General features: G+C 73.6%; 47 protein-coding genes and 2 riboswitches (1 of these 49 cut by a window edge). Of the genes, 31 read left to right on the top strand and 16 right to left on the bottom strand.

Annotation, left to right across the window (positions count from 1 at the left end; genetic code table 11):
• From B5Y66_RS15360 to B5Y66_RS15340, 5 genes are all read left to right on the top strand, one after another.
• Positions 1-306 (top strand): gas vesicle protein GvpO (locus tag B5Y66_RS15360; protein WP_079575352.1); only part of this gene is annotated, 306 nt, incomplete at its 5' end.
• Between the two features lie 38 nt (positions 307-344).
• Positions 345-827, top strand: coding sequence for a gas vesicle protein (locus B5Y66_RS23175; protein WP_281252017.1), 483 nt, complete (start codon positions 345-347; stop codon positions 825-827).
• Entirely contained in the window at positions 824-1,756 is a 933-nt protein-coding gene (locus tag B5Y66_RS22760) for a gas vesicle protein (RefSeq protein WP_139820909.1), read from the top strand. Before B5Y66_RS23175 ends, B5Y66_RS22760 begins: the two co-directional genes overlap by 4 nt.
• Positions 1,747-2,082, top strand: coding sequence for a gas vesicle protein K (locus B5Y66_RS15345; protein WP_079575528.1), 336 nt, complete (start codon positions 1,747-1,749; stop codon positions 2,080-2,082). The genes B5Y66_RS22760 and B5Y66_RS15345 overlap by 10 nt, the downstream gene beginning before the upstream one ends.
• Positions 2,079-2,861 carry a GvpL/GvpF family gas vesicle protein gene (locus tag B5Y66_RS15340; protein WP_079575351.1) on the top strand — a complete coding sequence of 261 codons (783 nt, stop codon included), beginning with the start codon at positions 2,079-2,081 and terminating at the stop codon, positions 2,859-2,861. The genes B5Y66_RS15345 and B5Y66_RS15340 overlap by 4 nt, the downstream gene beginning before the upstream one ends.
• A 53-nt stretch (positions 2,862-2,914) precedes the next feature.
• Here B5Y66_RS15340 and B5Y66_RS15335 read toward each other — a convergent pair whose 3' ends face one another.
• From B5Y66_RS15335 to B5Y66_RS15325, 3 genes are all read right to left on the bottom strand, one after another.
• Entirely contained in the window at positions 2,915-3,598 is a 684-nt protein-coding gene (locus B5Y66_RS15335) for a PAS and ANTAR domain-containing protein (RefSeq protein WP_079575350.1), read from the bottom strand.
• A gap of 226 nt (positions 3,599-3,824) precedes the next feature.
• Positions 3,825-4,340: a hypothetical protein gene (locus B5Y66_RS15330; protein ID WP_079575349.1), complete on the bottom strand. Its 516-nt coding sequence runs from the start codon at positions 4,338-4,340 to the stop codon at positions 3,825-3,827.
• A 159-nt stretch (positions 4,341-4,499) separates the two neighbouring features.
• A complete protein-coding gene (locus B5Y66_RS15325; RefSeq protein ID WP_079575348.1) occupies positions 4,500-5,288 on the bottom strand; it encodes a uracil-DNA glycosylase family protein in 789 nt (262 codons plus the stop codon).
• Between the two features lie 216 nt (positions 5,289-5,504).
• Here B5Y66_RS15325 and B5Y66_RS15320 point away from each other — a divergent pair, with 216 nt between their 5' ends.
• The gene (locus B5Y66_RS15320) at positions 5,505-7,037 is read left to right on the top strand and encodes an amidohydrolase family protein (RefSeq protein ID WP_079575347.1); all 1,533 of its coding nucleotides are present in this window, start codon (positions 5,505-5,507) and stop codon (positions 7,035-7,037) included.
• Positions 7,034-8,695 carry a S41 family peptidase gene (locus tag B5Y66_RS15315; protein ID WP_139820908.1) on the top strand — a complete coding sequence of 554 codons (1,662 nt, stop codon included), beginning with the start codon at positions 7,034-7,036 and terminating at the stop codon, positions 8,693-8,695. The genes B5Y66_RS15320 and B5Y66_RS15315 overlap by 4 nt, the downstream gene beginning before the upstream one ends.
• A gap of 40 nt (positions 8,696-8,735) precedes the next feature.
• Here the strand turns inward: B5Y66_RS15315 and B5Y66_RS15310 are convergent, their stop codons facing one another.
• A complete protein-coding gene (locus B5Y66_RS15310; protein ID WP_079575345.1) occupies positions 8,736-9,296 on the bottom strand; it encodes a TetR/AcrR family transcriptional regulator in 561 nt (186 codons plus the stop codon).
• 197 nt (positions 9,297-9,493) lie between these two features.
• On the opposite strand from B5Y66_RS15310, the gene B5Y66_RS15305 reads away from it, so the two are divergent.
• Positions 9,494-11,323 (top strand): flavin-containing monooxygenase, encoded by a 1,830-nt coding sequence (locus B5Y66_RS15305; RefSeq protein WP_079575344.1) that lies wholly within the window; start codon positions 9,494-9,496, stop codon positions 11,321-11,323.
• 61 nt (positions 11,324-11,384) lie between these two features.
• Positions 11,385-11,561: a hypothetical protein gene (locus B5Y66_RS22580; RefSeq protein ID WP_176168889.1), complete on the top strand. Its 177-nt coding sequence runs from the start codon at positions 11,385-11,387 to the stop codon at positions 11,559-11,561.
• Here the strand turns inward: B5Y66_RS22580 and B5Y66_RS15300 are convergent.
• Complete coding sequence (locus tag B5Y66_RS15300; RefSeq protein ID WP_079575343.1) at positions 11,558-11,992, bottom strand: MmcQ/YjbR family DNA-binding protein; 435 nt, start codon at positions 11,990-11,992, stop codon at positions 11,558-11,560. The genes B5Y66_RS22580 and B5Y66_RS15300 overlap by 4 nt on opposite strands.
• 7 nt (positions 11,993-11,999) lie before the next feature.
• On the bottom strand, positions 12,000-12,782 hold the full coding sequence (locus tag B5Y66_RS15295) for a GTP pyrophosphokinase (RefSeq protein ID WP_176168888.1): 783 nt from the start codon (positions 12,780-12,782) through the stop codon (positions 12,000-12,002).
• Between the two features lie 180 nt (positions 12,783-12,962).
• A riboswitch (SAM riboswitch) is annotated at positions 12,963-13,076 on the top strand.
• A 361-nt stretch (positions 13,077-13,437) separates the two neighbouring features.
• On the opposite strand from B5Y66_RS15295, the gene B5Y66_RS15290 reads away from it, so the two are divergent.
• The 11 genes from B5Y66_RS15290 (at position 13,438) to B5Y66_RS15240 (ending at position 23,659) form a co-directional block, all read left to right on the top strand.
• A complete protein-coding gene (locus B5Y66_RS15290; protein ID WP_176168887.1) occupies positions 13,438-14,694 on the top strand; it encodes an LLM class flavin-dependent oxidoreductase in 1,257 nt (418 codons plus the stop codon).
• 67 nt (positions 14,695-14,761) lie between these two features.
• Positions 14,762-15,697 (top strand): DUF1684 domain-containing protein, encoded by a 936-nt coding sequence (locus B5Y66_RS15285; protein WP_079575341.1) that lies wholly within the window; start codon positions 14,762-14,764, stop codon positions 15,695-15,697.
• Positions 15,694-16,758 carry an amino acid ABC transporter permease gene (locus B5Y66_RS15280; protein WP_079575340.1) on the top strand — a complete coding sequence of 355 codons (1,065 nt, stop codon included), beginning with the start codon at positions 15,694-15,696 and terminating at the stop codon, positions 16,756-16,758. Before B5Y66_RS15285 ends, B5Y66_RS15280 begins: the two co-directional genes overlap by 4 nt.
• On the top strand, positions 16,755-17,552 hold the full coding sequence (locus B5Y66_RS15275; RefSeq protein WP_079575339.1) for an amino acid ABC transporter ATP-binding protein: 798 nt from the start codon (positions 16,755-16,757) through the stop codon (positions 17,550-17,552). Before B5Y66_RS15280 ends, B5Y66_RS15275 begins: the two co-directional genes overlap by 4 nt.
• 60 nt (positions 17,553-17,612) lie before the next feature.
• A complete protein-coding gene (locus tag B5Y66_RS15270) occupies positions 17,613-18,647 on the top strand; it encodes an ABC transporter substrate-binding protein (protein ID WP_079575338.1) in 1,035 nt (344 codons plus the stop codon).
• A 66-nt stretch (positions 18,648-18,713) separates the two neighbouring features.
• Positions 18,714-19,895: an LLM class flavin-dependent oxidoreductase gene (locus tag B5Y66_RS15265; protein ID WP_079575337.1), complete on the top strand. Its 1,182-nt coding sequence runs from the start codon at positions 18,714-18,716 to the stop codon at positions 19,893-19,895.
• A 28-nt stretch (positions 19,896-19,923) separates the two neighbouring features.
• The gene (locus B5Y66_RS15260; protein ID WP_079575336.1) at positions 19,924-20,307 is read left to right on the top strand and encodes a rhodanese-like domain-containing protein; all 384 of its coding nucleotides are present in this window, start codon (positions 19,924-19,926) and stop codon (positions 20,305-20,307) included.
• Between the two features lie 45 nt (positions 20,308-20,352).
• Complete coding sequence (locus tag B5Y66_RS15255) at positions 20,353-21,495, top strand: LLM class flavin-dependent oxidoreductase (RefSeq protein WP_079575335.1); 1,143 nt, start codon at positions 20,353-20,355, stop codon at positions 21,493-21,495.
• Positions 21,495-22,622 (top strand): LLM class flavin-dependent oxidoreductase, encoded by a 1,128-nt coding sequence (locus B5Y66_RS15250; protein WP_079575334.1) that lies wholly within the window; start codon positions 21,495-21,497, stop codon positions 22,620-22,622. Before B5Y66_RS15255 ends, B5Y66_RS15250 begins: the two co-directional genes overlap by 1 nt.
• Positions 22,623-22,722: 100 nt before the next feature.
• Positions 22,723-23,157 carry a thioredoxin family protein gene (locus B5Y66_RS15245; RefSeq protein WP_079575333.1) on the top strand — a complete coding sequence of 145 codons (435 nt, stop codon included), beginning with the start codon at positions 22,723-22,725 and terminating at the stop codon, positions 23,155-23,157.
• Positions 23,158-23,188: 31 nt separating this feature from the next.
• Positions 23,189-23,659 (top strand): DUF4395 domain-containing protein, encoded by a 471-nt coding sequence (locus B5Y66_RS15240; RefSeq protein WP_079575332.1) that lies wholly within the window; start codon positions 23,189-23,191, stop codon positions 23,657-23,659.
• 52 nt (positions 23,660-23,711) lie between these two features.
• Here B5Y66_RS15240 and B5Y66_RS15235 read toward each other — a convergent pair whose 3' ends face one another.
• On the bottom strand, positions 23,712-24,641 hold the full coding sequence (locus B5Y66_RS15235; RefSeq protein WP_217700817.1) for an NAD-dependent epimerase/dehydratase family protein: 930 nt from the start codon (positions 24,639-24,641) through the stop codon (positions 23,712-23,714).
• A 280-nt stretch (positions 24,642-24,921) separates the two neighbouring features.
• On the opposite strand from B5Y66_RS15235, the gene B5Y66_RS15230 reads away from it, so the two are divergent.
• Both B5Y66_RS15230 and B5Y66_RS15225 read left to right on the top strand, forming a co-directional pair.
• A complete protein-coding gene (locus B5Y66_RS15230) occupies positions 24,922-26,226 on the top strand; it encodes a sensor histidine kinase (protein WP_176168886.1) in 1,305 nt (434 codons plus the stop codon).
• Positions 26,223-26,882 carry a response regulator transcription factor gene (locus tag B5Y66_RS15225; RefSeq protein WP_079575329.1) on the top strand — a complete coding sequence of 220 codons (660 nt, stop codon included), beginning with the start codon at positions 26,223-26,225 and terminating at the stop codon, positions 26,880-26,882. The genes B5Y66_RS15230 and B5Y66_RS15225 overlap by 4 nt, the downstream gene beginning before the upstream one ends.
• Positions 26,883-27,089: 207 nt before the next feature.
• On the opposite strand, the gene argS is transcribed toward B5Y66_RS15225, so the two are convergent.
• Positions 27,090-28,844, bottom strand: a complete 1,755-nt coding sequence (gene argS, locus B5Y66_RS15220; protein ID WP_245807146.1) for an arginine--tRNA ligase — start codon at positions 28,842-28,844, stop codon at positions 27,090-27,092.
• Positions 28,845-29,142: 298 nt separating this feature from the next.
• On the opposite strand from argS, the gene B5Y66_RS15215 reads away from it, so the two are divergent.
• The gene (locus B5Y66_RS15215; protein ID WP_079575327.1) at positions 29,143-29,895 is read left to right on the top strand and encodes a class I SAM-dependent methyltransferase; all 753 of its coding nucleotides are present in this window, start codon (positions 29,143-29,145) and stop codon (positions 29,893-29,895) included.
• A gap of 189 nt (positions 29,896-30,084) precedes the next feature.
• Here B5Y66_RS15215 and B5Y66_RS15210 read toward each other — a convergent pair whose 3' ends face one another.
• On the bottom strand, positions 30,085-30,975 hold the full coding sequence (locus B5Y66_RS15210; RefSeq protein ID WP_139820905.1) for a GntR family transcriptional regulator: 891 nt from the start codon (positions 30,973-30,975) through the stop codon (positions 30,085-30,087).
• A 51-nt stretch (positions 30,976-31,026) separates the two neighbouring features.
• Complete coding sequence (locus tag B5Y66_RS15205) at positions 31,027-32,301, bottom strand: carotenoid oxygenase family protein (RefSeq protein WP_079575325.1); 1,275 nt, start codon at positions 32,299-32,301, stop codon at positions 31,027-31,029.
• Between the two features lie 181 nt (positions 32,302-32,482).
• A riboswitch (SAM riboswitch) is annotated at positions 32,483-32,597 on the top strand.
• A 78-nt stretch (positions 32,598-32,675) separates the two neighbouring features.
• Here B5Y66_RS15205 and B5Y66_RS15200 point away from each other — a divergent pair.
• Genes B5Y66_RS15200 through B5Y66_RS15180 form a run of 5 tightly spaced genes read left to right on the top strand, consistent with a single transcriptional unit; the run spans position 32,676 to position 39,324 of the window.
• Positions 32,676-34,319: an ABC transporter substrate-binding protein gene (locus B5Y66_RS15200; protein ID WP_079575324.1), complete on the top strand. Its 1,644-nt coding sequence runs from the start codon at positions 32,676-32,678 to the stop codon at positions 34,317-34,319.
• A 1-nt stretch (position 34,320) separates the two neighbouring features.
• Positions 34,321-35,313, top strand: coding sequence for an ABC transporter permease (locus B5Y66_RS15195; RefSeq protein WP_079575323.1), 993 nt, complete (start codon positions 34,321-34,323; stop codon positions 35,311-35,313).
• Entirely contained in the window at positions 35,310-36,224 is a 915-nt protein-coding gene (locus B5Y66_RS15190) for an ABC transporter permease (protein ID WP_079575322.1), read from the top strand. The genes B5Y66_RS15195 and B5Y66_RS15190 overlap by 4 nt, the downstream gene beginning before the upstream one ends.
• A complete protein-coding gene (locus B5Y66_RS15185; RefSeq protein ID WP_079575321.1) occupies positions 36,221-37,948 on the top strand; it encodes a dipeptide ABC transporter ATP-binding protein in 1,728 nt (575 codons plus the stop codon). Before B5Y66_RS15190 ends, B5Y66_RS15185 begins: the two co-directional genes overlap by 4 nt.
• Positions 37,945-39,324 carry a M20/M25/M40 family metallo-hydrolase gene (locus tag B5Y66_RS15180; RefSeq protein WP_079575320.1) on the top strand — a complete coding sequence of 460 codons (1,380 nt, stop codon included), beginning with the start codon at positions 37,945-37,947 and terminating at the stop codon, positions 39,322-39,324. The genes B5Y66_RS15185 and B5Y66_RS15180 overlap by 4 nt, the downstream gene beginning before the upstream one ends.
• A gap of 27 nt (positions 39,325-39,351) precedes the next feature.
• Here the strand turns inward: B5Y66_RS15180 and B5Y66_RS15175 are convergent, their stop codons facing one another.
• Together B5Y66_RS15175 and B5Y66_RS15170 are read right to left on the bottom strand one after the other, a co-directional pair.
• Positions 39,352-39,555, bottom strand: a complete 204-nt coding sequence (locus B5Y66_RS15175) for a hypothetical protein (RefSeq protein WP_079575319.1) — start codon at positions 39,553-39,555, stop codon at positions 39,352-39,354.
• Between the two features lie 105 nt (positions 39,556-39,660).
• Positions 39,661-40,965: an amidohydrolase family protein gene (locus B5Y66_RS15170; RefSeq protein WP_079575318.1), complete on the bottom strand. Its 1,305-nt coding sequence runs from the start codon at positions 40,963-40,965 to the stop codon at positions 39,661-39,663.
• Positions 40,966-41,077: 112 nt separating this feature from the next.
• Here B5Y66_RS15170 and B5Y66_RS15165 point away from each other — a divergent pair, with 112 nt between their 5' ends.
• The 3 genes from B5Y66_RS15165 (at position 41,078) to B5Y66_RS15155 (ending at position 43,374) form a co-directional block, all read left to right on the top strand.
• Positions 41,078-41,650, top strand: coding sequence for a TetR/AcrR family transcriptional regulator (locus B5Y66_RS15165; RefSeq protein ID WP_079575317.1), 573 nt, complete (start codon positions 41,078-41,080; stop codon positions 41,648-41,650).
• Between the two features lie 104 nt (positions 41,651-41,754).
• Entirely contained in the window at positions 41,755-42,273 is a 519-nt protein-coding gene (locus B5Y66_RS15160; protein WP_079575316.1) for a gamma carbonic anhydrase family protein, read from the top strand.
• Positions 42,274-42,393: 120 nt separating this feature from the next.
• Complete coding sequence (locus tag B5Y66_RS15155; protein WP_139820928.1) at positions 42,394-43,374, top strand: aldo/keto reductase; 981 nt, start codon at positions 42,394-42,396, stop codon at positions 43,372-43,374.
• 73 nt (positions 43,375-43,447) lie between these two features.
• On the opposite strand, the gene B5Y66_RS15150 is transcribed toward B5Y66_RS15155, so the two are convergent.
• The 4 genes in view from B5Y66_RS15150 to B5Y66_RS15135 are tightly spaced (at most 34 nt apart) and all read right to left on the bottom strand, a layout consistent with a single transcriptional unit that may run on beyond the window.
• Entirely contained in the window at positions 43,448-44,194 is a 747-nt protein-coding gene (locus B5Y66_RS15150; RefSeq protein ID WP_079575314.1) for a GNAT family N-acetyltransferase, read from the bottom strand.
• Between the two features lie 34 nt (positions 44,195-44,228).
• Positions 44,229-45,668, bottom strand: coding sequence for an LLM class flavin-dependent oxidoreductase (locus B5Y66_RS15145; RefSeq protein ID WP_079575313.1), 1,440 nt, complete (start codon positions 45,666-45,668; stop codon positions 44,229-44,231).
• 9 nt (positions 45,669-45,677) lie between these two features.
• Positions 45,678-46,886 carry an LLM class oxidoreductase gene (locus tag B5Y66_RS15140; RefSeq protein WP_079575312.1) on the bottom strand — a complete coding sequence of 403 codons (1,209 nt, stop codon included), beginning with the start codon at positions 46,884-46,886 and terminating at the stop codon, positions 45,678-45,680.
• Positions 46,887-46,900: 14 nt separating this feature from the next.
• Positions 46,901-46,974 carry the 3' portion of a flavin reductase family protein gene (locus B5Y66_RS15135; protein ID WP_407656399.1) on the bottom strand. Its footprint extends 451 nt past the window's final position, so the window shows 74 of its 525 coding nt (coding positions 452-525); the start codon falls outside the window, past its right edge; the stop codon is at positions 46,901-46,903.

Raw genomic sequence — 46,974 nt, 5'->3', positions numbered from 1 at the left:
GACGAGCCCGAGCAGGACGACGAGCCCGAGCAGCACGCCACCTCGGGGGGCGGGCTCGACGCGCAGGAGGCGGCGCGCCGCGCTGTCGAGCACCTGGAGGAACTGAGCCATCACGACCCCGAGGGCGTGGTGGGCATCGAGCGGGACGGGAACGGCTGGACGGTGATCGTCGAGGTCCTGGAGGACGCGCACGTGCCCAGCACGTCCGACGTGCTCGCGGAGTACGAGGTGCAGCTCGACGCCGACGGAGGGCTGATCGGTGTCACGCGGGGTCGTCGCTACGTGCGCGGCCGCGCCGAGACCTGACGGCGCATCCGTCGACAGGCAGGAGGGAGGGACGCAGCATGACGATGGTCCCCGGCTCGGGCGCCGGCCCGATGGAGCCGCAGCGCGCCCGCGAGGGAACGCTCCTGCAGGTCGTCGAGACCTTGCTCGACAAAGGCCTGGTGGTGAACGCCGACATCATGGTGTCGGTCGCGGGGGTGGAGCTGCTCGGCATCCGGATCCGGGCGGCGCTGGCGTCGTTCGACACGGCCGCCCGGTACGGGCTGGAGTTCCCTGGGGGTACCGACCGCGACACGCTGGCATGGAAGCAGGCGATCGAGCCGAAGGAGACGTGTCCGGAGTGCGGTAAGTCGGCGCCGACCGCGCAGCTCCTCGAGGAGTACTGCCCCTGGTGCGGGTGGCAGAGCGCGCTGGCGCAGCGGGGAAGCGCCTCCGGGCGGGAGGTCGAGAGCGAAGCGTCCCGCGTCGGCACGGGCGCGGGCGACGAGGCCGACGACGGTGGCGGCTCCGAGGGGCGCTCCAAGGGCGGGCGCGGGGGATGACGGAACCCTCCGCCGCCGTCGCACCGCCACAGCATCCGCAGGGCGGTCTCGTCGGGCCCGCCCTGCAACCCACCCGGGACCTCGGTGCCACCCTCCCGGACCTGCTGGACGCACTGCTCGACAAGGGGGTCTACCTGGACCTCGATCTCATCGTCACCGTGGCCGGGATCCCGCTCATCGGCGTGAACCTGCGCGCCGCCGTCGCCGGCGTCGAGACGATGCTCGAGCACGGCATGATGCGCGGCTGGGACGAGCAGACGCGCGCCTGGGTCCGGGAGTCCCTGGCACGGAACGTGCCGCTCTCCGCGGACGAGGAGGTCGTCGCACGGATGCCCGGCGGGCACCGCCGAGACGCCCCTCCGGGCGACTGGCGACCGGGCACGGTGTACCTCACGTCGCGGCGTCTTCTGGTCTGGCGTGCGGACCCTCGCGAGATGCTGTGGCAGGCCGCCCTCGAGGACATCATCGGCATCGACCTCCGCACCGAGCGGTCCGTGGGCGGCGAGGACCGCGATCGCCTGGCGGTGACGACGCGCGCGGAGACCGCACTCCTCTCCGTGGCCGCGCCCGGCCGGCTGATGGCCCTGCTGCGCGAGCACGGGCCCGACGCCCCGACGCACGCCCCCGAGCTGCGAGCCCAGGTCTGGTACCTCGAGGAGCGGAGGGGCGCGCCGGCCTGGCGGGGCGGCACCGGAACCCTCGGGCCGGGCGGGCTGACCTGGCAGGGGGCCGGGGACGTGAGCCCCGCCGTCCGGGCTCGCGAGATCCGTACCGTCCAGGTGCGCCGCGCCAGGACTCCCGTGGGCCGCCAGGTCCTGCTGGTGAGCGCCGACGAGGGGACGGTGCGCCTCGCCACCAGGGACGCGGCCTGGGCGCGCGCACTCACGAGCTCCGTGCACGAGCACTCCGGAGGCGACCCATGCCACTGACCATCGACGAGAACAACCTGAAGAACGGGGTCCTGACCCTGGTCGTGACCCTCGTCGAGGTGATCCAGGAGGCGCTCGAAGGGCAGGCGCTGCGACGGATCGAAGGCGGCGACCTCACGGCCGACGAGCAGGAGCGTCTGGGTCAGGCCCTGCTCGACCTCGACGAGGCGCTCGAGTCGATCAAGGCGGACCATGGCCTCGGGGCGTCGGTCGCCGATCTGCGCCGGGGGCTCGACGACGTCGTGGGCGACGTCGTCGACCGGCTCGTGAACCCCGTGCTCGGGGTGGACCCCGAGGGCGGGGGGCTGCCACGGGCGGCGACATGACCCCCGCGACGACCGAAGGCCTCTACCTGTACGCGGTGACGGCCGGCGGCGCGGAGGGCGACCTCGGTACCGGCATCGACGATGCTCGCCTGCACCGCGTCTCGGCGCGCGACCTGGCTGCGGTGGTGCACCGCCACACGTCCGGGCCGTACGGCGGCGCGGACGAGGACGTGCGCCGCCGGGTCGTGGAGCACAGCGAGGTCGTGGACCGGCTGTGGCAGGCCGGCGCGGTGCTGCCGGTGAGCTTCAACGTGATCGTCGCGGGGAACGCGCAGGCGCCGGCGCGGCGGCAGGTCGCGGGCTGGCTCGACCGGCACGCGCCGCGGCTGACGGCACGACTGGACCAGGTCACGGGCCGCGGCGAGCTCCAGGTGGAGATCGGTCTCGAGCAGCACGAGGCCGCCGCCGGCGACCCGCGCGTCCTCGCCCTGCGCGCCGAGCTCGAGGAACGACCCGCGGGCGTCCGCCGGCTGATGACCAAGAGGCTGGAGCAGCTCGAGCGCGATGCGACCGCCGCTCTCGCCGGCGACCTCTACCCCGAGCTGCGGCGTCGGCTCGTCGCGACGGCACCGGACATCGCCGAGAACCGCCGCATGCACCCGGAACGCGGCGTGGTGCCCGTCCTCGGACTGTCGCTCCTGGTTCCGCTCGACCAGGTCGATCAGGTGGGGATCGAGCTCAGCCGGATCCGGGCCGAGCTGCCCGCCGTGCGTATCCGTTACGTCGGACCCTGGCCGCCCTACTCGTTCGCCGACCTTCCGGGGACGACGTCGACGTGACCTCCACGAACGGCTCACCTCCTCCGCTCGCCGCGGCCGGGATCCAGGACGCGTCATCCCTCCCGGGTGGCCGTGTCGGAATGCGGGGGAGCGGCGAGGAACTGCTTGAGCTCCTCGCCCGAAGGGAACGTCGTCACGCCCTCCCGCCCGAACCAGGCCATGAGCCAGGCCGCGACGGTGCGCACCGGAACGTTCAGGTCGTTGGAGGTGGCGCGGAGCCGAACGAACGCCTCGTCCGGGTCGAGCCCCAGGCCGACCATGAGGACACCCTTCGCCTGCTCGATCGATGCCCGGCTCGCCGCCGCCGCCCTGATGGAGGCGGTCGCCTCACGCTGGGCGGCCTCGCGGTTGGCCTCTGTCACGTCGACGAAGTACCCGAACAGCTCCGTGATCTCGCCCGTCGACGTGTCCCGGCGGCCCTGTCCGGTGACGGCGATGACGCGGGTCCGACCCTGGGCGTCGAGGATGCGGTGCACCGAGCTGAACGCCTCGCCGGTCGCCGCGGCGTGTTGCAGGACACTGTCCACGCGATCACGATCTGCGGCGTGCTTGTGAGAGAGCATGAGCTCGGTGGTGGGTACGACCTCGCCGGGAGCGAATCCATGCATCGCGAAGATCTCGTCGGACCATGACCAACGACCGGTCGTCAGATCGAACCGGTAGAGCCCTACCGGCGGTCGCACGCCTGGTGCGAGCGCCGCTTCGAGGGCTTCGTCGGTGGGCTTGTCCTGGTCCATCCGTCCTCCCCGCGCTCGACGAGTGTGCCTCTTACTGTGCACCCGAGGGCGGTCGGAGTTCCATCACCGGAAGCACATGTCACCCGGACGGCGACCAGAGGATGAGGGGCCCGGATGCCGTCCTTGCCTGGCGCTCCCGCGCTGCTGCCGAAACGACCGGTATTTCCGAGTGTCGACACGTCGGATCAGGCGTGCACCGCGTCGGCGGCCGAGTTCCCGGGTGACGTCACGACGCCGACAGCTGAGCGCCCAGGACCCTGATCATGCTGTCCGCCCACTGGAGCTGTCGCTCGGTCTGGAGCCGGCAGCGCAGGCAGAGTGCGAGCAGGGGCCGATCACGGACTGCCTCGGCCGCCTGGGCAACCAGGCCCCATTCGATGGAGACGCCGCAAGCGAGCATGGCGATCTCGCGGAGGTCCATCAGAAGCATGAGCTCGTCGGGCTGGGTGGCCAGCGTCGACTCGTCGTTCGGCACCGCGCCGCCCACGTCGTCGAACTTGTCGCCGAGCGCCCTGCCGATGACGACGCCCAGCCGTGACCCGGGCTCGTCGTCGATCAGCACATCGTCATACGGGACCGCCACCGCGATCATTCGGGCGTGCTCCCGTGACCAGGTGGCGACGTCGTGCGCGAGGCCGAGCGTCCCGTGGGCGGCCTGGTGGCTCTCGGCGACGCGGTCCAGGCGTCGAGCGAGCTCGCGCTCGGACCGTTCCAAGTCTCGAACGACGGTCCCCAGCTTCACGGCACCCCCTCGACGGGAGTCGGCAGCACCTCACGCCGCCGATGGTGGGCGGCAAGGAACGGCGGGTCCCACTACAGGGTAGAGCGACCCCGACAGCGTGTGGGTAGCGGTGGTGGCACCCGTCGACGCACGCGGTGGTCGCGATGCGGCGGGGCGTCCTCAGGGCGCCGGCACCTCGACGGTGATGTTGGCACGCTCGTTGCCCGGCGGGTTGCCGAGAGTCGCCCAGAAGTCGGTGCTGCGCATCCATGCCGGGATGCCCGCCGGGAGGTCGCGGCTCGGGATCTCGGGCAGCTCGCCGGGCGCGAAGTCGGCGCCGTAGGGGACGAGGGGCTGCGCGACGTCCGGCGTGCCGAGCCGGTCGTGCAGACGCTCCAGCGCCACGTTCCAGTTGTCGAGCAGGTCCCGGCGGCTGATCGGCCCGCCCGGCTTGTCGGCCGTCGGGTGCAGGGCGCGCTGGTGGAAGACCGAGACCCCGGACCCCTCGGGCGAGGTCACGAACGTGCGCCACGCCTGGAAGGCCGGGGTGCCGAAGGTCACCACCGCCTCGATGCGACCGGGCGCGAGCGCCGCCGCGAACCACCGGTGGCGGTAGGCGACGACCTCCGGGTCGTTCAGGTGCGGCAGCGCCATGTCCTGGTTGAAGATGCCGTAGAGGAACGCGTTCACCATGAGGTAGCCGTGCGTGAACCCGAGCTTCTCGACGAATCCCTGCACCCGGCGCCCGGCCTGCCCGGACAGGATGCGCCGCGTGAACGCCTCGGTCTGGGCCGGGTCCTGCCCGACGACGAGCAGCCGGGCGGTCCCGTTCGCCCGCCCGCGGTAGAACACCGGCCCCCAGAGGGGGCGGAAGCCGTCGGCGCCACGGAACACGGTGTCGTCCGGGTAGGTGCGGCACAGCGTCCGGAACCGGCCGGTGGGCCCGGTGTCGAACGGGTCGGTGATCATGGCGCCTCCTCGGGCCGGCACGGTCGGCGGTCACGGTCGGCCGTCTCGACCGACCCCTCCACCGACAGGGAGCGACGCGGGGACGCCGCACGCACGCCCGGGACCGGGTGAAGTCGGCCCGCGCAGCCGGTGGGACACCGCCGCCCGTGGCGACAATGAGGCAACAGTCCCGGTGCGGGCGCCCGTCCCGCCGGGATCGACCGCAGGGGGACGGCCATGGCGCAGCTGGTCATCACGGGGAACGTCGCGCCGATGTCGCGGGGTGCGACGCAGCCGCCGGAGCGCGGGCGGGTCTGGATCGACGGGGACACGGTCGTCGACGTCACCCGCGGCAGTCGGCGGGTCGGCGGCTTCTCCCGCGCCACGGAGGTCGACGTCGGCGAGGCCACGGTGCTGCCGGGGTTCGTCGACATGCACAACCACCTGGCCTACAACGCGCTGCCGCTCTGGACGGAGCCGGGCCGCACCGAGCCGTGGCTGCACAACAAGCACTGGCCCGACGCCGACACGTACACCGAGTCGATCACCGAGCCCGCCTGGGTGTACGCCAAGGCCTGCCCCGAGGCCCTGCTCGCCTACGTCCAGGTGCGCGCCATGGCCGGGGGAGCGGCCGCGGCGCAGGGCTGGCCCACCGCGAACCGCGGGTACCGCACCGTCATGCGCAACGTCGACGCCGAGGACGTCGGCACCGGGCGGGACGACCTCGTCTACACCTCCGTCGTGACCAAGACGGGCGAGGCGCTCACCACCGCCGTCCGGCGCATGGCCGCCGGCTCCGGGTTCATCTACCACTGTGCCGAGGGGCGTCGGGGGTCCCGCGTCCTGGCCGACTACACCGACCTGGACCGTGCCGACGGGCTGCTCCCGACGCTGCTGGCCGTCCACGCGTGCGCGGTCGACGCCGACGAGTGGGCCCGGTGGGAGCAGGCCGACGCAGGCGGCGTCGTCTGGTCCCCGCTGTCCAACCTCCTGCTCTATGCCGAGACCACGCTCGTCGACGACGCCCGGGCCCGCGGCGTCACCGTCTGCCTGGGCAGCGACTGGGGCCCGTCCGGCACGAAGAACCTCCTCGGCGAGATGAAGGTGGCCCGCATCGCCGCCGACCACCTCGGGTACGACCTCACCGACGCGCAGATCGTCGAGATGGTGACCAGCAACCCCGGCGCGCTCCTCGAACGGTGCTGGCACCGTCCCGTCGGCCGACTCGTCCCGGGGGCGCTCGCGGACGTCACTGTCGTGCGGGGGCGCGGGCGCGGGGACGCCTGGACGCGCGTCGTCGCGGCCCGGGAGCGGGACGTCGCCCTCGTCGTCGTCGGCGGCGTCCCTCGCTACGGGGACTCGAGCCTCATGACCGCGGCCGGTGCGCCGCCGAGCTTCACCGCCACCGTCGGCGGCCGACGGCGCCGGGTGGCGATGCCCGACCCGACGGACCCACAGAAGGCCTGGTCGTGGCGCGCCGTCATGGACACGCTGCGCGCGGTGCAGCAGGACCCCCAGCAGGCCATCGCGACCGCCCAGGCCCGCGCCTCCGCGGGGCCCCGCTTCGCCCCGGACGCCGACCTCGAGCTTTTCCTCGACATGCCCGACACCCGGCGGACCGGGCGCGCCGGCCCGCCCAAGAACCCCGACACCGTGCGGATCCCCCCGGTGCCCGCGCTGGAGCACGACGCGGCGTACTTCGACCTCCTCGACGCCGCGCCGATCCCGGACGGCGTGCTCGCGCCGCTGCGCGCGCGGTTCGGGTCGTGACGCCCCCGAGCCCGGCGGCCGCCCGGGCCCGTACCGGCAGCCGCCTCGACGACGTCGTCCCGTCCCGGGCCGAGCAGGGGCCGGAGCCGGTGGCGCTCACCGCGACGCAGCAGCACGACCTCGTCGACCTCTGGACCACGCTGCTCGCCGACGTCTACGTGCACTACGGGCAGAAGCGCGCGCTCTACGGGTACGACCCGTTGCGGGCGCTCGCGGCGCTGCGCCGGGAGATCCCCCTCCTCGACAGCGCCGGGTTCCTGCGCGCGCTCAGCAGGATCGTCAACCGGTTGCGCGACCAGCACACCCAGCTGTTCGTCGGCGCGCCGGGAGCGGACCCGTACGTGGCCGCGCTGCCGTTCCTCGTCGAGTCGTTCGGCCCGTACACGGCGCCCACATTCCTGGTCACCAAGACCACCGACGGCGTGCCCGACCCGGCGTTCGTCCCCGGGGTACGGCTCATCACCTGGAACGCCGTGCCCTTCACGCGCGCGGTCGACCAGTTCGCCGACACCCTGACCGGAGGGCGGCCGGACGCCCGCCGGGCGCGGGCCCTCGAGACGCTCACCCAGCGACCGCTCGCCTACCTGCCCCCGCCGGACGAGCTCTGGGTCGACGTCGGGTACCGGCACCCCGAGGACCCCGCCGACGACCCCGACCGCACGGCCCGGTTCGAGTGGCGCGCGATCCGCCCGGAGTCCGCTGCGACCGCCGACGACCGGGTGGAGACCCGGACACGCCGGGGGATCGACGTCGTCGGGGAGACGGCCCGGCGCGCCCGCAAGCTGCTGTTCGCCACCGACCTGTGGGAGGCCGACCGGCGTGCCGCCGCGCCCCAGGCGAAAGGGTCGGGCTGGCTGCGCACCAGCTTCGCCGACGCCCTCGCGGCCCGGCCCGTGACGACGTCGCACGGCACGTTCGGGTACCTGCGGATCTGGACGTTCGACGTGCGCCACCCCGCTCGGTTCGCCGACGAGGTCGCCCGGCTCCTGCGCCGGCTGCCCGCGGCCGGCCTCGTCGTCGACCTCCGGTCCAACCCGGGCGGCGTCGTCGACGCCGCCGAGCGGCTCTTCCAGCTCTTCACGGACCGGCGCATCGAGCCGGCGCGGTTCGCGTGCCGCGCGACGCCGGCGATGGCCGACATCGCCGAGGCGGACGGCAACGGGGCGGACCTCGCCGACTGGGCCGGTTCCCTGCGCACCGCCCTCGACCTCGGCGAGGAGTTCTCCCAGCACCTGCCCCTGGCCGACCCCGAGCTCTGCAACGGCGCGGAGCGCGCGTACCGCGGACACGTCGTCGCCGTCGTGGACGCCAACACCTACTCCTGCGGCGACCTCTTCGCCGCGGGGATCGTGGACCACGGCATCGGGCGGGTCGTCGCGGTCGGCGCGGCCACCGGCGGGGGCGGCGCGAACGTGTGGACCGGCGACGACGTCCAGTACGCCTACCACGCGGCCCACCGCACGCTCCCGCCGCTGCCGCCCGGGATCGGGTTCGCGCTCGCGGTGCGCCGGATGGTCCGGTCCGGCGCCGCCGCGGGCCTCGCGATCGAGGACGTCGGCGTGGCCGGCGAGGAGCGGTACGACATGACCGAGCGCGACGTCGTGGGCGGGAACCGCGACCTCCTCGAGCACTGCACCGCGCTCCTCGCCTCCTCGTAGCGGCCGCCGACGCGCCTGTGCTGCTGCTCCGGCCGCGACCTCAGAGCCCCGGGGGAGCGGTCGTGAACAGTCCACGGTGCACGATCTCCCGCGCCTGCGTGCCCTCTGCCGATCCGCGGCCGTGCCGCTCCAGGGCGAGCGCGGACATCGCCATGGGCAGCGCGAGCATGAGGTGTTGTGTCGTCACGCCGGGGTGCACGACGCCGGCCGCGAGGCCGCGAGCGAGGAGCGGCTCGAACGCGGCCGCGGTGCGCCGCGCGAGGTCGCCCAGGGCCGGGGAGTCGCTGAGAGCGACCAGCGCGAAGGACGGTGAGGCGACCTGCACATCCAGCGCGTGGTGGAGCAGGGTGACCACGCCGGAGTCGGCGTCGACCAGCGCAGCGGCGCGCGACTCGAGATCGGCGACGTTCTGCTCGAGGACGGCCGACGCCAGAGCCTCCCGGCTCGCGAAGTGCCGGTGCAGCGTGGTGCGGCTGACGCCGGCCTCGGCGGCGACCGTCTCGAGCGGCGCGGCGGGGCCGTGGGTGGCGAAGACCTGGCGCGCGGCCACGAGGAGTCGGGCGCGGTTGCGTGCGGCGTCGCGCCGGGTCGGGTCGGCCATGGTGGCGAGCGTATCCATCGTGCGGGACACGCGGCGGGGGAGCTGCGGGTGAAAACGTACCTTGATGTACGTTTCATGGCGGCGTCGCTCGGAGGTCTCGGGGGCGCCGCCGCACACGGCGAAGGGGCCGGGCTCGTTCCCGCGTCCGCGCGCCGGTCGGTCCCGGCTCGTCCACCGTCCGACGAGAGGAACCCGCCATGCCCGACGCCCCGATCCTTCCTGCCGACGTCGTCCCGCCCGTCGACGTCGACGCACTGCGCGAGAGGTACCGCCACGAGCGTGCCCGTCGCCTGCGCCCCGACGGGGCGACGCAGTACCGGCGTGCCGCGGGGGAGTTCGGCTACTACGCGAAGGACCCGTACACGGAGCGGACGGAGCGCGAGCCGATGACCGACCGGGTGGAGGTGCTGGTCGTGGGCGGCGGCTTCGGCGGCCTGGTCACCGGGGCCCGGCTGCGCGAGGCGGGGTTCGGGTCGGTGCGGATGATGGACGAGGCCGGCGACTTCGGCGGCACCTGGTACTGGAACCGCTACCCGGGCATCCACTGCGACATCGAGTCGTACGTGTACATGCCGCTGCTGGAGGAGACCGGGTACGTGCCGCGGTGGCGCTACGCGCCCGGCGAGGAGATTCGGCAGCACGCGGTCCGGATCGCCGAGCAGTACGGGCTGTACCGGGACGCGGTCTTCCACACCCGCGTCACGGAGCTCGCGTGGGACCAGGGGGCGGCCGAGTGGCTCGTGCGCACCGACAGGGGGGACGCGATGCGTGCCCGGTACGTGGTCGTCTCCTCCGGCACCCTCACCCAGCCGAAGCTGCCGGGCATCCCGGGCATCGAGGACTTCCGTGGGCACACGTTCCACACCAGCCGCTGGGACTACGGCTACACCGGCGGCAGCGGCGACGGCGGGATGACCGGGCTCGCGGACAAGCGGGTCGCCGTGGTCGGCACGGGCGCGACCGGGCTGCAGGTGATCCCGCACGTGGCCCGCGACGCGGCGCACCTGTACGTCATGCAGCGCACCCCGTCGTCGGTGGACGTGCGTGACAACCGGCCCACCGACCCGCAGTGGGCCGCCTCGCTCGCGCCCGGGTGGCAGCGCGAGCGGATGGAGAACTTCCTCGCGATCCTCTCGGGCGAGGACGTCGCGGAGGACCTCACCCGCGACGGCTGGACGTCCACGGCGCGCCTGCAGCGGCAGATGATCACCGGCGCCGTCGACGAGTCGCTGGACCCGGCGGAGCGGGAGCACCTCGACGAGCTCGCGGACCTCACGAAGATGGAGGAGATCCGTGCCCGCGTGGCGCGGCTCGTCGCGGATCCGGCCACGGCCGCCGCGCTCCAGCCCTGGTACCGGTACATGTGCAAGCGCCCCGGGTTCTCCGACCAGTACCTCCAGGCCTTCAACCGCCCCGACGTCACCTTGGTGGACACCGCCGACCACGGCGGCGTCACCCGGATGACCGAGACGGCCGTCGTCGTGGGGGAGGCGGCGTACGAGGTGGACTGCGTCGTCTTCGCGACCGGGTTCGAGGTCGGGGTCTCCGGCGTGGTCTCGGGCACGATGCCGGTGCACGGACGCGGCGGGCAGGCGCTGCTCGAGGCGTGGGGCCGCGGGCCGCGCACCCTGCACGGGTTCATCTCTCACGGCTTCCCGAACCTGTTCCACCTCGGGGCGATGCAGAACGCCAACTCCGTGAACTTCGTGCACATCCTCACCGAGCAGGCCGAGCACATCGCGGCGATCCTCGCGCAGGCACGCAAGACGGGCGCCCGGTACGTCGAGCCGACGCGCGAGGCGGAGCAGGCCTGGTGCGACACGATCCTCGAGGTCGCGGTCGACAACTCGACCTTCCTCGCCGAGTGCACCCCCGGCTACTACAACGGCGAAGGCACGCGCCGCGCGACCCCGACGTCGTACAGCCCTGGCCCGGTCGCGTTCCACCGCCTCCTCGCCGAGTGGCGCGAGGGCGACATGAGCGACGTCCTGGTGCCGTCCGGCGGCGGGGCAGAGGTGCCCGCGTGAGCCGCGGGGTCCCTCGGCTGCTCACCGGGGTCGCCGTCGTCCCCGTCCTCGCCCTGGCCGGATGCGCGTCGGCGCCGACCGTGCCCTCGTGGACGTCACCGCGCCCGCGGGCGGGCCGAAGGTCGTGGCCATCGACCTCGACGCCGCGGACGTGAGCACAGTGTTCACCGACGACCGCAGCGCGTTCACCTCGGTCCAGCTCAGCCCTGTCGACGCGCGGCTCTACCTCACCGACTAGGCGTCCGGGGGCGCCGCGGGCCGGCCCGCCAGCACGTCCTGGATGCCGGTGCGGAGCCGTTCGGTGTCGTCGAGGTCGACCGGGCGCAGGCGCCGGGGGAGCGAGGCGACCACGAGCGCGTACGCGTCGAGCACCAGCTCCTCGACGAGCTCCGGCGTGATGCCGGCGCCCGCGGACACCGAGATCCAGTGCCGCTTGTTCATGTGGTATCCGACGCTGACGTGCTGGTGCTCCTGGCGCAGGGCCACGCCGTCCTCGGGCGCGCACTTGAGGGTGACCAGCGGGGTGCCGGTGACGTCGGTGGTCATGCAGAACACCTTGCCCTGGACCTTGAACACGTCGTGCTCGGGGCCGAACGGCCAGGTGCGGGTGGTGCCGGGCAGGGCGAGCGCGACGGCGGCGGCGAGGTCCTGGTGCTCCGTGGGTCCCATGGTCGCGTCAGCTCTCGCGCGTCGTGCGGAGCACGTCCCCCTCGGCCTTGGCGGCCGTCCAGAAGTTCCGGAGCATCTCCTCGGGGGTGAGCAGCGAGTCCCGCTGCTCGGCCGGCTCCGCCTCGCCGGCGATGGCCTTGACCTCGTCATGGATGCGTTCCATGGAGCTGTCGAGCGACGCGGCCACGTCGGCCGCGAGCTTGAGAGAGTCCGTGAGGTGGCGCGGCACGTCGCGCGCGTACTTGTAGTAGATCTTGTGCTCGAGGCTCGCCCAGAAGTCCATGGCGATGGTGCGCAGCTGGATCTCGACGACGACGTGCTCGACCCGGTCGGAGAGGTACACGGGCACCTGGACGATGAGGTGCAGGGACTTGTACCCGTTCGGCTTGGGGTGGGCGATGTAGTCGCGCTCCTCCAGGACGGTGAGGTCGGCCTGGTTGGTCAGCATGTCCCGCACCTTGTAGAGGTCCGAGACGAAGCTGCAGGTGACGCGGACGCCCGCGACGTCGAACATCTGCTGGCGCACGCCGTCGGGCGTGAGCGGGATGCCCTTGCGACGGCACTTCGCCACGATCGACTCGAGCGACTTGAGGCGCGAGCCCACGTGCTCCACCGGGTTGTAGTTCTGCATGAGCCGGAATTCGTCGCGCAGGATCGAGATCTTCGTCATGACCTCGTCGATCCCGAACTTGTACGTCAGCACGAGCCGGCGCAGCTGGTCCACCAGCTCCCGGATCTCGGCGACCTCGGGGGTGTGGTGCTCGGGTCCGTGCCCTGCGGTCTGGCTCACGACGTCCACGGTAGACGGGATTCGCCATGACCTCGAAATCCGATAAACCCCATCGGATCTGTTCGGTATTCGAGACGGTGCCGGAGAACCGTTGACACCCCCTGTCCCGGCACCTACGTTCCTGCGCACCGGGTCAGGTGGCCGCGGCGCCGCGAGGCGGTGCGACCGCACGACCCGGTCGGTCATGAGCTCCGACGCGAAGCCCCGGCTCGTCGGACGGCAACCCCCAGCGCGGGTGGGTGCCCCGGGTGAGGACCAGGCCCGCCGTCGCCGACGGCGCGGCAACACGCGACCCCCGCCTCGGCGGGGACCAGGAGAGGACGAGCATGCACCGCGACGCGATCACGATGCGCCCCCTGTCGTCCCGGGCGCCGCACGTGCCGGGCCTGCCGCGGACGTCGAGCGCGTCGAGCATGCGGACCCCGACCGCGCGGACGTGGTGTCGACGCCGCTGACCGCGGCCTGACCGTCCGCCGCCCCCGCGGCGGCCGGACCGCCTGACGGCCCGGCACCCACCGGGTCCCGGCCGCACACGGCCCCGCCCGCCCTTCTCGGCGGGCCTTCCTCCCCTGTCCTCCCGGCAGCGGCGCGCGCCCGCGGGTCCTCGACCCGCGCCCCGAGCGCGCCCGTCCGCCGTGCCCCGATCGGAGTCGACGTGCCGCACCTCCTGCCCACCGCCCCGTCCCCCCTCGTCCTCGGCGTCGACCTCACGGCCGCCGGTGCCCGGCCCGGAGTACACCGGGCACGCGGCATCGTGCAGCCGCGGTCCTTCGACGCCGAGCGGTTCGTCCAGCTCGTCCGCAAGGCCGACGACGGCGGCCTCGACCTCGTCACCCTCGACGAGGGGTTCCTGCTGCACCCCGGCCGGCGCCAGGTGACGGGCCGGCTCGACGCCGCCGTCGCCGCCGCCCGCGTGGCCCCGCACACGAAGCGGGCCGGGCTCGTCGCCGCCGTCGACACCGCGCACGTGGACCCGGCGCACGTCGCCCAGGCGATCGTCCGCGTCGACCAGACGAGCGCGGGTCGGGCGGGTTGGCAGGTCGGCCTCCCCACCGGCGCCGTCGTGCAGGACGACGCCTGGGCCGCGCAGGCCGGCGACGTCGTCGCTCAGGTCGTGCGGCACTGGGACGGGCGTGCGACGGGGGAGGCGGCCGGGGGCGTCGCCGTCGACGGCGAGGGACGCTTCCGCGTGGACCACGACGGCATCCGGTTCGCGGTACGCCGCCACCGCCCCGCCGAGGGGCCGGCCGCCGACGGCCAGGCACCCGACGGAACGGGAGGCGCCCGTCCGCGGCAGGTCCGCCCGCCCGTCGTCGTCTCCGTCCGGAGCGAGGCGGCGCTCGACCTCGCCGCCCGGACGGCGGACGTCGCGCGGGTGGCCGCCACCGCGCCGGCCCGTGCGATCCGGTGGCGCACCCGGTTGCGCGACGCTGCCGAGGCGGCGGGCCGCGACCCCGACTCGCTGCGGGTGCTCACGGAGGCGTACGTCGTGCTGGCCGAGGACCGCGCCAGTGCGCAGGCGCGGCTGGAGCTCGTCGAGGCGCTCGAGGGACCCGAGACCTCCGGCGGCCTGCTGGTGGTGGCCGGGACGCCGGACGACCTCGCGGAGACGATCGTCGACTGGCGCGACGCCGGCGCGTCGGACGGTTTCCTGCTGCGCCCCTCGTCGCTCGGTCCGGACCTCGACGCCCTTGTCGACGGCGTGCTCCCGCGGCTCGTGCGGGACGGCGTGCGGGCGGTGGCCGCCCCCGCGCCGCGCACGCTCCGCACGACGCTCGGGCTGCCGGACGCCGAGCGCCCCGTGGCCCGAGCCGCCGAGCGTGCCAGCGAGGTCGTCGGCGAACCCGCCCCCGCTCGCCCCCGGTCCCGCGCTCGCGCGGGCCACGCCGCCGACCGGCTCGTGCGCGCGTGAGGCAGCCGTCTCGCGCCGACGTCGCGTACCCCCACCCCGCCCGCCCTCTCGTGACCGGAGGCCCCCGATGACCGTCACCGACGCACCGAAAGCACGCGCCGCCGATCCCGCGGCGGGCCGGCACCACGACCGCCGCCCCGACCCCGCCGCCGACCGGCGCGCGCGCCGACACGCCGACCGCGAGCAGGAGCTCGCCCTGCCGCACGGCTGGCTCAGCCTCGCCGGCTTCCACTGGCTCCCGTCGCGCCCGGAGCCCCTCCCTGGCGTCCCCGGGCTGTGGCTGGCCGACGACGCCGGAGCCCACCTGCGGCCGGGGGAGACGAAGGGCCCGCTGGTGCAAGGGCCGGCCGTCGTCGACGGCGCGTACGACGGCGACGTCCCCGAGGGCGGAAGCGTCGTGCTGGGCACCTTCCTGCCGGCCGGGCGCGAGCCCGTCGACCACGAGGCCGGCCAGCCCGGTGTGGCGGCCGGGGGCACGGCCGGCGAGACGGCCGCGGTGGCGATCGAGCTGGTGCGGCGCACGGGCCGCCTGGCGATCCGGCTGCGCGACCCGCACGCCCGCGCCCGCCTCGACTTCGCCGGCGTGCCGGTCTTCGACCACGACCCGTCGTGGGAGCTCCAGGTGCCCGTCCGGCTGTACGCCGCGCCGCAGGACGTCGTGGTCGGCGCCGCCCGCCCGGGCCTGGTCCACCGGCTGCAGGCGGTCGGCGAGCTCGACCTGACCAGGGGCGACCGGACCGTGACCCTCGTCCTGACCGGCGGCCCGGGCGGCGCCCCGACGCTGCTGTTCAGCGACGAGGCCGGCGGCGTCGCGCCCTGGCGGGTGGTGCGACCCGGGCTCCCGGACGGGCTCGCCCCCGGCGCCGCGGGCGTCGCGCGGCTCGACCTCAACGACGCCGTCAACCTGCCGTACGCGTTCAGCGACCACGGCACCTGCCCAGCCCCGCCGCCGGGCAACCACGTGCCGGTCGCCGTCGCGGCGGGCGAGAGGTCGCCCCGATGACCGCCGTCACCACCCCGGGGACCCGGGGCGAGGCGGCAGCGACGCCGCCGCCGGACGCCTCGCCCACCCCGTACTCGCACCTGCGCATCGTCCCCGCGCGCCACCCCGGCCGATGGGTCGCGACCGCCTGCGTCGCCGTGCTCGTGGCCATGGTCGTCAGCTCGCTGCTCACCAACGACCGGTGGGAGTGGGACGTCGTCGCGCAGTACCTCACCTGGCCCTCGATCCTCTCCGGGGCGTGGGCGACGATCCGCCTCACCGCCGCGGCCTCGGTCGTGGGCTTCGCGCTGGGCACCGTGCTGGCACTCATGCGGTTGTCGCGCTCGCCGCTGCTGGTCGGGGTGTCGTGGGCGTACACGTGGGTGTTCCGCTCCGTGCCCCTGCTGCTGCAGCTGCTGCTCTGGTACAACCTCGCCTACCTGTACCCGCACCTGAGCCTCGGCGTCCCCTTCGGCCCCGAGTTCCTCTGGTTCGACACCCTCGGTGTCATCGACAAGTTCGGCGCCGCCATCCTGGGCCTGGGGCTCTCGCAGGCCGCGTACTCCGCCGAGATCGTGCGCGCCGGCATCCTCAGCGTCGACCAGGGGCAGCAGGAGGCGGCCGCGTCGCTCGGCATCCCGCGCCGCCGCCAGGTGACCCGCATCGTGCTGCCGCAGGCGATGCGCTCGATCGTGCCGACGGCGGTCAACGAGGTGATCGGCCTGCTCAAGGGCACCTCGATCGTGTACGTGCTGGCGTACGGCGAGCTGTTCTACATCGCGTCCGTCATCTACGGCCGCAACGGCAAGGTGGTGCCCCTGCTGATCGTCGCGGCGATCTGGTACCTGGTCCTCACCACGCTGATCACGATCGTCCAGTACTACGTCGAGCGGCACTACGCGAAGGGTGCCGTGCGCACCCTGCCGCCCACGCCGCTGCAGCGGCTGCGCTGGTCGTCCGCCGTGACCCGCGCACGCCTCACCGGCCGACCCGTGCCCCCGCACGTGCCGCCGGCGTTCGCCGCCCGCGCCCGGGTCGGCGTCCTCACCCGCACCGCACGCACCTCGGGAGGCCCCGCATGACCACCAGAGCACCGCACCGTGCGGCCGGCCGCGTCGAGGTGCACGGCGTGCACAAGAGCTTCGGCACGCTCGAGGTGCTGCGGGACGTGGATCTCACCTTCGAGCCCGGCACCGTCACGGTCGTCCTCGGGCCGTCGGGATCGGGCAAGTCCACGCTGCTGCGCGCGATCAACCACCTCGAGAAGGTCGACGCCGGGTTCGTCACGGTGGACGGCGACCTCGTGGGCTACCGCCGCTGCCGCGGACGCCGGGGCGACGTGCTGCAGGAGCTGAAGGAGCGGGAGATCCTCGGCCAGCGCACCCGGATCGGGTTCGTCTTCCAGGGGTTCAACCTGTTCCCGCACCTCACGGCGCTCGAGAACGTCGTCGAGGCGCCGCTGTCCGCGCAGCGCCGCTCGCGCGCCGAGGTCGAGGCCGAGGCGCGCGAGCTGCTCGCCCGGGTCGGCCTGGCCGACAAGGCGGACGCGCGGCCTCGCCAGCTCTCCGGCGGGCAGCAGCAGCGCGTGGCGATCGCCCGCGCGCTGGCGCTGCGGCCCCGGGTGCTCCTCTTCGACGAGCCCACCTCCGCCCTCGACCCCGAGCTCGTGGGCGAGGTCCTCGAGGTCATCAAGGACGTCGCGAGCACCGGCACCACGCTCGTCGTCGTCACCCACGAGATCGGCTTCGCCCGCGAGGTCGCCGACTCGGTCGTCTTCATGGACGACGGCGTCGTCGTCGAGCAGGGGCCGCCCGCCCAGGTGCTCGACCACCCGCGCCACGAACGCACACGCGCCTTCCTCGACCGGGTCCTCTGACCCTCGACGTTCCCCGCCCCTCGCCCCGCCGCCCCGGCCGCACCCACCCAGGAGACACCCGTGACCGCACCGACCCGTCGAGCCCGCGCGCTCGCCCTGCTCGCCACCCTCCCGCTGCTCGCCCTCACGGCCTGCGCCGGCGTGAGCACGTCGGCCCCCGAGGCCGCCGGCACTGCCGACGGCGCCGAAGCCCCGGCCGGCACCAGCTCCGAGGGCGCGGCCGCCGCCGGGCTGGAGGTCAGCACCAGCCCGGACCAGGACCGGGTCCGGTCCACCGAGTCGGCCGAGGCCGTCGGCCTGCTGCCCGAGGCCTTCGCGGACAAGGACGACTTCGTCGTCGCCGTCAGCGCCGGCGCGGCGCCGCCCCTCGGCTTCTTCGCCGACGACGACAAGACGCCCATCGGCAACGAGACCGACATCGCGCAGCTCGTCGCCGACGGCCTGGGCAAGGACCTCCGCCTCGAGGTCAAGGCCTGGGCCGACTGGCCCCTGGCCCTGCAGTCCGGCGACGTCGACGCCGTCATCTCCAACGTCACCGTGACCGAGGAGCGCAAGGAGACCATCGACTTCTCCTCCTATCGCAACGACGAGCTGGGCTGGCTGACCAAGGCCGGCTCCGACGTGCCGGAGATCGCCGAGCGGAAGGACGTCGCGGGCCTGCGGGTCGGCGTCGGCTCGGGCACCAACCAGGAGAAGATCCTGCTCGAGTGGAACGACCAGAACGTCGCCGAAGGGCTGGAGCCCATCGCGGGCGGGCAGCCGGAGTACTACGAGCAGCTCTCCGACGTGCTGCTCGCCCTGAAGTCCGGACGGCTCGACGTCTACGTCGGCCCCAACGCCTCCCTCGCGTACCAGGCCAAGATCGCGCCGGACGAGCTCGCCGTCGTCGGCACCCTCAACGGGGGCTGGCCCGACACCGCGCAGATCGCCGTCGCGACCAAGAAGGGCGACGACCTCGCCCCCGCCGTCACCGCCGCGCTGCAGCAGGCGTTCGACGACGGCACCTACGCCCAGGTCCTCGAGCGCTGGGGCCTGGAGACCGAGGCGGTCGAGAAGCCCGAGACGAACCCGCCGGGCCTGCCCAAGACCGAGTGACGGCATCGAGCCCGTCCGCGACCCCACCACGCACGACCCCGCGCCGCCCGCGACCAGGAGACCACCATGACCGACCCCACCCGGGTGCCCCTGTCCGTCCTCGACCTCGCGCTCGTGCCCGAGGGACGCACGGGTGCGCAGGCGGTGCGTGACGCCGTCGACCTCGCCGTGGACCTCGACCGGCTCGGCTACCGCCGGGTCTGGTACGCCGAGCACCACCTGTCACCCGGCGTCTCGTCGGCCTCGCCCGCGGTGCTCGCGGCCGCCGTCGCCGCCCGCACGGAGCGGATCCGCGTGGGGTCGGGCGCCGTGCTGCTGAGCACGACCAGCCCGCTCGTCGCGGCCGAGCAGTTCGGCACCGTCGCCGCCCTGCACCCGGGGCGGGTGGACCTCGGCCTGGGTCGCGCCTTCTCGCCGCCGAAGGGCGGCGGGACGCGCCCGGGCCCGGCCGGGCCGGCGGCGAGCGGGCCGCGCGTCGTCGACGGGCTGTACGTGCCGCCGGCCCCGCCGACCGCGGGGGACTCGGCGCTGCGGGAGCGGGCGCTGGCCCAGGCCGCGGTGGTGGGCGCCTCGCGCACCCCCGCGAGCTTCCGCGCCGAGGTCGAGCTCGTGCTCGGCCTGCGGGCGGGGACGTACGCCGACGACGGCGGTCGCCGGTACGTGTCCCCGCCCGTCCAGGACGCGGCGTTCGACCTGTGGGTGCTCGCGTCCTCCGGCGGCGAGAGCGCCCGCGTGGCCGGGGAGCTCGGCCTGCCCCTGGCGGCGAACTACCACGTGAGCCCGTCGAACACCCTCGACACGGTGGCCGCGTACCGGGCGGCGTTCCGTCCGGGGGTGCTCGCGGAGCCGTACGTGGTGGTGTCCGCCGACGTGCTCGTGGCCGACACGACCGAGCGCGCCCGCGAGCTCGCGGCGCCGTTCGCCGACTGGGTGCTGTCCATCCGCCGCGGGGTGGACGGCGCGATCGCCTACCCGCGCCCTGCGGACGCCACGCCCTGGGCGGAGCGCCCCGAGGCCGAGCGTGCCGTGGTCGCCGACCGGGTCGACACGCGCGTCGTCGGCGACCCGGCGACCGTCGTGGAGCGCCTGGAGACCCTGTCGCGCGTCACCGGTGCCGACGAGCTGCTCGTCACCACCGCCACCCATGACCCCGCCGACCGGCAGCGGTCGTTCGCGCTGCTCGCCCAGGCGTGGGGCGCGACCGAGGGTGCGGCGCCGCGCGTGCCCGCCCTGGCCACGTCGCGCTGATCCCGCACCGACATCAGAGGAGAACCCCATGACCACATCAGAGACCGCCACGCCCGGAACGACGCCGCCGCAGGACGCGCGCGCGGCCGGCGCGCGGGTCGAGGGCGGCGCCCTGCTGATCGACGTGCGCTCGGCCGGGGGCCGCGCGGCCACCGGCGAGATCCCGGGGGCGACGCTCGCCGACCGGGACGACCTGGACGCCCTCTTCGGTCCGGCCGGTGCGCCCGCCATCTCCCTCGACACCCCGGTCGTCGTGGTGTGCGGGTCGGTGAACGGTTCGGGGCCGGTCGCCGCCGAGCTCGCCGCCCGCGGCTACACCGACGTCACGCACGTCGACGGCGGGTTCCCCGCCTGGCGCGACGCCGGGCTGCCGGCGACCGCCCCGACGGACGGGCCCGCCGCCGGAGCCTGACCTGCCCGGCACCGCCCTCAGCCTCACCACGACGAAGGAGACCCCATGCCCGTCGAGTTCCTCGGTATCGCCACCACGAACGACGCCTCCGAGACGTCGGCCCGCAGCACCGCCGCGTTCGATCCCGCCTACCTGGAGCGCATCGTGCGCGCCCACGAGGACAACGGCTGGACGCGCGTCCTGTTCGCCTACGGGTCGTCCGGTCCCGAGCCGGCCGCGCTCGCCGCGTACACCGCGGCCCGGCTGCAGAGCATCGAGCTGCTGCTGGCGCACCGGCCCAACGTCTCGTACCCGACCTACGCGGCCAAGACGTTCGCGACGCTCGACCAGCTCTCGGGCGGACGCCTCTCGGTGCACTTCATCACCGGCGGCAACGACCACGAGCAGGGGCGGGAGGGAGACACCCTCACCAAGGACGGGCGGTACGCCCGCACCCACGAGTACATCCGGATCGTCAAGCAGGCGTGGACCAGCCCGGAGGCGTTCGACCACCACGGGCAGTTCTACGACTTCGACGACTTCGTGCTCGACGCGAAGCCGTTCGAGGGGCACGTGCCCACGGTCTCGTTCGGCGGGTCCTCGGACGCGGCGTTCCGGGTCGGCGCGGCGGAGGCCGACATCTACGCCGTCTGGGGAGAGCCGCTGGACCGCACCCGGGAGCAGATCGACCGCGTGCACGCCGAGGCCGCGGCCGCCGGCCGCGCGACGCCGCCGCGCATCCACGCCGCGTTCCGCCCGATCGTCGCGCCCACGCAGGAGCTGGCCTGGGAGAAGGCGCACCGGGTGCTCGACCGCATCGAGGCCCGCAAGGCGGCGCTCGGTGGGCAGCTCTCGCGCCGGCATCCCATCGACAAGCCCGAGAACGCCGGCTCGCAGCGGCTTCTCGAGATCGCCGCGGCCGGCGACCGGTACGACACCGCGCTGTGGACCGCGACGGCGAAGGCCACCGGCGGGGCCGGCAACTCGAACGCGCTCGTCGGCACGCCCGAGCAGGTCGCCGAGGCGCTGCTGGCTTACTACGACCTCGGCGTGCGGGTCATCTCCGCGCGCGGCTACGACCTGCTCGACGACGCGGTCGACTTCGGCCGTTACGTCATCCCGCTGGTGCGCGAGGGCGTGGCCGCGCGCGACCGCGCTGCTGCCGAGGCCGCGACGTCGGGCGCCGGGACCGAGGAGCGCGTGGCCTGATGCGCTTCCAGCTGCTCGACATCGTCTTCAACCCGCCGCACCCCGTCACCGGGGCGGCGGTGCCCCCGGCGGACCGCCTCGAGCGCGTCGTCGAGCACGCGGTGCTGGCCGAGGAGCTCGGGTTCGACTCGTTCGCGGTGGGGGAGCGGCACGCCGGCGACGTGCTGTCGTCCGCGCCGACCGTCATCCTCGGGGCGGTCGCGGCCCGGACGCACCGCATCCTGCTGTCCACGGGCGTGACCGTGCTGTCCCTGCTCGACCCGATCCGGGTGGCCGAGGACCTGGCGACCGTCGACCAGCTCTCCCGAGGGCGGCTGGAGATCGTCATCGGCAAGGGCAACGAGGAGCTGCAGTACCCGCTGCTCGGGCTCGACATCACCCAGCAGTACGAGTACCTCGAGGAGAACTACGAGCTGTTGCGCCTGCTGCTCTCCACCGAGGACGTCACGTGGAGCGGGCGCCACCGGCACGGGCTCGAGCACGCCACCACCCTGCCGCGCCCGTACGCGGGAGCGTTCCGCATCTGGCACGGGTCGGCGACCAGCGAGTTCGCCGTCGACCTGGCCGCCCGCTGGGGCGACCCGATCGTGAGCGCCAACGCGCTGCAGCCGCGGGAGAACTACGGCCGACTGATCGACCGGTACCGCGAGCGCCACGCGGCCGGCGGGCACGACCCGGCGTACGGGTTCGTCGGTGCGGGCTCCGGCGGGCTGTTCCTCGCCGACACCACCGAGCAGGCGATCGAGCAGTACCGCCCGCTGTACGAGGGGCAGGTCGCGCGGCTGCGGTCCCGGGGCTACGACCCGGCCACGCACGTCGGCAAGGCCCTGGCGTTCGAGACGATCGAGGACGCCGTCGAGCGCGGCCCGGCGCTCGTCGGCTCGCCCGAGCGGGTCGCCGAGAAGATCCTCGACTACCACGGGTCCTTCGGGCACGTGCTGCAGTCGGTCTCGGTGAACCACCTGCTCGCCCCGACGCACCAGGAGGACGTGCTGCGGCGGTTCGCCGCCGAGGTGGCGCCCGTGGTGCGCGCCGAGGTCACGACCGACCTGTGGGGCCCTCGCGACGCGCGCCGGGCGGCAGGGTTCACCGCCGTCGAGCACGGCGCGGCGGCTTTGGTGGCTTGAGCCCGGCGGCGATGTCCGGCATGCGGGCACCCCGTCGACCGGATGGTGGGCGGCGAGGAGAATGGCGGCGGACCGACGCCCGACCGCGACAGGGGGAGCCATGACCGACCAGTCGACCCGGCTCGTCGTCCTGGGCGCGCTCGTCCTCGTCACCGTGGTGCTCGGGGCGCTCTGGCGGGCCCGTCAGGGCCGCGTCCGCGTGGCGCCGGCCCGGCGCGACCTGGCCGTGGACTGGGCGGCGCGAGGCATCGGCCTGGGGGATCGCGCCACCTTCGTGCAGCTCTCCGCCGAGGTGTGCGCCCCGTGCCGCGCCACGGCCCGCGTGCTGCGCGGGCTCGCCGAGCGCGAATCCGGCGTGGTGCACCACGAGCTCGACGTCGAGGAGCACCTGGACCTCGTCCGCGAGCTCGGCGTGCTCAAGACCCCGACCGTGCTCGTGCTCGATGCCGCGGGGGCGCAGGCCGCCCGCAGCAGCGGGGGCATGTCGCCCGCGCAGGCGCGCCAGGCCCTGGACGCCACCGTCCCTGCTGGTTGAGCCTGTCGAAACCCGTCCCTGAGGAGAACTGATGACCTCCGAGCGCCCCGCCACGCAGGCCCCCGCCACGCAGGCGCCGGCCGGCATCGACCCGCGCGGCCCGCGGGTGGGAGCGGGCATCACGGCCCTGCTGCTCGCCGTCGTCGTGCTGCTCGGCGCGTCACCGGCCGGGCTCGTGCTGCTGGCCGTCGTGGCCGCCGGGTTCCTGCTGGGCGCCGTGCGCGGGGCACAGGGCACCGTGCAGGGCTGGCTGTTCCGGACGCTGGTGCGCCCCCGGCTCTCGCCGCCCGTCGAGCTCGAGGACCCGCGCCCGCCGCGGTTCGCCCAGGTCGTCGGTCTGGTCGTGACCGGCGCCGGCGTCTTCCTCGGCCTCGCGGGGGTCCTCTCCGCCGTGCCGTGGGCCGCGGGGATCGCCTTCGTGGCCGCCGGCCTCAACGCCGTCGTCGGCCTCTGCCTCGGTTGCGAGCTGTACCTGCTGGGCCTGCGCTTGCGCCGAGGGTGAGCTCTCCTCGTGCCGACGGGGAGCGCAGGTCGCGCGGACACGCCGCCGCGGCTCAGTGCTCCGGTTGCCGGTGCCAGTAGTGCCGAGGGCTCCAGTCGAGCAGGTGCTGCACGGGACCGGTGTCGAGCAGAGGGGCGTACGAGCCTCCTTCTCGAACGGCCTCGGCGAGTAGCGGTACGTCCGGAACCACCATGCCGAGAAGCTCCCGGGTCGTGAACCTCGACGAGCTGATGTCGGGGCCGTTGACGAGGAACCTGTGATGCCCGCGCACTCGGGGTGCGACGAGAGCACGATAGATACACGTGGCGAGGTCGCGGACGTCGATGAAGGCTCCGTACTCCCAGAACGGGAGGTACTCGGACTCCGGGTGCTCGTTGCGGACGGCTCGGATGTGCGCGGCGATGTCGGCGTCGACGACACCGGGCGGGCGCAGGCAGAGAGTCGGTGTGCCGGTCGTCGCGGTGAACGCCGCGCAGAGCTCCTCAGCCGCCAGCTTCGAGTGTGCGTACGCTCCGCGGGGATCGACCGGGTGGTCGTCGTCGAGCGGCAGGTAGGCGGGGAGACCTTGGCCCGTGAAGCATCCAAGGACGTCGATGCTGCTGAGGAGCACGAATCGATCGATGCGTGAGCGCTCGGCTTCTCTGAGGAGCACGGCGGTGCCCCGGACGTTGGTCTCCGTCACCGCGGCCGGCCCACCGGTCGAGCGGGGGTCGATGGCACCGGGGTTGTCGACAGCATCGTCGAGAGCTGCGAGGTGCACGACGAAGTGAGCGCCGCTGACCGCCTCCCGTACGGTGCCCGAGTCCCTGACGTCCTGGCCGTCGGCCAGATCGAGGCCGCGCACCTCCATGCCTCCGGCTTCGAGTGTGCGGACGACCTCCTGACCGATCATGCCGCGATGACCGGTGACGACGACGGTGGTGGAGCGTTCTGGTTCCTGGCGCACTTGACCATGGAAGTACATGCGCCGCTTCGTGACCACGCAATACACCGTGGCCCGGCGCTACCCACACGAAGGTGGTGCGTTGGCGGGGTGTGGTCGCCGTCAGTCTGCAGGTCGATTACGGGATGTCGGAGCTCTAGATGTACTCGGCGCTCAGACTCCCGCAACCCCGTTCTGGGCCGAGCGACGACACGCTACGACCACGCGACGAGTCCGCGCGGCGGAACGAGTCGTATATGACTTCCCCCTCGGGCGAGGGATGCGATGTCCCTCTCAGGGCGGTGGTGACGGGTGGTAGCGACCGGCCATGATCCTCCCCATGAGCACGACGATCACTCCCGTCCGGCCGCTGAGTCTCCCGAAGAGCGGCGTCCCCTCCGCGATACTCGCTGGCTTGCTCGGGCTCTTCCTTCTCGCCTCCCCCATGTGGCTGCCGACCCCGTCGTACGCGGACTACGAGGCCGAGGCGAGCAGCAACATCACGCCGTACCTGCTCGACACCAGCTGGTGGGAAAGCGGGGACCTGCAGTGGTTCCTCGCGTGGGCGGCCGGCCTGAGCTGTGTGGCTGCCGTACTTGTCGGCCGCCGCCGGCCCGTCCTCGCGACCGTTCTTGCGGTGTGGCCGTTCGTGACCATCCCTCTTGTGGGGACCTTCGTCTGGGGCTGGTGGCTTGGCCTGCTCATGGTCACATGCCTCGTGCTCCAGGATTCGTGGCGACGAGCTGCCGTGCCGCTCGTGGCTACGACGGCCACCGCCTGGCTCTACGCGCTCAGCGGTGTGCCTGCGTCGCTGCCGATCGGCCCCGTCTACGCCGGAGCCTACGGCGGAGGAGAAGCCCTCCAGGCAGGGCTCATCTACACGGTGGCCATCGCACTCGTGGTCACGGCGGCCCTCGTCGTCCGGCTGGCCCTCGCTTCTCGACGACGCGATCGGGCTGCCGCCGCCGCAGAACGGCGCGCGATCGAGGTGGAGTCGGTCGCGGTCGAGCGTGCGCGTCTGGCGCGCGACCTGCATGACGTCGTCGCGCACCACGTTTCCCTGGTGGCTGTCCGTGCCGAGTCCGCTCCCTACACCTACCCCGGCATGAACGACGACGCGCGCGGGGTGCTCGGCGAGATCGCCGACGACGCTCGCGCCGCACTCAGCGAGTTGCGCCAGGTCCTCACGGTCCTGCAGCGAACCGACGGAAGCGCTCGAGCTCCACAGCCGACGGCTTGCGACATCGCGGACCTGGTCGCGCAGGCACAGGCCGCGGGCCAGGACGTCACGTTGTCCGGCGAGTGCGAGGGCATCCCCGACGCTCAGGGGTACGTCCTCTACCGCGCAGCCCAGGAAGCCCTGACCAATTCCCGCCGGCACGCTCCCGGTGTCCCCACACGCATGGTCATCGCGAACGTCGCCGACGTCGCCGGTCTGCGCGTCACGAACCCGACAAGCCACGCCCGCGTGATCGAGCCGGGACGTGGGCTCCACGGAATGCGAGAGCGGGTGGAGGCGCTCGGTGGAGCGGTGACCGTGGAGGTGGAGGACTCGACGTTCGTCCTCGTCGTCACCCTCCCGGTCGCCGACGATGGCCGGCTCAGGGCGTCGACGCCGGGGCCGGACGCGGAGGGCGAGGCGTGATTCGCGTCGTCGTCGCCGACGACCAGCCCGTGGTCCTCCACGGCTTTACCTCGATCATCGGCTCGGCGCCGGACCTCGAGGTCGTCGGAACGGCTCGCGACGGTTCCGACCTGCTCCGCATTGTCGGCCAAGCCGCACCAGACGTCGCCGTGGTCGACATCCGCATGCCGGTGCTCGACGGCATCGCGGCGACCGCACGGATCGCGACCGAACACCCGGCCACACGAGTCCTGATCCTCACGACCTTCGACCTTGACGAGTACGTGTACGACGCGCTCCACGCCGGCGCCGGCGGCTTCCTCCTCAAAGACGTGACCGGAGAGCGCCTCATCGAGGGTGTGCGCATGGTTGCCGACGGGTCGATGCTCCTGGGCCCCAAGGTCACGCGACGACTCGTCGACGACTTCGCATCACGGCACACGACGAATCGGCCCATTCCACGCCTCGGCACGCTCACGCCCCGAGAGAGTGACGTCCTGCTCGCTGTCGCGCGCGGGCTCTCCAACATCGAGATCGCGGACGCACTGTTCATTGGCGAGCAGACCGTGAAGTCGCATGTTTCCGAGATCCTTCGGAAGTTGGCGTGCCGCGACCGCGTCCAGCTCGTGATCACAGCCTACGAATCTGGCCTCGTGGGACGAGCCACGAACCGGTGAGCTGGCACCGGGACCGCTACCAACTTGGGTTTCGAACCTCCAGAACCGATTCTGACGCGCTTCAGAATCGGTGGCGGTCTCAAACCACCATCGGATCTGACGCGCCGATCTTGGGAGTTGGGGCACGACGGATCTGGCCGACACCGGCAGGCGTCGAGCGCTGACCGCCGGCGCCAACGGACTGCGACGACGCCGGCGGTCTGCCAGCTACATTCGCTCAGGCGCCGGGATCCCCAGCAGATCAAGACCAACGGCGAGCGTGCGCTCGGTGAGGGCACACAACGCCAACCGGTTGGAGCGCGTCGCGCCCTCGGCCTTCACCACTGGGCAGGCGTCGTAGAACCGGGTGAACGCGGTTGCCAGGTCGTAGAGGTAGCCACACAGGCGGTGCGGCTCGAGGGTGTCTGTCACGTCGCGCAGGGCCTGCTCGAAGCCGTCGAGGATCAGTCCGAGCGCCCGTTCCGCGGGGTGCAGCGGGAGGGTCTCGTCGACGCGGATCTCCGCGTCAGATCCCGCCACCGCAGAGTCGCCGGTCGCCCTTCGCAAGATCGAGCACACCCGAGCGTGCGCGTACTGCAGGTAGACGCCTGTGTTCCCCGTCGTGGCGACCATCTGGTCGACGTCGAACACGTAGTCCTTCGTTCGGGTGTTGTTGAGGTCGGCGTACTTGACCGCTGCGACCCCAGCGGCGCGCACGACCGAGTCGACCTCGGACTGAGTGAAGCCGTGCTCACGTTCTTGGAGGATGCCTCGCACGGCCGTCTCGGCGTCGTCGAGAAGGTCGGCGAGGCGGACCGTCTTCCCGGCACGAGTCTTGAACGGGCGCCCGTCGGTGCCGAGAACGGTACCGAACTGGACATGCTCGGCGTGCACTTTCACGGGTAGCCAACCGGCTCGGCGAGCGACGTTGAACACCATGCGGAAATGCAGCGCCTGTCGAGTATCGACGACATAGAGGATGCGATCGGCTCGGTACTCGTCGACACGGAGGCGGATCGTGGCGAGGTCGGTGGCGGCATAGCCGTAGCCCCCGTCCTTCTTCCGGATGATCAGGGGTGTCGGTGCCCCGTCCGGTCCGTTGACGTCGTCGGTGAAGGCGACAACGGCGCCGTCGGACTCGCTGGCGATCCCGGCAGCGAGCAGTTCATCGACGACCCCTGGCAGGGAGCGGTTGTAGCGAGACTCGCCGTCGAAGTCGCCATCGTCGAGCAGGATCCCGAGGCGGGCGTAGACCGCCTCGAACGCCTTCTCTGACTCGGCGACCAGGTCACGCCAGGTCGCGACCGTCCGGTCGTCGCCCGCCTGCAGGGCGATGACACGGGCACGCGACCGATCCGCGAACGCCGCATCGGCCTCGAACTCCGTGCGGGCGACCTTGTAGAGCGAGTCCAGAGCCGACATCGTCTCGACTCCCTGGCCCTGCCAGTCCACCTCGGGGTGCTCGTCGAGGTACCGGATCAGCATCCCGAACTGCGTGCCCCAGTCGCCGATGTGATTCTGGCGAGTTACGTCAGAACCAAGATGGTCGAACACGCGAACCAACGCGTCACCGATCACGGAGCTTCGCAGATGCCCGACGTGCATCTGCTTGGCCACATTCGGCGCGGAGTAGTCCACGACGACACGCTCACCCGATCGCGGCGAGCTGACACCGAGCCGATCGTCCGTGGCCCGGCACGCTACGGCGCGCCATACGACATCGTCAGCCACAGTCAGGTTGACAAAGCCCGGCCCTGAGACCTCCGCTCCGTACCGAGGCAGCCCCACGATCAGGTCTTGAGCGATGCTGCGGGGGGATCTACCGACGTCCTTGGCGACCGCGAGTGCACCGTTGGCCTGGAAATCGGCGTGGTCGGATCGTCGGACCACCGGGTCGGCGTCGGCCAACTCGGCCGGCAGCACCTGGGTCAGGGCGGCGCGGACGGCCACCTCTACCTGGTCCTTGATCGCGACGCTGGTCACACGAATACCCTTCATGGCGGAGACGGATGCGCCCGCCTGACGCGGGCACGACAAGTCTACGGACCGGCGCGTACCCGCGGCCGAGGGTCTTGAACATCCAGAACCCGGTTCTGGCGTGGCGCCGAAATCGGTGGGTCTTGCGCAGGCGTTCCAGGCCGTGGCAGTTCAGAGCACCTGTCTTGATCGTGGAGTCCAAGGTTCGGTCGCTGTTGGTGGCATTGACCACCTGTCGCTGCCATCGGACGGAGAAGCGCACGGCGGTTGAGAGTGTTCCGGAGTGGTCCAGTAGGTTCAGCGGATGAGCAGCGACGATCGATCGCGCACCGACCGTGACCGTTGGGACGCGGTCGCCGGTTCGTACGTCGCACTCGTAGGAGGCGAAGCAGACTCGTTCTTTCGACGCCTTGCTCCGGTTCTCGACGAGGAGCTTGGCGACCCCGCTGGCATGGATGTCTGGGACCTCGGGTGTGGGCACGGCTGGCTGGCCGGGATTCTTGCCGACGCCGGGGCTCGTGTCACCGGTGTCGACGGCAGTGTTGAACTGATCGATGCCGCGCGACGCACCTACCCCGACGTCGAGTTCGACGTCCGTGACCTCGCCACCGAAGTTCCAGTCGAGCCGGACGCCTACGACGCAGTGGTCTGCCACATGGTCTTGATGGATCTTCCTGCCCTGGATCCAGTGGTGGCAGCGGTAGCGCGGGGCCTCCGGCCGGGCGGTCGGTTCATCTTCACCGTCCTGCACCCTGCCTTCTTCCATCAGGAGCCTTCGCCCAGCGGCAGTCCACCACCGTGGTCACGCAGCGTCGCCGGTTACCTCGAACCGGCGGAGTGGTGGATCGAGACGTTCGGTGGTCACCGTCACTATCACCGCCCGCTCGAGCAGTACGTGGACGCGCTCTTCCGTCATGGGTTGCTCGTCCGGCGACTCGTCGAGCCGTCCACGCTCCCGAACCACGAACGACCCGAAGAGCAGTGGAGTGACTATGAGCGGTGGTTCGCCACGATTCCAACCATGCTGGCAGTCTCAGCCGTCAAGCCTGCAACGTGAGACCGCGCACGGCGGCTCACGAACCACTTCTCGCCGTGTGCACGGCCGGCCTCTCTCGAAACATCCAGAACCCGATTCTGGCGCGTGCCGGAACCTGTCGGTTCTAGAGCAGCCACGTGCACGGACGGGCCCACCCGGCCCAGCCCTCCATCGGTCGAGGGCCGCTCAGGTTGACCAGCCGGAGATCGCTCAGCCCAGGTCGCGTCTCGACGCCTCACGGGGCGTGAGCAGCAGGGTCAGGCCGTCGAGCAGGCGCTCGAGCCCGAAGGCGTACAGGGACTCGAGATCGAGGTCCGTGCCGGGCGGCGTCACCCGGGCGACCAGCGGGCCGTCGACCGCGGTCCGCGCGACGGTCCACTGGCGGCTGGTCATCCCGGTGTCCAGCTCGGCGACCGCCTCGGACTCGATGTTCACCGCCGTGCCGCGCACGTAGTTGACCAGCGTCCCGTACACGTGCAGCCGGGTGGTCGGGTCCAGGTCGAGGCCGTCGAGCGCACGCAGGGTCCACACGCCGTACTCCAGTAACCCGGGCAGGGTCGCGGGCCGCACGATGGAGACCAGGCGCGGCAACCAGGGGTGGCGCTGATACGTCTCCCACTGGAGGTTGGCGGCCACCCGCAGGTGGGAACGCCAGCCCGGTGGGGGGTCGGGGTAGGTGATCTCGGCGAACGCGGCGTCCGCGACGAGCTGGGTGAGCTCCGCCTTGGCATCGAGATGCCGGTAGAGGGTCATCGTCGCGACGCCGAGCTCGGCCGCGACCGCCCGCATGGAGAGCGCGGGCAGGCCGGCGGCGTCGGCGATCTTCATCGCCGCCCGGACGATCTCGTCGCGCTCGAGCCCTCCCGCCGAGCGTGACGGCAGCCGCCGGGCGGCGACCACCGCGCCGACCCGGGGGACCGCCTCGATCACGCCCGACTGTCGGAGCGTGGTGAGGGCCTTGGTGGCGGTCGACATCGCGACGCCCCACTCGTGCATGATCGCCCGGGTCGTGGGGACGCGGTCGCCGGGCCGGAGGTCTCCCTCGGCGATGCGCCGCTCGACGGCGGCGACGATCCGGAGGTATCGCGGCGCCTCGCTCACGGCGTCATGCTGCCACGGCACCGTGCTGCCACGGCACCGTGCTGCCACGCCTCAGCGGTCCGGGAGCCAGCTGCCGTGCAGGCCGAGCGGGACCCGGGCCGGCAGGTGGACACGGGCGACGGGCGCGCCGGTGAAGTCCTGGGCGGCGAGGATCACCAGGTCGCTGGCGTTCCGCGACGGGTTGTGGACGTAGGTCAGCAGGTAGCCGTGGTCCTCATCCACACCGTCCTCGCCGGCCCCGGCCGCGGCGAACACGGCCTCACCGACCGCCTCGTCCCGGCCGAACCGGTGCACCTCGGCCGTCCCGCGCTGGAGGTCGTGCTTGACGAGGGCGTTGCTGAACGTGTCGTCGCCCGGTGCCCCCGCGGGCTCGAACGGCACCCCGTAGAGGGCGGTCGCCGCCGAGTAGCCGAAACGGTAGGGGAGGGTCAGACGCGACTCGTTCACGCGCGGGAAGTCCTGCGGCCGGTCGTCCACGCGCTGCTGGTGGATCGAGCCCGCCCCGATCGTCCAGCGGTCCAGCGCCGGGCGGATCGCACCGGGCGCGGCGGGGTCGAACGGGCCGTCGGTGGTGATCACGTCGACCACGACCGAGTCGCCGTCGTCGTAGGCGTTCAGCGTGTGGCTGACGTGCACCGGGTCGACGTCGTGCCAGCGCACCTCACCGCCGGCCCGGGGCATGACGCCCACCCGCGTCGGGTGGTCCGGCAGCCAGCGGCACTCGAAGCCGTCGAAGCCGAGCGGGGTGTCCCAGAGCACGACGTGGTTCTCGGTGAGCGCGAAGTCGTGCATGAACGGCGTGCGGGTCATCGGGATCGTGGTGGTGCCGGTGACCGTGCCACCGGCGTCGGTCACGATGTGCTGCACGACGTCGCGGCCCGGCATGTACGACAGGGAGTGCAGCTCCCCGGTGCGCGGGTCGTGCTTGGAGTGCGCCCCCGCCATGAAGCCCTCCGGGGTGGCGCCGAGGTCGCACGACCCCAGGGTGTTCAGCTCGTCGTCCAGCTCCGCGGGCGGGAGGCCGCCCTCCGCCAGCGCGAAGGTGCGCTGCGCGTGCTCGATCACGTGCACCATGGGCGCGAACCCCGACGTCCGGACGAAGCGGTTGCGGTACCACTCGGCCCGGCCCTCGCGCAGCCGCACCCCGTGCACCATGCCCTGGCCCATGCCCCAGATGTGCACGGCGGGGTCCTCCACGCCCAGGGCGTTGGGCCCGTTGCGCAGGTAGCGGCCGTTCAGCTCGGCGGGGATCCGACCGGTGACCGGCAGGCCGTAGGCGGTGATCTCTTCGGTGACGGGCTCGAACGGCCCTTCCAGGTATCGCATGCGATGACCGTATGGACGCGCGCCGCTGACCTGTGCGGATATGGGGAGATTCGGCCCCTGTGCACTAGTGCAGCCACCCGTCCGCGGGCCGGCCCGCCTGGCTCGACGCGGCCCGTCCGTGATGTGAGACGTCCTTCCCTTTCCTTGACTCACGGCCTCCTGGCCGGTTCCCTGCGCCGCAGGTGACGAGCGCCAGCACCCAAGGCCCGGCTCGCTGGCCAGCAACCCTTCGACGTGACGGGGTGCTCCGGGAACGACCTGACCCCGCCGCGCCCGCGGCGGGGTAAGCACGGCTCCGGTCGTCCACGACCGCGCCCCGGCCGCGCGCCGGCGCGGGGGACGACCCGCCGCACGACCACGAGGACTGCCACGCGATGACCACCACCCCGCGCACCTCGCGCATCCCGCGCCGCCCCGCCGTCGGGCTCGCCGCGACCGTCTCGGCCGCCGGCCTCCTGCTGAGCGCCTGCTCGACGGGCGCCGACGCCCCAGGGACCGGCGCGTCGGCCGACGCCGAGCCCGTCGCGGGCGGCGACCTGTCGTTCGCCATCACGGTGGACTCGCACTGCATCGACCCGCAGCAGGTCGGCAACAACGACGCGATCGCCGCCGCCCGCCAGACCGTCGCGTCGCTCACCGCTCAGGACCCGGAGTCCGGCGAGATCCTGCCCTGGCTCGCGGAGAGCTGGGAGGTGAACGACGACGCCTCCAGCTACACGTTCCACCTGCGCGACGACGCCGCTTTCGCCGACGGCACGCCGATCGACGCGGCCGCGGTGAAGACGAACTTCGACGCGATCGTCGACCTGGGCGCGGTCGCGTCCCTCGGGTCGCAGTACCTGGTCGGCTACGCGGGCACCACCGTGGTGGACGAGCGCACCGTGACCGTCGACTTCGACGAGCCCAGCGCGCAGTTCCTCCAGGCGACGTCGACGTTCTCCCTGGGCCTGCTGTCGCCAGACTCGGCGGCGCTCTCGGCCGAGGACCGGTGCGCGGGCAAGTACGTCGGCTCCGGGCCGTTCGCCGTGAAGTCCTACACCCAGGACCAGGAGATCGTGCTGGAGAAGGTCACGGGCTACGACTGGGCCTCCGAGGCCAATGACCACACCGGCGAGGCCTACCTGGACACCGTGACCTTCAAGGTCATCCCCGAGGCGAGCGTGCGCACCGGCTCCCTGCAGTCCGGCCAGATCGACGCCACCGCCGCGCTCAACGCCGTCGACCTGCCGCAGTTCGACGGCAACGGCTTCTGGCTGCAGTACCGCGCCAACCCCGGCGTCGTGTTCAACCTGTTCCCGAACGAGTCCAGCCCGCTGGCCGCCGACGAGGCCGTGCGCACCGCGCTCGTCAAGGGCATCGACCGCCAGCAGATCGTGGACACCGTGCTGACCCCGCAGGACCAGCCGGCCACCGGCGTGCTCTCCCACTCCACGCCGTTGTTCGAGGGCGCCGACGACCTGCTCGCCTACGACCCCGAGGGCGCGAAGAAGATCCTCGACGACGCCGGCTGGACCGAGGGCGCCGACGGCATCCGGGAGAAGGACGGGCAGAAGCTCACCACGACGGTCACCTTCTGGCAGGTGCCGGAGCCGCTCGAGCTGGTGCAGCAGCAGCTGCGCCAGATCGGCGTGGACCTCCAGCTCAAGCACGTCACGGTCGCGGAGTCGGAGGCCGCCAAGGAGTCGGGCGACTTCGACTTCGACTACTACAACCTCACCCGGTCGGACGCCGACGTGCTGCGCACGATCTTCTCGGCGACCGCCCGCAACATCAACCAGCGCTCCCCGGAGGAGGTCGACCAGCTGCTGGACGACTCCGCCGCCGCCACCGACCCCGACGAGCGCGAGCGGCTCGTCACCGAGGCCTCGCAGCTCCTGATCGAGCGCGGGCACGCCATCCCGGTCTACGAGCTGTCCACGACGATCGCCGCGTCCGACCGCGTCCAGGGACTGACCTTCGAGGCCTCCTCGCGCCTGGACTTCTACGACGCCTGGGTGACCGACGGCGCGGGGGAGTGAGATGACGCGCTACGTCCTGCGACGCGCCGGGCAGGGGCTGTTCGTCCTGTGGGCGGCGTTCACCGTCGCGTTCTTCGTCCTCTACCTCCTGCCGAGCGACCCGGCCGCGCTGGTCGCGTCCGGCGGCGGCGAGGTGAGCCAGGTCGACCCGGCCCAGCTCGCCGCGCTGCGCGCCGAGTACGGCCTCGACCGCCCGATCCTCGTGCAGTACGGCGACGCCCTGCTCGGCGTGCTGACCGGCGACTTCGGCGACTCCTACGTGAGCGGCGCCCCCGCGACGACCCTCGTGGCGCAGGCCCTGCCCGAGACGCTCAAGCTCACCGGGGCGGCGCTGGCGGTCGCCGTCGCCGGGGGCACGGCGGTCGCCGTGGCGAGCGTCTTCCCGCGGGCCCGGTTCCTGCGCCAGGCGCTGGCCGTGCTGCCCCCGCTCGGCGTCGCGCTGCCCACGTTCTTCGTGGGCCTGGTGCTGCTGCAGTGGTTCTCGTTCCGGGTGCCGGTGTTCCCCGCGATCGGCAACGAGGGGGCGATCAGCCTGGTGCTGCCCACGATCACCCTCGCCGTCCCGGCGGGGGCGCAGCTCGCGCAGGTCCTGTCCCGTTCCCTGCGCGGCACGCTCGGCGAGCCCTACGTCGAGACGGCGTGGGCCAAGGGCGCGAGCCGCACCCGTGTGCACCTCGCGCACGCCCTGCGCAACGCCGCCATCCCGGCGTTCACCGTGCTCGGGGTGATGGTGGGCGGCCTGCTCGGGGGCGCCGTCGTCACCGAGACCGTGTTCTCCCGGGTGGGGCTCGGCCGGCTCACCGTGCAGTCGGTCAACCAGCAGGACGCGCCCGTGGTCCTGGCGATCGTGGCGTTCTCCGCGCTCGTGTTCGTCGTCGTGACCCTCGTGGTCGACCTCGTGTACCCCCTGCTCGACCCCCGGATCGAGCTCCGGACCCCGCGGGGCGCCTCCCGCCGGGCCGCGCCCCAGCGAGCCACGGCGGTGAACGCATGACGCTCCAGACCCTCACCCGCCCCGCCGCGGCCGACGCGTCGGCGCCGGGCCCCGCGGCGACGCCCGCCCGGGCCGACGGCGCCGGGCGCACCCTGCGCGGCGCGCGGCACGTGCTGCGCCGGCCAGGCCTGCTCGTCGCGGTCGCCGTGCTGCTCCTCGTCGCCGCGTGGGCGGTGGCGCCGCAGGCGTTCACCGCGCAGGACCCGCTGGGCGGCGTGCCCGCCGACCGCCTCCAGGCGCCGTCGGGCGCGCACTGGTTCGGCACCGACCACCTGGGGCGCGACGTGTACGCCCGGGTGGTGCACGGTGCCTCGCTCACACTGCGCACGACGGCGCTCGCGGTGGCCGTGGGGCTCGTCCTCGGCTCGCTGCTCGGCCTGCTCGCGGGCTTCCTGCGCGGCTGGGTGGACGACGTGATCGGCCGGCTGGTCGACGTGCTCCTCGCGATCCCGAGCATCCTGCTGTCCCTGGCGATCATCACGGCGCTCGGCTTCGGGCCGGTCAAGGTGGCGGTCGCCGTCGGCATCGGCTCGGTGGCGACGTTCGCCCGGGTGATGCGGGCCGAGGTGCTGCGCGTGTCGACCTCCGTGTACGTCGAGGCGGCGCGGGCGTCCGGCCTGCGGTGGCCCGCCGTGCTCGGGCGCCACGTGCTGCCGAACTCCTCGGGCCCGGTGCTCGCGCTCGTCGCTCTCGACTTCGGCACCGCGGTGCTGGCGGTGTCCGCGCTGAGCTTCCTCGGCTACGGCACCCCGCCGCCCGCGCCCGAGTGGGGCGCGCTCGTCTCCGGCGGGCGCGACTACCTCGCCACCGCGTGGTGGCTCACCACACTGCCCGGCCTCGTCATCGTGGCCGTCGTGCTCGCCGCCAACCGCGTGTCGCGGGCCCTGGAGAAGACGGGAGAGGACCAGTGACGGGAACCCCGGTCACCGATGCCCAGGCCACCGATAGCCCCGCGCCCGAGGCGCCGGTGCTCGAGATCAGCGGGCTCGAGGTCGCCTACCGCGCCGCCGACGGCAGCACGCGCCCCGCCGTGCGCGGCGTCGACCTGCGGGTCGGGGCCGGCGAGGTGGTGGCGCTGGTCGGCGAGTCCGGCTCGGGCAAGAGCACGACGGCGCACGCCGCGCTGCACCTGCTGCCGCGCGGCGGCACGGTCACCGCCGGCCGCCTGCGGCTGGACGGCCGCGACCTGTCCGACCTCACGGCGAAGGAGTGGCAGGCCGTGCGCGGCCGCCACGTGGGCCTCGTGCCCCAGGACCCGACGGTCTCGCTGAACCCGGTGGTCCGCGTGGGCGACCAGGTCGCCGAGGTGCTCGTGATCCACGGGCTGGCGCGCCGTGCGGACGCCCGGGTGCGCGCCGTCGAGCTGCTGCGCCAGGCCGGCGTGGACGACCCCGCGGGCCGTGCCCGCCAGTACCCGCACCAGCTCTCGGGCGGGCTGCGGCAGCGGGTGCTCATCGCGATCGCCATCGCGGCCCGGCCGCGGCTGGTCGTCGCGGACGAACCCACCAGCGCGCTGGACGTCACCGTGCAGCGGCGCATCCTGGACCACCTGGACTCGCTCGTGCGGGAGACCGGCACCGCGGTGCTGCTCATCACCCACGACCTCGGGGTGGCCGCCGACCGGGCGGACCGCATCCTGGTGCTCCAGGACGGCGTGATCGTCGAGGAGGGCGCGGCGACACGCGTGCTGGCCGACCCGCAGCACCCGTACACCCGCCGCCTCATCGCGGCCGCCCCGAGCCTGGCGAGCTCGCGCCTCGTCATCGGCGACGACCGCGGCCCCACCACGGACGTCGAGCGCCCCGAGGCGCCGTCCGCCGCGGAGGGGACGGCGTCGCCGGTCCTCGCGCTCGACCGGGTCCGCAAGGAGTTCGCCCTGCCGCGCGGGGCGGAGCGCCGCACCCTCGTGGCGGTCGACGACGTGAGCCTCGCGGTGGGGCGGGGGCGCACGTACGCCCTGGTCGGGGAGTCCGGCTCGGGCAAGAGCACGACGGCGCGCCTGGCGCTGCGGCTCGAACACCCCACGGCGGGGCGGGTCGTGTTCCGCGGCCAGGACATCACCGCCGCGCGAGGACGGGAGCTGCGCGCGCTGCGACGCGGGTTCCAGGTGGTGTACCAGAGCCCGTACGCGTCGCTGGACCCGCGGTTCACCGTGGAGCAGATCGTCGCGGAGCCGCTGCGCGCCTACGGCGTCGGCGACCGCGCGGAGCGCGCCGACCGGGCGCGGGCCCTGATCGAAGACGTGGCGCTGCCGGCCGACGTGCTGCGCCGCGGCCCCCGCGAGCTGTCGGGCGGGCAGCGGCAGCGGGTCGCGATCGCACGGGCGCTCGCCCTCCAGCCGGACCTCGTGGTGCTGGACGAGCCCGTCTCCGCGCTCGACGTCTCGGTGCAGGCACAGATCCTGGAGCTGCTGGTGCGGCTGCAGGCGGAGCACGGGCTCGCGTACCTGTTCATCTCGCACGACCTTGCCGTCGTGCGGCAGGTCGCCGACCAGGTCGGCGTGATGAGCCGCGGCCGGCTCGTGGAGTCGGGCGCGGCGGAGCAGATCCTGCTGGACCCGCAGGAGGACTACACGCGCGAGCTCGTCGCGGCCATCCCCGGCCGCCGGGCCGTGCAGAGGTTGGAGACGGCATGACGACGACGACCACCACGGCCACGACGACCACCGCCGGGCGGACGCCGACCACCGAGGAGGAGCTCGCGGGACAGACCGTCGAGCTGCTGCAGGCGCTCATCCGCAACGCCTGCGTCAACGACGGCACGGTGGGCTCCGGGCAGGAGGTCCGCAACGCGGAGACCATCGCGGACTTCCTGGACGGTGCCGGCCTCGACCTCGAGCGGGTGGAGCCGCAGCCCGGGCGCACGTCCCTCGTGACGCGCGTGCACGGCACCGCCCCCGACGCCCCGAGCCTCGGCCTCGTCGGGCACACCGACGTCGTCCCCGTCGAGCCGGACGGCTGGAGCCGCGACCCGTTCGGGGCCGAGCTCGTCGACGGCTGGGTCTGGGGCCGCGGCGCGATCGACATGCTCGGGCTCACGGCGGCCTACGCCGTCGTGACCCGGGCGCTCGCGACGTCCGGCCGCCCGCCGCGCGGCGACCTGCTGCTCGCCGCCGTCGCGGACGAGGAGCACGGCAGCGTGTGGGGGGTCGACTGGCTCACGACCCACCGCTGGGACCTCGTGCAGGCCGACCACGTGCTCACCGAGTCCGGCGGGGTGCCCGTCGGGCCGCTCGGCGCCCGGACCCTGGCCGTGGGCGAGAAGGGCGGCGCCGGCCGGCTCCTGCGCGTGCACGGCCGGCCCGGCCACGGCTCCGGCCCGTGGGGCGGCCGGAACGCCATCGTCATCGCCGCGGAGGTCGTGCGCCGCATCGCCGCCGCCCGCGGCCCGGTCGTCGTCGGCGACCTCTGGCGCCGGTACGTGGACGCGCTGGCGCCGGAGCCCGACCTGCGCGCGGCCCTGCTCGACCCGGAGCGGCTCGACGACGCCCTGCCGCGGCTCGGCGCCCTGGGCGCCGTCGCGCACGCGACGACCCACACGACGCTGGCCCCGACCGTCATCGGCGCCGGGTCCAAGCCCAACGTCATCCCGGGCCTGGCCGAGATCACCCTCGACATCCGCGTCCTGCCGGGCACCCGGCCCGGCGACGTCGAGGCGCTCCTGACCGAGACGCTGGGCGACCTCACCGAGCACGTCGACATCGTGGGTGACCGGTTCGGGGAGCCGTCGCTGTCCCCGACGGACACCGACCTCTACCGGGTCATCGAGCGGACCGTGACGGCTCGCACCGGCGGCGCCCCGGTCGTGCCGACCCTCGGCACGGGCGGCACGGACGGGCGCTTCTACCGGCGCCGCGGGGTGCCGGCCTACGGGTTCGGCCTGCTCAGCGCGGGCTGGGACCCCGGTACCTGGCGCGGCCTGTTCCACGGCAACGACGAACGGGTCGACGTCGCGTCCCTGGAGCTCACCACCGCCGCCCTGCACGACGTCGTCACCACGTTCCTGCGCTGAGGGCTGAGGGTGGACGGCCGTCCTGGCTCATGCTTCCCCGCGGGGTCGGGTCCGCCGCTCGTCGAGGTCGGCGTCGGTGACGGTGCGTGCGGGACGGGCCTGCACCCCGACCGCGACGGTCATCGGGGGCACGACGCGGAGGCCCACCTGGAGGGCGGCCTCGGACTCGGTGTCGAGCCGCCCCTGGGCGATACGTGCCACCACGTCGCGATGGTCGTCGTGGATGGTCATCGTCGTCCTCGCTGACGTGTACCGCGGTGGCCGCCCGTTCCGGCCGGCTCGAGGTCTCAGCGTGCCTGGACGCGCCCCGACCGTCCAGGCCCGGGCAGGTCCTCTCTACCTCGAGGTCGAGGCGTCGGTGCCGGCGTGGGACGCCTGCGAGGCCGCGGGCGCAGCCCCGGCGAAGAGCGGTGCTCCGCGCCTCCAGACCTGGCGGACGTTGAGCGTGTCGGAGATCCGCTCCGTCGGGTCGCCGTCGACGAGGAGAAGATCGGCGCGCAGGCCCTCGCGGATCATCCCGCGATCGGCGAGCGCGAACCGGCGCGCGGGGACGGAGGTGGCGGCGCGGAGCGCATCGACGGGCGTGAGGCCCGCCGTCACCAGGAGCTGGAGCTCGTGGTGCACGCTCGCGCCGTGCGCCATCCCGCCCAGGACGGGCAGCGGGAAGGACACGTCGGTGCCGACGAGGAGGTCGACCCCGGCGTCGTGGAGTGCCTTGACCGAGGCGAGGACGTCGTCGAGCCTGCCCTGCGGGTACCTGTCGTAGCTGCTCCGGAGCGTCGCCAGCCACGCGTCGTCGAGCTTGGCGGCGACGCGCGGGTCGGCGGCGAGGGCCGTCGCGGGGAGACCCATCATCGACGCGTTCAGCACGACGCAGGGCACGACGAATGCGCCGGACGCGGCGACCGCCTCGATGACGGGGGCGGTGTGCGGCCGGTCCATGAACAGGTGGACGAGCCCGTCGATGCCGGCGCTGACGGCCGACATGGTCGCGTCGACGGTGAGGGTGTGGGCCACGGTCGTCAGGTGGCGGCGGTGGGCCTCCGCGACGCCGGCGGCGATCGTCGCGTCGTCGAGCACGGGCAGCCCGGGCGCGCCCTCGACCGTGCCGTCGTCGATCATGAACTTGATGTAGTCGGAGCCCGACGCCTCCAGCCGAGGGACGAACGCGGCCGCCTCGGCGGGTGTGGCCGAGAACGGCATGACCACGTCGGACCAGGATGCGGTGCCCTCGGCCGCGTCGCCGTCCTCCCACGGCGCCTCGTCGTCGCCGTCGTCACCCATCAGCTCGCTCGGGTGGCCGCCCGGAGGCGTGATCCCGAAGCCCGCCGACCGCACGTCGGCCAGGCGGTCGTTCCCCGTGACGTGGCCGCGCCTGTCGCGGGTGAACATGCCCTGCATCTCGAGCTCGGTCGTCACCCCGAACGTGAGCGCCAGCTCGAGGGCCCCGACCGAGGTGTGCACGTGGGAGTCGATGAGCCCGGGGAGCAGCGTCGCCCCGCTCGCGTCGACGACGCGGGCGCCGTCGGGGGCGGGACCGCCGACCGAGGCGATGCGGGGTCCGTCGACCACCACGGTGGTGGCGTCGACGACCTGCTCGCCGTCGAAGACTCGTGCGTTGACGATCGCTGTCGCGTTCATGGTTCTCCTTCGTCGTCGTGACACCGCCGACGCTAGCACTTTCTGTAGTGACTACAGAACTGGTGTGACTCGGAGTCCGGTGTCGGTACGACGAGGGCCCTATACTCGTCGCATGGCAGCAGGAACCGGGCTTCGTGAGCGCAAGCGGATCCAGACCCGCCGCACCCTGAACCAGGTGGCCGTCCGCCTGTTCCTGGAGCGTGGCTTCGACGACGTCACGGTTGCCGAGATCGCCGACGAGGCGAACGTCGCCCTGACGACGCTGTTCACCTATTTCCCGGAAGGGAAGGCCGCCCTGGTCTTCGAGCAGGACGAGGATCGCGCCGAGGCGCTGACCCGGGCCGTGCGCGACCGGTCGCCGGAGACGGATCCGCTGAGCGCCGTCGAGGCCTTCATGGGGAGTCGTCTGCCGTTCGAGTCCGGAGACCCGGAGTCCACCCGGGTCCTCGACCTGATCTTCTCGACGCCGCCGTTGCGCGCGTACGTCCGCACGAAGTGGACCGACTGCGAGGACGCCCTGACCGCCCTGCTCGCCGACGAATGGCACGAGGCCGAGAGCGCGGGCCTCCGGGCGCTGTCGCGCTTCGTCCTCGAGAGCCCCGACATCGCCGCGCGCGCCGACGCACCGGCGGACGCGCTCGCGACGATCTTCGCCAACCTGCGCACCGGGTGGGGACTCGATTAGGCGCCGTCCCCGCATCGACACCCCGGTGCATCGTTTCAGGACACCCATGTCCCCGGGCGCCCGCTGGGGAGTACCGCCGAGGTGCGACCGGTAGGGTCCGGGGCATGGCGACGGTGCTCCCCTTCGACGGTCACACCCCCGAGATCGACCCCACGGCGTGGATCGCCCCGACGGCCACGATCGTGGGGAACGTGCGGGTCGGCGCGCGGGCCAGCGTCTTCTACGGCGCGGTGCTGCGCGGCGACATGGACGCGATCGTGCTCGGCGAGGGCTCGAACATCCAGGACAACTGCGTGGTCCACACGGACACCGGCGTGCCCGCGACCATCGGCGCCGGGGTGGGCGTGGGGCACGGGGCGATCGTCCACGGTGCCGCCGTGGGCGACGGCAGCCTGATCGGCATGGGCGCCACGCTGCTCAACCACGCGGTCGTGGGCGAGGGCGCCTTCGTGGCGGCCGGCGCGCTGGTGCGCGAGGGGCAGGAGATCCCCGCCGGGCACCTCGCTGTCGGCGTCCCGGCCAAGGACCGCGGCCCGCTCGACGCCGAGGGTGCCGAGCGCGTGCGCCGCAACGCGATCGAATACCAGGAGCTGGCCGCGAGGCACCGCCGCTCGATCGGCTGAGCGACCCGGCCGGTCGCACGTCCAGCATCCGAGAGCCGCGCCCCCGATCTTGCGGACCCTGCGCCGCGGTGGTCGGCTGCGCCCATGACGACACCTTCCTCCGCCGTGGGGCCGACCGCCCTGCCCACCCGCACCCTGGGTTCGGGCGACCACGCCCTCACCGTGTCCGCGCTCGGCTTCGGCGGCATGTCGGTGGCCGACTCCTACGGCCCCGCCGACGCCGCCGAGGCCGAGGCCGTCCTGCGGCGCACCCTCGAGCTCGGCGTCACGCTGATCGACACCGCCGACGTGTACGGCGCCGGCCGCAACGAGGAGCTCATCGGGCGCGTCCTCGGGCCGCAGCGCGACCGGATCGTGCTGGCCTCGAAGTTCGGGCTCGGGAAGCACCCCGACGGCCGCCCCGTCGACGGCCGCCCGGAGTACCTGCGCGCCGCGGTCGACCGCTCCCTCGCCCGCCTCGGGACCGACCGCCTCGACCTGTACTACCTGCACCGCGTGGACCCGCAGGTGCCCGTCGAGGAGACCGTCGGGGCGCTCGCGGAGCTGGTCGCGGCGGGGAAGGTGCGCGCGATCGGGCTGTCAGAGGCGGGCGCGGACACCGTGCGCCGCGCGCACGCCGTGCACCCGGTCACGGCCGTGCAGAGCGAGTACTCGCTGTGGACCCGCGACCCCGAGGACGCCGTGCTGCCCGCGCTGCGCGAGCTGGGCATCGGCTTCGTGCCGTTCTCCCCGCTGGGACGCGGCATCCTCACCGGCACCGTCGACCGGGTGACCGACCTCGCCGCCGACGACGTGCGGCGCAAGCACGCCCGGTACGCCGGCGAGGCGTTCGAGCACAACCGCGCCCTGGTGCTCGCGCTGGAGGACCTCGCCGCGGAGCGGGGCGTCACCGCCGCCCAGCTCGCACTCGCGTGGCTGCTGGCGCAGGGCGACGACGTCGTGCCCATCCCCGGCACCAAGCGCCTGCGCTACCTGGAGCAGAACGTCGAGGCCGCGTCGATCGTCCTGAGCGCGGACGACCTGGCGGCGATCGCCGCCGCCGTCCCGCGCGGCGCCGTGCAGGGCGTGCGGCACCCGCAGGCCGACCTGCTGGAGGCCTGAGCGGGGAGCCCGGCGCACGGCGACGGCCCGGGTCCCCGCTCGGCGGGGTCCCGGGCCGTCGCAGCGGTCGTCGTCAGGCCCGCGGCGTCCGCACCGCGCCGAACGTGGTGCGGGTGCGCAGCCGGAAACCGAGGTTCTCGTACAGCCGGATCGCGTTCGCGTTGTTCCCCGCCGCGTGCAGCATGGGGCGGGCGCCGCGCTCGCGGACGTGGTGCGCGACGTCGAGCACGAGGCGGGTGGCGAGGCCCTGGCCGCGGTGGTCGGGGTCGGTCGTCACGGCGCTGATCTCCGTCCAGCCCTCCGGCTGCAGGCGTTCCCCGGCCATCGCGACGAGGCGCCCCTCCCGGCGGATGCCGACGTACCGGCCCATGAGGTAGGTGCGGGGCAGGAACGGACCCGGCCGGGAGCGCTCGACGAGCGCCAGCATGTCGGGCACGTCCTGGGCGCCGAGCACCTCGGCCTCGTCGTCGGCCCGGGTGCGCAGCCGGTCCGTCTCGACGAGCTGCACGCCGTCGAGGAGCGCGACCCGCTCCCAGCCCGCGGGGAGCGCGAGGTCGGCCGGTGGGCCGGGGAACTCGGCGCCGTAGCCGGCGACGTCGACGATCGCGTCCCACACGCCGGGGTCGTCCCACGACCGGACGGCGGCGAACGGGGACACATCGACGGGATAGCGCAGCACCAGCTCGTTGCCCTCGGCGAGGTGCGCGTGGGCACCCGTGAGGGACGACCAGCGGGGGTTGTCGAGGACGAGCTCGGACGCGTCCGTGGGGGCGCCGGCGGGCGCGTCGGACGGGGTGGTCGTGGTGGTGATGGTGGTCATGGGCCCTCCTGGTCAGCAGTCGCAGCCTAGGTGCTCAGGGCACCGGAGTCAGCGCCGGTTCGCTCTCGGCGTCGTGCGCTCGCTCACGTGCCCCGCGGCGGGTGAGCGGCTCCCGCAGCCCCAGGTGCTCGCGCAGCGTGGTGCCGGTGTAGGCGGTCGGGTAGGCGCCGCGCTCCTGCAGCGCGGGCACGACCTTCTCCACGACGTCGTCCAGGCCCGCCGGGACGATCCACGGGCTGAGGTTGAAGCCGTCGACGGCGCCGGTGCGCACCCACCGGGTGAGCGCGTCGGCCACGGCGCCGGGCGTCCCGGTGAAGCCGCGCTCTCCCGCGTTGCGGATCACCAGCTCGCGGATCGAGAGGCCCTCGGCCTCGGCGACCGCGCGCCACTGCCGCGCGATCTCGTGCGTGCGTGCCCCCGTGGTGGCGGAGCCGCGCTCGCCGCCCAGCTCGGCGACGACCGGGTCGTGCGCGGGCAGAGGGCCGTCCGGGTCGTAGGACGAGAGGTCCTCGCCCCAGACGTTGCCGACGATCGACAGCGCGGTGGCGGGGGTGACCTGCGCGCGGCGCACCCAGCGCTCCTTCTCCTCCGCCTCGGCGGCCGTGTCCCCGACGACGATCGCCGTGCCGGGGAAGATCTTCACGTCGTCCTCGGGCCGGCCGGCCGCGACGACCCGCCGGCGCACGTCGGCCGCGAACTCGAGCGCGTCGGCGAGCACCGAGCCGTGCCGGGAGAAGATCACGTCGGCGTGCGCGGCGGCGAAGTCCCGGCCCTGGGGCGAGTCGCCCGCCTGGAAGATCACCGGGTGGCCCTGCGGGCTGCGCGGGGTGGTGACGTCGAGGACCAGGTCACGCGGCGTGCGCAGGTCGGCGCCCGGCACGGACACGCGCGCCACGTCTCCGCCCGGGCCGTCGGGGAACGCGTCCCACACCCCGCGGGCGACGGCGAGCACGGCCGCCGCCCGCTCGTAGCGGTCGGCGTGGTCGAGGTAGCCGCCCCGGCGGAAGTTCTCCCCGGTCCAGGCGTTGTCGGTGGTCACGACGTTCCACGCGGCCCGCCCGCCGGACAGCACGTCGAGGCTCGCGAGGCGGCGGGCCAGGTCGGCCGGGTCGTGATAGGTGGTGTTCTGCGTCGCGACGAGGCCGATGCGCTCGGTGACCGCGGCGAGCGCCGCGAGCTGGGTGATCGCGTCGGGGCGGCCGACGACGTCGAGGTCGTGGACCCGGCCGCGGGTCTCGCGCAGGCGCAGGCCCTCGCCGAGGAAGAACGCGTCGAAGAGCCCGCGCTCGGCGGTGCGGACCACTTGCTCGAAGGACGCGAAGTCCGTCTGCGAGCCGGACTCCGGGTCGGACCAGATGGTGGTGTGGTTGACGCCCTGGAAGAAGACGCCGAAGTGGACCTGGGCGTGCGGGCGGGTGACCGGGGCGGCAGGGGCGTGCGGGGCCGGGCCGTGCGGCGGGGGCGGTGTGGTCATGTCGGGTCCTCAGGCGTTGGCGGTGGCAGGCAGGGCGGCGGGCCGGGTGCGGCTGGTGCCGGAACGCTGGCGGGCGTCGTAGCGGTTGGCTGGGCGCGGCAGCCCGAGCGTCTCGCGCAGGGTGGCTCCCGCACGGGGCGCGGCGGTGAGCCGGGCCGCGCGCAGCACGGGCAGCACGTCGCGGGCCAGCACCGGCAGGTCGAGGTCGAGGACGGCGGGCAGCAGCCGCACGCCCGCGACGTCGCCCGAGGCGGCGAGCTCGGCGAGGAGGCCGGCCAGGCCCGCGGCGTCGCCGGTGTAGCGCAGCGCGGCCCCTCCCCAGTCGGTGCGGGCCCCGGCAGGGGTCGCCGCCTCGAGCTCGGCGAGCCGGGTGCTCGCCGTGCGGCCGTCGGTGTCGAGCACGACCTCCAGGTCGAGGACGGCCAGGGCCGCGCCGCCGGTCGCGGTGTCGGTCGCAGGTTCGGTCGCAGGGCCGGTCGCGGCGCGTGCGGCCGCGCGGGCCGTCGCGACGTCGGACCCGCCGACGAGCGTGACGTCGACCAGTGGCTCGCGCACCGACGGTGCGACGGCTCCGGCCGCGGCCAGGACGACGAGCTGCCCCTGCGGCGGGCGCGGGGTGATGAGCGGCCCCTTGACGGAGAAGGTCTCGCCGACGAAGTCGACGTGGTGGAGCCGGTCGCGGTCCACGTAGCGGCCGGTGGCGACGTCGCGGATCACGGCGTCGTCCTCCCACGAGTCCCACAGGTCGCGCACGGCCTGGACGACGTCGCGGGCCTCGCGGGCGAGGTCCGTCACCGGGTCGCGGCCGTAGGCGTCGGCCGTCTCCGCGGTGAGGGTGGTCGTGGCGAGCCACCCGCCACGACCGGACGCCGCGATGTCGAAGGACGCGAGCTGCGTCGCGACGTGGAACGGCTCGGGGTAGGTGGTGGCCACCTGCGGCACCAGCCCGATCGCGGTGGTGGTGCGCGACACGAACGCCGCACGGGTGACGGCGTCGAGCCGCGCCGAGTCGGGCGATCCGGGGACGGCGGGCAGCAGGGCGTCGGTGAAGGTCGCGAACGTGACGCCGGCGTTCTCGGCCCACCGGACGCTGCGGGCGAGGCGAGCGGCGCCGACGAGCTCGGCCGGCGTGAGGCCCGTCGCGGCGGCCGCCGCGGGGTGGGCGCCCGCGCCGTCGACGTCGAGCCCGACGAGGAAGGGGGTGGTGAGGTCGGTCATGTGTCGTGGTCCCGTCAGATCGCGGACTCGGGCGGAAGGGGCGCGAGTCGGTGGTACTCCCGGTCGAGGTAGACCAGGGGAGAGGCGT

Origin of the sequence: Krasilnikoviella flava (genome assembly GCF_900167525.1) — a bacterium.
In the GTDB taxonomy this organism is placed as follows: Bacteria; Actinomycetota; Actinomycetes; order Actinomycetales; family Cellulomonadaceae; genus Isoptericola; species Isoptericola flavus.
This window is presented reverse-complemented; position numbering and strand designations above follow the sequence as displayed.

Coding starts and splice junctions, on each gene's coding strand:
- B5Y66_RS23175 (WP_281252017.1), top strand. CDS start 345: ATGACGATGGTCCCCGGCTCGGGCGCCGGCCCGATGGAGCCGCAGCGC.
- B5Y66_RS22760 (WP_139820909.1), top strand. CDS start 824: ATGACGGAACCCTCCGCCGCCGTCGCACCGCCACAGCATCCGCAGGGC.
- B5Y66_RS15345 (WP_079575528.1), top strand. CDS start 1,747: ATGCCACTGACCATCGACGAGAACAACCTGAAGAACGGGGTCCTGACC.
- B5Y66_RS15340 (WP_079575351.1), top strand. CDS start 2,079: ATGACCCCCGCGACGACCGAAGGCCTCTACCTGTACGCGGTGACGGCC.
- B5Y66_RS15335 (WP_079575350.1), bottom strand. CDS start 3,598: ATGGACCAGGACAAGCCCACCGACGAAGCCCTCGAAGCGGCGCTCGCA.
- B5Y66_RS15325 (WP_079575348.1), bottom strand. CDS start 5,288: ATGATCACCGACCCGTTCGACACCGGGCCCACCGGCCGGTTCCGGACG.
- B5Y66_RS15320 (WP_079575347.1), top strand. CDS start 5,505: ATGGCGCAGCTGGTCATCACGGGGAACGTCGCGCCGATGTCGCGGGGT.
- B5Y66_RS15310 (WP_079575345.1), bottom strand. CDS start 9,296: ATGGCCGACCCGACCCGGCGCGACGCCGCACGCAACCGCGCCCGACTC.
- B5Y66_RS15305 (WP_079575344.1), top strand. CDS start 9,494: ATGCCCGACGCCCCGATCCTTCCTGCCGACGTCGTCCCGCCCGTCGAC.
- B5Y66_RS22580 (WP_176168889.1), top strand. CDS start 11,385: ATGCGCGTCGGCGCCGACCGTGCCCTCGTGGACGTCACCGCGCCCGCG.
- B5Y66_RS15300 (WP_079575343.1), bottom strand. CDS start 11,992: ATGGGACCCACGGAGCACCAGGACCTCGCCGCCGCCGTCGCGCTCGCC.
- B5Y66_RS15285 (WP_079575341.1), top strand. CDS start 14,762: ATGACCGTCACCGACGCACCGAAAGCACGCGCCGCCGATCCCGCGGCG.
- B5Y66_RS15280 (WP_079575340.1), top strand. CDS start 15,694: ATGACCGCCGTCACCACCCCGGGGACCCGGGGCGAGGCGGCAGCGACG.
- B5Y66_RS15275 (WP_079575339.1), top strand. CDS start 16,755: ATGACCACCAGAGCACCGCACCGTGCGGCCGGCCGCGTCGAGGTGCAC.
- B5Y66_RS15265 (WP_079575337.1), top strand. CDS start 18,714: ATGACCGACCCCACCCGGGTGCCCCTGTCCGTCCTCGACCTCGCGCTC.
- B5Y66_RS15260 (WP_079575336.1), top strand. CDS start 19,924: ATGACCACATCAGAGACCGCCACGCCCGGAACGACGCCGCCGCAGGAC.
- B5Y66_RS15255 (WP_079575335.1), top strand. CDS start 20,353: ATGCCCGTCGAGTTCCTCGGTATCGCCACCACGAACGACGCCTCCGAG.
- B5Y66_RS15250 (WP_079575334.1), top strand. CDS start 21,495: ATGCGCTTCCAGCTGCTCGACATCGTCTTCAACCCGCCGCACCCCGTC.
- B5Y66_RS15245 (WP_079575333.1), top strand. CDS start 22,723: ATGACCGACCAGTCGACCCGGCTCGTCGTCCTGGGCGCGCTCGTCCTC.
- B5Y66_RS15240 (WP_079575332.1), top strand. CDS start 23,189: ATGACCTCCGAGCGCCCCGCCACGCAGGCCCCCGCCACGCAGGCGCCG.
- B5Y66_RS15230 (WP_176168886.1), top strand. CDS start 24,922: ATGAGCACGACGATCACTCCCGTCCGGCCGCTGAGTCTCCCGAAGAGC.
- B5Y66_RS15215 (WP_079575327.1), top strand. CDS start 29,143: ATGAGCAGCGACGATCGATCGCGCACCGACCGTGACCGTTGGGACGCG.
- B5Y66_RS15205 (WP_079575325.1), bottom strand. CDS start 32,301: ATGCGATACCTGGAAGGGCCGTTCGAGCCCGTCACCGAAGAGATCACC.
- B5Y66_RS15200 (WP_079575324.1), top strand. CDS start 32,676: ATGACCACCACCCCGCGCACCTCGCGCATCCCGCGCCGCCCCGCCGTC.
- B5Y66_RS15195 (WP_079575323.1), top strand. CDS start 34,321: ATGACGCGCTACGTCCTGCGACGCGCCGGGCAGGGGCTGTTCGTCCTG.
- B5Y66_RS15190 (WP_079575322.1), top strand. CDS start 35,310: ATGACGCTCCAGACCCTCACCCGCCCCGCCGCGGCCGACGCGTCGGCG.
- B5Y66_RS15180 (WP_079575320.1), top strand. CDS start 37,945: ATGACGACGACGACCACCACGGCCACGACGACCACCGCCGGGCGGACG.
- B5Y66_RS15175 (WP_079575319.1), bottom strand. CDS start 39,555: ATGACCATCCACGACGACCATCGCGACGTGGTGGCACGTATCGCCCAG.
- B5Y66_RS15170 (WP_079575318.1), bottom strand. CDS start 40,965: ATGAACGCGACAGCGATCGTCAACGCACGAGTCTTCGACGGCGAGCAG.
- B5Y66_RS15165 (WP_079575317.1), top strand. CDS start 41,078: ATGGCAGCAGGAACCGGGCTTCGTGAGCGCAAGCGGATCCAGACCCGC.
- B5Y66_RS15160 (WP_079575316.1), top strand. CDS start 41,755: ATGGCGACGGTGCTCCCCTTCGACGGTCACACCCCCGAGATCGACCCC.
- B5Y66_RS15150 (WP_079575314.1), bottom strand. CDS start 44,194: ATGACCACCATCACCACCACGACCACCCCGTCCGACGCGCCCGCCGGC.
- B5Y66_RS15145 (WP_079575313.1), bottom strand. CDS start 45,668: ATGACCACACCGCCCCCGCCGCACGGCCCGGCCCCGCACGCCCCTGCC.
- B5Y66_RS15140 (WP_079575312.1), bottom strand. CDS start 46,886: ATGACCGACCTCACCACCCCCTTCCTCGTCGGGCTCGACGTCGACGGC.